47 protein-coding genes and 1 pseudogene (1 of these 48 only partly in view) are annotated in these 47,600 nt (G+C 59.9%); 12 read left to right on the top strand and 36 right to left on the bottom strand.

Annotation, left to right across the window (positions count from 1 at the left end; genetic code table 11):
* The 4 genes from hepB to PQG80_RS22710 form a co-directional block, all read right to left on the bottom strand.
* Positions 1-2,894 carry the 5' portion of a heparin/heparin-sulfate lyase HepB gene (gene hepB / locus PQG80_RS22695; RefSeq protein WP_271753937.1) on the bottom strand. 2,443 nt of this gene lie to the left of the window's left edge, so 2,894 of the gene's 5,337 nt are visible here — the first part of the coding sequence; the start codon lies at positions 2,892-2,894; the stop codon falls past the left edge of the window.
* A gap of 300 nt (positions 2,895-3,194) precedes the next feature.
* Positions 3,195-3,359 (bottom strand): hypothetical protein, encoded by a 165-nt coding sequence (locus PQG80_RS22700; protein WP_271753938.1) that lies wholly within the window; start codon positions 3,357-3,359, stop codon positions 3,195-3,197.
* 37 nt (positions 3,360-3,396) lie between these two features.
* The gene (locus PQG80_RS22705) at positions 3,397-4,656 is read right to left on the bottom strand and encodes an erythromycin esterase family protein (RefSeq protein WP_432432799.1); all 1,260 of its coding nucleotides are present in this window, start codon (positions 4,654-4,656) and stop codon (positions 3,397-3,399) included.
* 132 nt (positions 4,657-4,788) lie between these two features.
* Positions 4,789-5,880 (bottom strand): threonine aldolase family protein, encoded by a 1,092-nt coding sequence (locus PQG80_RS22710; RefSeq protein WP_271753940.1) that lies wholly within the window; start codon positions 5,878-5,880, stop codon positions 4,789-4,791.
* A gap of 145 nt (positions 5,881-6,025) precedes the next feature.
* On the opposite strand from PQG80_RS22710, the gene PQG80_RS22715 reads away from it, so the two are divergent.
* Entirely contained in the window at positions 6,026-6,913 is an 888-nt protein-coding gene (locus tag PQG80_RS22715; RefSeq protein ID WP_271753941.1) for a deoxyribonuclease IV, read from the top strand.
* Positions 6,914-6,963: 50 nt separating this feature from the next.
* On the opposite strand, the gene PQG80_RS22720 is transcribed toward PQG80_RS22715, so the two are convergent.
* The 4 genes from PQG80_RS22720 to PQG80_RS22735 all read right to left on the bottom strand — a co-directional run bounded on the left by PQG80_RS22720 (position 6,964) and on the right by PQG80_RS22735 (position 11,590).
* Positions 6,964-7,614, bottom strand: a complete 651-nt coding sequence (locus tag PQG80_RS22720; RefSeq protein WP_271753943.1) for a FusB/FusC family EF-G-binding protein — start codon at positions 7,612-7,614, stop codon at positions 6,964-6,966.
* A 204-nt stretch (positions 7,615-7,818) separates the two neighbouring features.
* On the bottom strand, positions 7,819-8,733 hold the full coding sequence (locus PQG80_RS22725) for a polyprenyl synthetase family protein (protein ID WP_271753944.1): 915 nt from the start codon (positions 8,731-8,733) through the stop codon (positions 7,819-7,821).
* Between the two features lie 14 nt (positions 8,734-8,747).
* Positions 8,748-9,383 carry a response regulator transcription factor gene (locus tag PQG80_RS22730; RefSeq protein WP_271753945.1) on the bottom strand — a complete coding sequence of 212 codons (636 nt, stop codon included), beginning with the start codon at positions 9,381-9,383 and terminating at the stop codon, positions 8,748-8,750.
* Complete coding sequence (locus tag PQG80_RS22735) at positions 9,380-11,590, bottom strand: sensor histidine kinase (protein ID WP_271753946.1); 2,211 nt, start codon at positions 11,588-11,590, stop codon at positions 9,380-9,382. Before PQG80_RS22735 ends, PQG80_RS22730 begins: the two co-directional genes overlap by 4 nt.
* Before the next feature lie 183 nt (positions 11,591-11,773).
* Here PQG80_RS22735 and PQG80_RS22740 point away from each other — a divergent pair, with 183 nt between their 5' ends.
* The 3 genes from PQG80_RS22740 to xerS all read left to right on the top strand — a co-directional run bounded on the left by PQG80_RS22740 (position 11,774) and on the right by xerS (position 13,838).
* Positions 11,774-11,968, top strand: a complete 195-nt coding sequence (locus tag PQG80_RS22740; protein WP_271753947.1) for a hypothetical protein — start codon at positions 11,774-11,776, stop codon at positions 11,966-11,968.
* Between the two features lie 230 nt (positions 11,969-12,198).
* Complete coding sequence (gene sda / locus PQG80_RS22745) at positions 12,199-12,555, top strand: sporulation histidine kinase inhibitor Sda (RefSeq protein ID WP_271753983.1); 357 nt, start codon at positions 12,199-12,201, stop codon at positions 12,553-12,555.
* Positions 12,556-12,749: 194 nt separating this feature from the next.
* Entirely contained in the window at positions 12,750-13,838 is a 1,089-nt protein-coding gene (gene xerS / locus PQG80_RS22750; RefSeq protein WP_271753948.1) for a tyrosine recombinase XerS, read from the top strand.
* A gap of 44 nt (positions 13,839-13,882) precedes the next feature.
* On the opposite strand, the gene PQG80_RS22755 is transcribed toward xerS, so the two are convergent.
* The 5 genes from PQG80_RS22755 to gluQRS all read right to left on the bottom strand — a co-directional run bounded on the left by PQG80_RS22755 (position 13,883) and on the right by gluQRS (position 18,323).
* A complete protein-coding gene (locus PQG80_RS22755; RefSeq protein WP_271753949.1) occupies positions 13,883-14,197 on the bottom strand; it encodes an MTH1187 family thiamine-binding protein in 315 nt (104 codons plus the stop codon).
* 1 nt (position 14,198) lies between these two features.
* A complete protein-coding gene (locus PQG80_RS22760) occupies positions 14,199-15,221 on the bottom strand; it encodes a phosphotransferase (RefSeq protein ID WP_271753950.1) in 1,023 nt (340 codons plus the stop codon).
* 1 nt (position 15,222) lies between these two features.
* Positions 15,223-16,512, bottom strand: a complete 1,290-nt coding sequence (locus PQG80_RS22765) for a stalk domain-containing protein (protein WP_271753951.1) — start codon at positions 16,510-16,512, stop codon at positions 15,223-15,225.
* 240 nt (positions 16,513-16,752) lie between these two features.
* Positions 16,753-17,295, bottom strand: coding sequence for a GNAT family N-acetyltransferase (locus tag PQG80_RS22770; protein WP_271753953.1), 543 nt, complete (start codon positions 17,293-17,295; stop codon positions 16,753-16,755).
* 17 nt (positions 17,296-17,312) lie between these two features.
* A complete protein-coding gene (gene gluQRS / locus PQG80_RS22775; RefSeq protein WP_271753954.1) occupies positions 17,313-18,323 on the bottom strand; it encodes a tRNA glutamyl-Q(34) synthetase GluQRS in 1,011 nt (336 codons plus the stop codon).
* Positions 18,324-18,476: 153 nt separating this feature from the next.
* On the opposite strand from gluQRS, the gene PQG80_RS22780 reads away from it, so the two are divergent.
* Positions 18,477-19,148 carry a response regulator transcription factor gene (locus PQG80_RS22780; RefSeq protein WP_271753955.1) on the top strand — a complete coding sequence of 224 codons (672 nt, stop codon included), beginning with the start codon at positions 18,477-18,479 and terminating at the stop codon, positions 19,146-19,148.
* The gene (locus PQG80_RS22785) at positions 19,148-20,362 is read left to right on the top strand and encodes a sensor histidine kinase (protein ID WP_271753956.1); all 1,215 of its coding nucleotides are present in this window, start codon (positions 19,148-19,150) and stop codon (positions 20,360-20,362) included. The genes PQG80_RS22780 and PQG80_RS22785 overlap by 1 nt, the downstream gene beginning before the upstream one ends.
* Before the next feature lie 65 nt (positions 20,363-20,427).
* On the opposite strand, the gene PQG80_RS22790 is transcribed toward PQG80_RS22785, so the two are convergent.
* The 4 genes from PQG80_RS22790 to PQG80_RS22805 all read right to left on the bottom strand — a co-directional run bounded on the left by PQG80_RS22790 (position 20,428) and on the right by PQG80_RS22805 (position 26,373).
* Complete coding sequence (locus PQG80_RS22790; protein WP_271753957.1) at positions 20,428-22,110, bottom strand: methyl-accepting chemotaxis protein; 1,683 nt, start codon at positions 22,108-22,110, stop codon at positions 20,428-20,430.
* Between the two features lie 254 nt (positions 22,111-22,364).
* The gene (locus tag PQG80_RS22795; RefSeq protein ID WP_271753984.1) at positions 22,365-23,825 is read right to left on the bottom strand and encodes a rhamnulokinase; all 1,461 of its coding nucleotides are present in this window, start codon (positions 23,823-23,825) and stop codon (positions 22,365-22,367) included.
* 75 nt (positions 23,826-23,900) lie between these two features.
* Positions 23,901-24,560, bottom strand: coding sequence for a class II aldolase/adducin family protein (locus tag PQG80_RS22800; RefSeq protein WP_271753958.1), 660 nt, complete (start codon positions 24,558-24,560; stop codon positions 23,901-23,903).
* Between the two features lie 22 nt (positions 24,561-24,582).
* A complete protein-coding gene (locus PQG80_RS22805) occupies positions 24,583-26,373 on the bottom strand; it encodes an L-fucose isomerase (protein WP_271753959.1) in 1,791 nt (596 codons plus the stop codon).
* A 136-nt stretch (positions 26,374-26,509) separates the two neighbouring features.
* Here PQG80_RS22805 and PQG80_RS22810 point away from each other — a divergent pair, with 136 nt between their 5' ends.
* Positions 26,510-27,520 carry a LacI family DNA-binding transcriptional regulator gene (locus tag PQG80_RS22810; protein ID WP_271753985.1) on the top strand — a complete coding sequence of 337 codons (1,011 nt, stop codon included), beginning with the start codon at positions 26,510-26,512 and terminating at the stop codon, positions 27,518-27,520.
* 265 nt (positions 27,521-27,785) lie between these two features.
* On the opposite strand, the gene PQG80_RS28905 is transcribed toward PQG80_RS22810, so the two are convergent.
* The 6 genes from PQG80_RS28905 to PQG80_RS22835 all read right to left on the bottom strand — a co-directional run bounded on the left by PQG80_RS28905 (position 27,786) and on the right by PQG80_RS22835 (position 32,617).
* Positions 27,786-28,091: a hypothetical protein gene (locus PQG80_RS28905; protein ID WP_432432797.1), complete on the bottom strand. Its 306-nt coding sequence runs from the start codon at positions 28,089-28,091 to the stop codon at positions 27,786-27,788.
* 210 nt (positions 28,092-28,301) lie between these two features.
* Entirely contained in the window at positions 28,302-28,778 is a 477-nt protein-coding gene (locus PQG80_RS22820; RefSeq protein WP_271753960.1) for a hypothetical protein, read from the bottom strand.
* 106 nt (positions 28,779-28,884) lie between these two features.
* Positions 28,885-29,310: a zinc ribbon domain-containing protein gene (locus PQG80_RS22825; RefSeq protein ID WP_271753961.1), complete on the bottom strand. Its 426-nt coding sequence runs from the start codon at positions 29,308-29,310 to the stop codon at positions 28,885-28,887.
* Between the two features lie 6 nt (positions 29,311-29,316).
* Entirely contained in the window at positions 29,317-29,754 is a 438-nt protein-coding gene (locus PQG80_RS28870; RefSeq protein ID WP_334219842.1) for a metallophosphoesterase family protein, read from the bottom strand.
* Positions 29,751-30,473: a metallophosphoesterase gene (locus PQG80_RS28875; protein ID WP_334219843.1), complete on the bottom strand. Its 723-nt coding sequence runs from the start codon at positions 30,471-30,473 to the stop codon at positions 29,751-29,753. The genes PQG80_RS28870 and PQG80_RS28875 overlap by 4 nt, the downstream gene beginning before the upstream one ends.
* The gene (locus PQG80_RS22835) at positions 30,470-32,617 is read right to left on the bottom strand and encodes a HelD family protein (RefSeq protein ID WP_271753962.1); all 2,148 of its coding nucleotides are present in this window, start codon (positions 32,615-32,617) and stop codon (positions 30,470-30,472) included. Before PQG80_RS22835 ends, PQG80_RS28875 begins: the two co-directional genes overlap by 4 nt.
* Before the next feature lie 103 nt (positions 32,618-32,720).
* Between PQG80_RS22835 and PQG80_RS22840 the strand changes: the two genes are divergently transcribed.
* Entirely contained in the window at positions 32,721-33,149 is a 429-nt protein-coding gene (locus tag PQG80_RS22840) for a universal stress protein (protein WP_271753963.1), read from the top strand.
* Between the two features lie 258 nt (positions 33,150-33,407).
* On the opposite strand, the gene PQG80_RS22845 is transcribed toward PQG80_RS22840, so the two are convergent.
* The gene (locus PQG80_RS22845) at positions 33,408-33,677 is read right to left on the bottom strand and encodes a hypothetical protein (RefSeq protein ID WP_271753964.1); all 270 of its coding nucleotides are present in this window, start codon (positions 33,675-33,677) and stop codon (positions 33,408-33,410) included.
* A 278-nt stretch (positions 33,678-33,955) separates the two neighbouring features.
* On the opposite strand from PQG80_RS22845, the gene PQG80_RS22850 reads away from it, so the two are divergent.
* Positions 33,956-34,447 (top strand): C40 family peptidase, encoded by a 492-nt coding sequence (locus PQG80_RS22850; protein WP_271753965.1) that lies wholly within the window; start codon positions 33,956-33,958, stop codon positions 34,445-34,447.
* 37 nt (positions 34,448-34,484) lie between these two features.
* Here PQG80_RS22850 and PQG80_RS22855 read toward each other — a convergent pair whose 3' ends face one another.
* The 8 genes from PQG80_RS22855 to PQG80_RS22890 all read right to left on the bottom strand — a co-directional run bounded on the left by PQG80_RS22855 (position 34,485) and on the right by PQG80_RS22890 (position 41,978).
* The gene (locus tag PQG80_RS22855; protein ID WP_271753967.1) at positions 34,485-35,618 is read right to left on the bottom strand and encodes a Ger(x)C family spore germination protein; all 1,134 of its coding nucleotides are present in this window, start codon (positions 35,616-35,618) and stop codon (positions 34,485-34,487) included.
* Positions 35,615-37,024 (bottom strand): spore germination protein, encoded by a 1,410-nt coding sequence (locus PQG80_RS22860; RefSeq protein ID WP_271753968.1) that lies wholly within the window; start codon positions 37,022-37,024, stop codon positions 35,615-35,617. The genes PQG80_RS22855 and PQG80_RS22860 overlap by 4 nt, the downstream gene beginning before the upstream one ends.
* Positions 37,008-38,105, bottom strand: coding sequence for a GerAB/ArcD/ProY family transporter (locus tag PQG80_RS22865; RefSeq protein ID WP_271753969.1), 1,098 nt, complete (start codon positions 38,103-38,105; stop codon positions 37,008-37,010). Before PQG80_RS22865 ends, PQG80_RS22860 begins: the two co-directional genes overlap by 17 nt.
* A 59-nt stretch (positions 38,106-38,164) precedes the next feature.
* A complete protein-coding gene (locus tag PQG80_RS22870; protein WP_271753970.1) occupies positions 38,165-39,226 on the bottom strand; it encodes a CobW family GTP-binding protein in 1,062 nt (353 codons plus the stop codon).
* A gap of 80 nt (positions 39,227-39,306) precedes the next feature.
* Positions 39,307-39,981 (bottom strand): SOS response-associated peptidase, encoded by a 675-nt coding sequence (locus PQG80_RS22875; RefSeq protein WP_271753971.1) that lies wholly within the window; start codon positions 39,979-39,981, stop codon positions 39,307-39,309.
* Positions 39,982-40,074: 93 nt separating this feature from the next.
* Positions 40,075-40,986 (bottom strand): aldo/keto reductase, encoded by a 912-nt coding sequence (locus PQG80_RS22880; protein WP_271753972.1) that lies wholly within the window; start codon positions 40,984-40,986, stop codon positions 40,075-40,077.
* A 56-nt stretch (positions 40,987-41,042) separates the two neighbouring features.
* A complete protein-coding gene (locus tag PQG80_RS22885) occupies positions 41,043-41,360 on the bottom strand; it encodes a YbjQ family protein (protein ID WP_271753973.1) in 318 nt (105 codons plus the stop codon).
* Between the two features lie 96 nt (positions 41,361-41,456).
* Positions 41,457-41,978, bottom strand: a complete 522-nt coding sequence (locus tag PQG80_RS22890; protein ID WP_271753974.1) for an ADP-heptose synthase — start codon at positions 41,976-41,978, stop codon at positions 41,457-41,459.
* Between the two features lie 126 nt (positions 41,979-42,104).
* Here PQG80_RS22890 and PQG80_RS22895 point away from each other — a divergent pair, with 126 nt between their 5' ends.
* Positions 42,105-43,064: a serine hydrolase domain-containing protein gene (locus PQG80_RS22895; protein ID WP_271753975.1), complete on the top strand. Its 960-nt coding sequence runs from the start codon at positions 42,105-42,107 to the stop codon at positions 43,062-43,064.
* Here the strand turns inward: PQG80_RS22895 and PQG80_RS22900 are convergent.
* From PQG80_RS22900 to PQG80_RS22910, 3 genes are all read right to left on the bottom strand, one after another.
* Entirely contained in the window at positions 43,052-43,804 is a 753-nt protein-coding gene (locus tag PQG80_RS22900) for an SDR family NAD(P)-dependent oxidoreductase (RefSeq protein ID WP_271753976.1), read from the bottom strand. The two genes, PQG80_RS22895 and PQG80_RS22900, sit on opposite strands and share 13 nt — an antisense overlap.
* Complete coding sequence (locus PQG80_RS22905; RefSeq protein WP_271753977.1) at positions 43,801-44,490, bottom strand: MOSC domain-containing protein; 690 nt, start codon at positions 44,488-44,490, stop codon at positions 43,801-43,803. The genes PQG80_RS22900 and PQG80_RS22905 overlap by 4 nt, the downstream gene beginning before the upstream one ends.
* 301 nt (positions 44,491-44,791) lie before the next feature.
* Positions 44,792-45,520, bottom strand: a complete 729-nt coding sequence (locus PQG80_RS22910; protein ID WP_271753978.1) for a phosphonate ABC transporter ATP-binding protein — start codon at positions 45,518-45,520, stop codon at positions 44,792-44,794.
* Between the two features lie 243 nt (positions 45,521-45,763).
* Here PQG80_RS22910 and PQG80_RS22915 point away from each other — a divergent pair, with 243 nt between their 5' ends.
* Both PQG80_RS22915 and PQG80_RS22920 read left to right on the top strand, forming a co-directional pair.
* Complete coding sequence (locus tag PQG80_RS22915; RefSeq protein WP_271753979.1) at positions 45,764-45,898, top strand: hypothetical protein; 135 nt, start codon at positions 45,764-45,766, stop codon at positions 45,896-45,898.
* A gap of 335 nt (positions 45,899-46,233) precedes the next feature.
* Complete coding sequence (locus PQG80_RS22920) at positions 46,234-46,974, top strand: HAD family hydrolase (protein ID WP_271753980.1); 741 nt, start codon at positions 46,234-46,236, stop codon at positions 46,972-46,974.
* A 13-nt stretch (positions 46,975-46,987) separates the two neighbouring features.
* Here PQG80_RS22920 and PQG80_RS22925 read toward each other — a convergent pair.
* Positions 46,988-47,600 (bottom strand): annotated as a pseudogene (locus PQG80_RS22925) (hypothetical protein); the annotation flags it as partial.

Genomic DNA, 47,600 nt, shown 5'->3' on the forward strand with positions numbered 1-47,600 from the left:
AGCTGCGCCCATAGCTCCGGCTCGTACCGTCCTTGCATCCCATAGGAATCGCCCTGATGATGCATGCCGGACTCGTACCAGAAGTTGCGCACGGGCACGTATTGATTCATGAGCATAACGGCGGCATAGCTATAGATCTCATGAGGATGCTCAGGATTCTCGATATCCTCGTCATAGACGGCGACGCCTGCGGCGAGCAAGTTTTTGAGGAGCTGGTCCTCGCTGTAGTGGCTCTCGACCGCGGGTACGCTCGCGAGCGGCGGATAGCCCATCTCCAAGTCCTTCGCAAGCAGCTTCATCTTGGCGATGACGAACGACCGCTCCTCACCGTTCATCAGATCGAAGCACCAATCGTAGACGATGGCGGCCGCGTTGAGCGTATCCCCCACCTGGTGGTATTGCTCGGCCGGCGTGAAGTCGACGGTTCCCAGGAAGTTTTTGACCATCGACACGGCCCGTTCGCCCTGCGCCTCGTCGCCTTGTACGAGATATTGAAGCGCAGCGGACTCGATTGCCTGGCGTACGCCGAGAATGTAGTTCGTCTTCGCGTCGCCCTTGATCGGCGGCAGCCATCCCTCGGGACGGTCTCCCGTCTCCAGATCGAGACGCGTCCAGGTTTGTCCGTCCGTGGATACGTCTACGTCAAAGAACGAATTGCGGACGTTGCCCTTGAAGAATGCCAGCGCGACCGCGTGCACCTCCTGTACGGAGCCCAGGTCGTACTTGATCCATTGCCCCGCGCCTTCGGCCGTCCAGTACGTATTGAAGTCCCCGTCCATCGTTTTCGTTCCTCCGTGGTCGCTGTCCTGCGCAGCGCTCCAGGTCGTCGACTGTACGGGCAGGTTGGCGTATCCGCCGCCTTGCGGCTCGCCGTATACTCTCGCTTCCGTGATCGAGTTCCAGGCAGCCGACGAGCCGCCGTTGTTCCCTTTGCCGATAATCCGTATATATCTAGCCTGCTCCGCGTGAGGCAGCGGATACGTCTCGAGATCTAGCGTCGTGCCGCTGCTAATCGTAAACGAAGCGTTTTGGCCGTTGGCGAGCACCGCATTCCAGACCGTTTGCATCGTCGGATCCGTCAGCTTGGCCTGCAGCTGCGGGATATCGGACGCTGTGACGTACAAACGCGGATGCACGCCTTCCGGCGGTTTGACGACCGTCTCGGCGGTGACCGCGGCCGCCTTCGCCGGCATCGCGATCGTTTCGTCCGTCATGTCCGATTCCCACACCGCGACGGGCCAGGTCGTCGTTACATAGCCGTCGCCCTCGGCTTTCAGCCTGTACCGGCCGTCGTATACTTGCGCACCGACGGTAAACGTACCGTCAGCCGCGGTCGTCGCGGTGCCGTATAGGGAGGACAAGTTGTCATCGTACAGCCGAACCTGCGCGCCCGCGACCGGCTGGCCGGTGCCCGCAGCGACCACCTTGCCGCCAACGGCGTGCAAGGCCGATTCGGACTCGCCGAGGACGAGATCCGTACCGCTAAGTCCGCTTTCCGACGCCGTCAGCGTCTGGGAGACGGTCGCATACCCCGGCATGGAGGCGCGCAGGACATAGCTTCCGTCATTGACCGCCTTGGGCAGCGTATAGGCACCGTCCGGACCCGAGGTGGCGCTATCGAGCGCGTAGATAAAGCCGGTATCGTTCGCGGCGTACACTTTTACGGTGGCGCCGGCCAGCCCTTCGCCGCCGGCATCGCGCACGACGCCGCTCACGCCGTGCTGCCGAACGAGCGTCATGCGGTCGAAGTGAACCGATCCCGTTTTATCCAGCGTCTCTAATTGAATCTGAGTTAAGCTGACCAGCCCGCTCGTGACGAAAGGGCGAGCCTTTAAGACCGCCGTATGATCGTCGACGCGGACGGCCGGCGGCTTGATATAAGTGCCGGGGTCGATCGCGTCGCTGGACATATAGACGTCGTACGTTTTGTCGTCCATATTAATCGCGATTCGAATCGTATACCATTTGTTCGTCGCCAGGGAGCCGTTGCCGTTCGGCAGATCGGCGTTGCCCGCGCCGCCGATGATCTTGGCGCCGCCATTGTTCAGGATTTTGATTTGTGCGCCGGGCAGCAGCGCCCCGCTCACGTTTTTCCCCGATACATTCAGATTGAAGGCAAGCTGATTGCCCGCTCCCGAGGCGTCGGGAACGTACAGGAACCGCGTCTCCAGCTCATATCTGCCGCTTGTGATCGGTTGAAGCGGGCGGATCGCGGATACGCCTGCAGTCGACGCCTGCTGATCCCGCAGCGTCAAGCTCTTGTTGCCTTCTCCGGGCGTATCCGTGACGGATACAAGGCCGAGGCCGCCGACCGTATAGGCGCTCGGCGTGGATCCGATCGGATCGCCGTCGAAGGAATCCTCGATCGGAAGCGCAGAGAAGGCGCTTTCACTAACCTTTATTTCATCATAATAGCTCGTTCCCGTATTCGAATTCCCGGTGTTCACGTACACGCTCCACTTGGCCGCGTTCGCCGGCGCTTCGGAGGTGACGCTGAAGCTCGTCCAGGCATTCAACGGCGTGAATACGTAGGCGGACGGAGGCGTCCCGATGAGCGTGTTCGCGTCGTCGTAAAAACGAAGCTGTACGTTCGTCGTTCCCGAACTCAGATAAACGGCACCCGTCATAGAATATAGATGGCCGGCGGATGCGGCCTGCAGGTCGCTCTCCACGCCGATCGACGCGCCCGCGCTGGCGTCCACTACCTTCAGGCTGCCGGTGCCCGACCATTTCTGCTCCGTGCCGACCAAGACGCCCGTCGTTCCGGCTTTTTGCGTCCATCCGGTCATGCCGCTCTCGAAGCCGCCGTTTACCAACCCCGCTTCGGCAGCCGACGCCCGGCTCGGCGATAGTACGGGTACATACCCGATGCACAAGGCGACAACCATCAACATACTGACTAGTCTCTTCATTCCATCACACCTTTCATGGAGAATGTATATTGGTCTTTCCGAAGACCCGGCGCCTATGCTGACTCGTACGATTCTTGCGCGCATTGCTTTCTTTGGTTCTCATTATTGGCGCTACGACGCGCGAATCATAGAGGAGCGATTTGACTTTCGACAGGGACTTTTTTGACTCCCGCTACCGAACGGCAACAAAAAGAGGACCGAGCAGCATGGTTTGCCGCTCGATCCCCTATTTTGAAAAACCGCCCGCGCGCGTATCCGACGGTTCTTGTTGCGCAGTTCGGCTTATTCCCTCCGCTTGCCCGACTCCAACGTGCTTTTGTTGTATGGCCCCGGACTCACTTCCGGCGGCTCGATCGTGACCGGCTCGTCCGTTTCCCGCGTCACGTGAAGATCGACGGCGCCGGCTTGCTCGGTTTTCAGGTCCTGCAGTTCTTTTTCGTTTGGCATGGGTTCGGCTCCTCTGCTCTATTCGGGTATGAATCTGCTACGGATGCGCGAGCTCGGGCGCGAGGGGGGATAGAGCGTCCGTACGGTCCAGGTAAATCAAAGCATCGTAGCGCTTGGCCAATATCGTAGGCACGTAATTACCCCGTTCGTATTCGGGATGGTAAACGACCCCGATGGCCCGATGTCCTAACGCGATCTCGCTTAATATGCCCGATTCGACGCCCAGCATCACCAGCTTGTCCTCCGGTCCGATCCGGTGGAGCATCTCCTCCACGCTGCCTGTCATGGCCGGCGGAACCGTCATGACCTCTTCCGGCTCCCCCCAGGCGCGGCCCGCGATCACGGTGCCCCGATAGGAGGAGAAGCCGATCGCGTATACCTCGGATCCATGCCGCTCGCGCAGCAGCTGGCCGACGTTGACCATGCCCTCCGCGGCCATGTCGGTCGCCCGCGCATCCCCGACATGGGTGTTGTGCGCCCAGACGATGCAGCGCGCGCCTTCCCCGTGATAGGTCATCAGCCGCTCCAACGCATCGACCATGTGTCGGTCCCGCACGTTCCATGAACCCGCGTCCTGCCGGATCATCGTACGATAGTAATTCTCGGCACCCTGCACGGCCAGCGCGTTCAGCTCGGCGCCCAGCGTATCCTCCCGATCGCCCGGCGCGGCCTCCTTCCACCGGTCCTGCAGCTTGCGCAGCAGCGCGACGACCTCATCCTCGCAGCCCTCGCCGTAGAAGTTGGCCGCGATGCCGTACTGCTGCTCCTCCCGTCCGTGCGGCTCGAAGCATTCGAACGCGCGCCTCGCGGCATCCAGATCCGAGCCGTCTTTGTCGCCGAGGTACTTCAGGATCTCGTCCATCGACTCCCATAGACTGTACAGGTCAAAGCCGTAGAAGCCCGCTTTTTCGTCCTCGGGCTTGTCCTGGTTGTATTCCCGGAGCCATTCGGCGAAGGAGACGATCTCCCGGTTCGCCCACATCCATGTCGGCCACCTGGTAAAGTCCCGCAGCGCGTCCGCGGCATCCGATCCGGCTCCCGTCCGGCCTTTCACATAGCGATTAAGCGCGTAACACGAAGGCCAGTCCCCCTCCACGGCGATAAAACGAAATCCCTTCTCCGCGATCAGGCGCTTAGACAAGTCGGCGCGGTGCGAGTAGAATTGCGACGTCCCGTGCGAAGCTTCGCCGATCAAGGCATATCGGGCACGGCCCGCTTGCTCGACGAGATCTTCGGCTTGAGCCGGCCCATGGTACGGAACCGCCGCATTCGTCAGCGCCTGCAGCGCGTCGTCCACATTTTTTCGCAGGATGAGCTCCCCCCTCGCATTGGCGTTGCACGATGGACTCGTGACGATCAGCTCTATGATCACCCATCCAGGTTCGGCGTATGTAAATGGAAGCCGTGGGGGTTGCGCATTTTTTTGAGCTTACTCGCTTAATTTCTCTCGCAGCAGCCGGAATGCCGCCTCGAGCTTGTCCTTGGGCACGTCTGCGTACCGGTCGCCGACGCTGACCTCGTACGCGCTGCGGTCGTCGTCCAGCGCCTTGACCCACGAATTGAGTCCGACGCCCGTCGCCTCGCATACATCGGCCAGCGCCTGCTCGAGCGCAGTTTTGGGCAAATCGGCATGCACATGGAACATATTGCATACAGGCACTGCCGGAACAGTTCGTATCGATTCGCCCGCATCGTTATATAGGCGCGCGAGCTCCAACGCCTCTTCGTAATACTGCGCCATTTTGCCGATCCGCCGGTCAAAGTAGTGGTCGGAGCTCACGATGTACGGATACATGCTGATGAGATCGCCGCCGTGCCGCCGCTTCCATACCTTCGATTGGTCCGCGAACGCTTCTTCCCCTGCCAAGATCGCCCCGGCGATCCCGCCGAGTCCTTTGTAAAACGAGACATAGACGCTATCGAATAACGCGCAAATTTCCGCAGCCGTCTTCCGATAATAAGGCAATATCTCGAAGAGTCGCGCGCCGTCCAGGTGAAGCTTGATGCCGCGGCCGCGGCAATGCCATGCGATCGCCTCCAGCTCGTCGTACGAAGGCAGCTGTCCGCCGATCTCGCGCTGGGGCAGCTCAAGCAGCAGACAGGCGACATCGTCGCCGAGCTGCCGGACGTCCGCGAGCCGGATCAGTCTGTTTTCGTCCGCCAGCAGCACCGTTTCGATACGATGCAGCTCCTTCAGGCCGTCTTGCTCGTGAATCTCCAGATGGCTGAGCGGGTGATAGGCGACCTTCCTTTTACCCGATTCATCGCACCGGATGCGCAGCGCGATCTGCTGCGCCATCGTACCGCTAGGGAAAAATACCGCCGACTGCTTCCCTAAATACGCGGCCATTTTGTCCTGGAACCGTTCGATCGTCTCGCCTTTGCCGTACATATCGCTCTCTTCGAGTCCGTCCTTGCCCTCGAACGCTTCCAGCAGCATCCGAAAGTTCCGTTTGCCGTGGCCGACGACCGGATATTCGCTTTGCTTAAAGGCTTCTGCCAACGTCATGCTGCTTTTCATCGTCTTCCTCCTTGCATTCCATTTATCCAGTATAACACGGGAATCCAGCATGCTTTTTTTGGCATTAGACCAAGCTGCGTGCAGGCGCGTAGAATAGGAATCGAAGCGTCGTATTCATACAGTTCACGCCAGAGGAGGGATTGCCTTGACGCCGCTCATCGGCTCGCACGTGTCCATGTCGGGCTCTAAAATGCTGCTTCAAGCCAGCGAAGAGGCTGCCTCCTACGGCGCCGACACCTTTCTCATCTACACGGGCGCGCCCCACAATTCCCGCCGGAAGCCGATCGAGAACCTCAACATCGAACTCGGACGGGCGCATATGAAAAAACACGGCATCTCCAACATCGTGGTCCATGCGCCGTTTATTATCAATCTGGCGAACACGGTAACCGCGCGCACGTTCGAGTTCGCCGTCGAGATGCTGCGAACCGAGCTCGAGCGGACCGAAGCGCTCGGCTCGCGCCAGCTCGTCCTCCACCCGGGCTCGCATGTCGGCGCAGGCCTTGATGCGGGCATCGCGCGCATCGTCGAGGGATTGAACGAGGCGCTCGGCGAACGCCGCGACGTCCGGATCTCGCTCGAGACGATGGCGGGCAAAGGGACAGAGTGCGGCCGAACGTTCGAAGAGCTGTCGCGCATCATCGACGGCGTCGTCCATAACGACCGCTTGTCCGTGTGCTTGGACACCTGCCACGTACACGACGCGGGTTACGACGTGGTCTCCGACTTCGACGGCGTATTGCAGGAATTCGACCGCATCATCGGGCTCGAGCGGCTCCAGGTCCTTCACCTCAACGATTCCAAGCATCCCCGGGGCTCGCGCAAGGATCGTCACGAAAATATCGGTCATGGCCATATCGGTCTGGAAGCCCTGCGTTACGTGGCCCGTCATCCCCAGCTTCGAGGCATCCCCAAGCTGCTCGAGACGCCGTCCATGGGCCCGAAAAAATACGTCAATCCGCCGTATAAACACGAGATCGCGCTGCTCCGGGGCGAGGTCGACGCCCCGGTCTTAAAGGCCGCCCAACGCTGACCCGTCGCGCAAAAAAGACGGCGGATCGCTCCGCCGTCTCTCTCCTACGCCTACTTCACGATTTGGCGCACGAATTGCTCAAGCGCGGTGAGATCGGTAATATTCTGGTTGCATACCGCGCTATCGATGCACATATATTGGCCGAACGCTTTGTAATAATCGGGCGACGCGTGAGCCGGCCTGGACTTGGCGATCGCCGTGAAGAGCGCGACCTCCGTCTGCCGGTTGCATGCGAAGCAGGCGCCCTTCTTGTTCGTCGGCGTGATCCGGCCTTCGACGCCCGCAAGCCGATCGTCCAGCCCATAGACGATGAACTGCTTGTTCGCGGCGATATCCGTCCAGCCGAGATAGGAGAGGTCCCGCATGTTCATCGCGGCAATCTCCGGCAGCTTAAGCTTCTTGATCTTGGGGAACAGCTTCTTCAGCTGCTGCTCCGTGCCCGGCTCGAACGGGATCCGGACGGTATCGAGCGCAGCCAGATATTGCTGACACTCGTTCGCCGTGCTAAGCTCGGACCCGCGGTTCAGCATCTCGCGCGCCGCTGCGTCCGCGTCCGGGAACGCCTCCGCGATCTTGCATTGTATATTGGAGCGGACCGACGCCACGATCTTCGGGTCTGCGACGGTCGCGCAGGTACGCTGCAGCAGCTCGATTTGTTTTTTAATCAGATTATATTGGTGGTTCCTAATGAACGGTTGCATGCTTGCTCAGCCCCTTATATTGATTGATGCCTCCATAAGGTGCAAAGCCCGCGATCAGAAACGATATGAACGCGCTTGGGCGATCCGTTAATTCGATAAGACCGGCCTCATGCAAAGTATCGCCCCTGTAGCAGGCTTTGCATGAGTGAAGCTCATCCCGGCAAAGTGATTTGCCATCCTCTACCGCCCCCCTCTCACCTAGCATTATACCGCAGCTTCGTAATCCGGGACAAACAAGTCCCTGAACCGCCCCGCCCAAGGCTCCTCGAGCGGCGGCAGCAGCGCGTAGAGCTCGCTCGCCTTATCCTTGTACAGCGCCTGAACGACTTTGCAATATTCGATGCAGCCCGAATCCCGCACGTACTGCACGAGCGCCGGCTGATTCATTCTGAATGCCTCTTGGGAGATCCCGCCCGCATAGTACGAATCCAGCTCGGGATATTCGGCATGGCTGTCCTCGAGCAGGAAAAGAATCGGGAGCGTGCGTTTTCGATGGATGATATCGTTCTTGTAGTCGAGGCGCAGCACGTCGCGCGCGTCGTTCTCGATCTGGGATACGATGCCGGCGCATACCGCCAGTTGGTCGAGCGTCGCGAGATGGGCGGGATCGATCCCGTCTACGAGCGCGTACCCCATATACACGGCCAGCTCGACCAACGCGCCCGACTTGCTCGCCACCATGTTGAAATATTGCTCTTCCGTCGTGACCGTCCCGGCGATATCCGCCTGTTGGCCATCAATGGACCGCGCCAGCAGGCTTGCGATTCGGGGCGCGACGTCTCTCCCGCAGCTGCCCAAGATCGCCGCGAACATGACGAGCACCGCGTTTAGCGTCATCGCGGGATCGCCCGTCATCCAGGGCCGCTGCGGGCTGTCCCGGTCCTGCAGGTCGTCGACGATATCGAGCAGCAGGACGATGAGCTCCGTCAGCGCCGCGTGACGGTCCAGCAGCGGCGAGTCGCCCCCCAGCATTTGGTGCGTCGTGCGCGTCATCTCCGACCACATGGCGTCGTCGTTTTCTTTTTCCCGGATAAACGCCTTTAGCAGTCCGTTCAGCGCTTCGTCGGTCGCATATTCGTCTACCATTCGGCACAGCTCGTCCTTGACGGCAGCTTCCATTCCCGTATTCCTCCCTAGCTATTGTATTGCGGACCCTGTACGAACTTCTCGATGGCCTGGGCTCTCGTCTGCACGCCGAGCTTTTCGTAGATTCTGCGCAGATAGTTGTCGACCGACCGCTTGCTGATATACATCTGCTCCGCAATCTTCTCGTACGTATCGCCCTTGATGATGAGCGTCATGAGCAGCACCTCCTCCTCCGACAGCAGGAGCTCCGCGACATCCGCGTTCGAGGCGCTCTTGAGCTGGTGCAGCAGGCTCTGCGGCAGAACGACATGATTGTCCAGCACGCAGGCGACGATGTGCTTCAGCGTCGATTCGTTGACTCCCTTGGAGATGATGCCGCTGATTAGATTGGACAAGAGGCAGGGCAGCAGGTCGGATACGTCTACGCCGGTGAAAATAATAATTCGCAGCTGCGGATGCGCGGCCTTCAGCTGCTCCGCGACCTGCGTGCCGCTCAGATCGGGCAGCTGATAATCGAGAAGCACCAAGTCTGGCGTCTCGGCCTCGCAGAGCCTGATCGCCTCCTCGCCGTTTCTCGCGATTCCTGCCGCTTCGATCCGATCCATCTGGGCCAGCAGCTGCAGCGTCGCTTGCGCCATCAGCGGATGGTCGTCCACGACGATCGCTTTCGCTTTGCGCTTCATGCGGTCATTCCTTCCTTAAGGGGCACTATGGCATTAAATGACATGCCTCTTCCTTTGTCGGACGTAATCTCGAACAACCCGCGCATCGACAGAACCCGGCTCTTGATCTGCTCCAGTCCCATGTGGGTGCCTCCGATCTCCCTTACGGCGGCCTGTCCCGAGGCGAAGCCCACGCCGTCGTCCCGGTAATGAATCGTGAGCTTGCCATTCACCGCCTGAATACTGAACACGACCTTCGTGGCGTTCGCATGCTTCTTCGCATTGTTGACGAGCTCCTGGAACACGCGGAACAGATGCCGCTTCATTTCCATATCGCAGGATTCGATGAACTCCGTTCCCGCCGCCTTGAACTCGATATGGAAAGGCAACGTCGACCGTTCCAGCTCCACGAGCTTGTCGATCGTCCGCACCAGCCCCATCTCCTGCAGCAAATAAGGATGCAGCTCGAAGCAGCTCTGCCGCAGATTCATATTGATGACGTCGATATATTCGAGCAAGCTTTCGGCTTGTTCCGTGTCCACGCCGTTACCCTCGTATTTCTCGATCAAGGCCGAGAGCTTGCGTTTAAGGAAAAACAGATCTTGCATGGTGGTATCGTGAAGATCCGTCGCGATCCGAAACCGTTCTTTCTCCTGCAGCTCGAACATGAGCTTCCTGAACCATGCGATCTCGTCGGAGGACCTGTCGGTCGGCACCCGCGATACCAAGCTTTCTAATTCGTTCGATATTTTGCGGATCAAAAACAAGTTCTCCATGCTTACGGACAAATAGGAAGTAATGAGATTCAACCACTGCGTTTCTTCGGTTCCTAAAAAAGTGTTCGACTTTTTCTGAGTAAGGACCAGATAACTCTCGTAATCCTGATTGCGAGTCAATTCAAACTTCAATAAATCACTTGGCGCCGAGGATCGCGCATGGATTAAATCTTCAACTTCGCCGTGCTCGATTTGTCCCTCGCTTATAATTTCGATCGCCTGGTTGTATTTAAATACGATGGCTCCCCCGGAAACCTGCAAAATATCGATGATGTCCACAAGGATCAGCTCTCTCAATTCATGAAAGCTTGATATCAAGCCGAGTTTTTTCGCGATCTTTTTAAGCGAATGCTGTAAGTAATACCTTCTGGGATATACGACCCGTTCCAGACGCGTGGTTAGATACTCTAATGAGTAAAGCGTCACTGAAATAATCGTTACCGTGCATATAAAGGCCAGAATCAAGTGCTCGGCTTTGGCCTTGGCGGAAAACAAAGCGGATATCATGCCGATCGTCAGCAGACTCGGTACGATAGCCAAAGTCGTCGTCAAAGCAAATCTCCTGACGACAAGGTCGATATCGTAAATTTTTTTAGAAAGCAATAGATAAGTAAAGGACAAAGGGAAGAGCAAAATGAACCAAGTCGTATATTCCGTGTTGATCCATTCGTAGCCGAAAACGATTTTGGATAGAAATGAAAAACACACGATAGGCGCAATCGAAATGATAAAGAATATGCCGATCATTCTCAGCAAGGTGGAAATATAAGGATTTAAATCTTTATTTTTTTTATAAACGACGCTCACCACGATAATATCGATCAGAACGCCGGCCGAAAAGAATACGAGTTCATAGACAGCTTGGAAGCGATGAATTTGATAATTAAAATCAAGGTCCAGAAAATAAAAGAGCTGTGAAAACATACTTAATCCTATGAGCCCGTACGCGTATTTTAAATATTTAGTGCTAAGCTTAATGCCGCCCTTCTCTTTAATGAACACAATGATGAAATGAATCAATACGACAGGGATCCATTTCATCCCGAGACCGATCGTAATCTTGCCTAGAACATCGCCTCTGATTGAAGCCCCTAAGCTTATGAAGGTCATGGCTATACTAAAAAAGACGAGCGATAAATACTTGGCGGACGAGGAGTTGCCGATCGCCGCGAGTAACACGACAGAAACGAATAAACTGCACAAACCTTCAATCAATGCCGAGATATCCTGCGCCGTCAGTCTGGGCATATCTTTAAAATTGATGCTCAACGTTTGGTTGTTCTGATAAACGACGATGTTTTCAGCCTGGTCTACCGTTCTCCACTTTTGAACGGACGGGTGTGCGGCAACGTCTTTTCCGTCGATGGTTAGAATACGGGCTCCTTCTTGAAGGCCCGTCTTCATCACGGCGCTTCTAGCGTCGATCCCCGTAACGATCCATTCGCCATCCATTTGTTTGACTTCAAAGTTTATATAAGGATAACGGAGGATGACAGACGCAAACCAAATTACAAATAAAACGCTAACAAAATATATTATGCTATACCTTCTATTTTTCGACAATTGACTTCCTCTTTTCACAAATAATATGATATATTTGAGTAGGAATACATAATCTTCTAGGAGGTTTTGACTATGTTATTAGTAAGCAACTCGTCTCAGTTAAAGCAAGGGGTTAAGGCTCTAAAAGCTCAGAAGGAAATCGACGCGGTCAATGCCAGCTCCGCCTACCTAGACGACCTTTCTCTGAGCGTTCAAGAAAAATCGGCGCTTCAAAAAACTTTTTCCGTTAAGTACGATAATAAGATTGTTTCTGGAAACTGGTCTTAAGTATTTAAAACTTAATGGTCTCATGCATAGCCTATAGGCTATGCTTTTTTTTTGTTTCAAGCATTTATGCTATTTTACGGATCTATGCATCCCTCTTTGCATCATTACGCAAACGAAATGCACTGACAACCCCAATAAATTACAGGTAAACTTTAACATATATCCAACAATCCTTCAAAGAAAAAATGGCATTTTTACCATATCGAAAACGAGGTATGCAGGTGATTACCATGAAATATGTAAAAGAGTACGACGAAGAATTGTATGTATCCTTGGCCGTTCAAACCGTCCTGCACGAGAATGCGCGATCGCTAGACTTGAAGCAGGAGGATATTTTTAATATCGCGGATCAAGTCCAGGACGAGATCATTCTTTTTAAAAAAGCCGCGGAGGCGGTACAAAGCCCGTCCGGCAAAGTCATTCCGCAAATGAGGTTTATCCTGGCGCATCTGCAAGACGAGCATCTGTCGAGCAGCTACTTTGAAGCGCGCTCCCTCGGACTGGATTCCGAATTCGTGCAAATGCTGCGCACCGAGATTATCAGAAGAGGGATCACCTATTTAAAACGCGAGGATTTAGAGCATTAATTTGTCGAATTCGACACTTTACTGTCGTTAAATATCGGATGCGCCCCTCCTTGATACAAATGTTGGTAGGGGCATGCCCACTTGGTTTACATAATATTTATTTAGACATCTCCTTTTCCTAATTAGCTTACTATTTCTCGGATTCCAGGCTCTGGTATAATAGAAGCATCCTATGTAGCCGATGGAGCGATTCGATGAACCTGCAGAAAATCAAAGACCGCGCGCAGTTGGACAGTCGCGTCCCCAGTATGCCGTGGTATGTGGAGAAATTTATCAATTACAAGCTGCCGGACCTCTCCCCCTCCTCGCTGCTCGAATACGTGCGGGATTATGAGACGTTTTTTCTCTGGCTCATGCGCGAAGGGCTGACGGAAGCGGAAAAAATATCAGATATTCCGATCGAGGTGCTGGAGCGACTGAAGATGGACGAGATCGACAGCTTCCGCATGGAACTGTCGACGCGGCGAGAGCATGCGAATACGCGCACGACGATCTCCCGCAAGCTGTCGTCGCTGCGATCGTTGTTCCACTATCTCAGCCAGATCGCGGAGGATGACGACTTCTATCCCCTGCTCAAACGGAACGTAATGGCCAAAGTATCGATCAAGCGAACGCAAAAGCCCAAGGATACGGCGGCCAAACTGGAAGGCAAGCTGCTGCAGGAGGAGGAAATCGCGGAGTTTATCGCTTATATCGACGAGCATTATGCGACGGACGTCGCCAACAATAAGCAGGCAAGCTACGCCCATGAGCTCAACCACACCCGCGATGCGTGCATCGTCAGTCTCATCCTGAATTCCGGACTGCGCGTATCGGAGCTGGTGAACCTGAATCTGGACGATCTCGATCTCAAAAAGAAACTGGTATACGTATACCGAAAAGGCAGCAATGACGACACCTTTAAAACGCCTGTCTTCTTCCGGCAGGACGCAACGGCGAATCTCGAAGCTTACCTGCAGCAGCGAGAGATCAGGTATAAGGCGCCGAAACGAGAAAAAGCCCTCTTCCTCGCCTTGGCTAACGGCAAAAAAGAAGGCTCTCGCATGACGAAGCGCGCGGTTCAGGAGATGGTCATCAAATACGCGAAGCGATTCGGCAAGCCCTATCTGTCCGTGCACAAGCTGCGCCATTCGTTTGCAACCGATTACTATTTATCCAACGACCTCTACAAGACGCAGGAGCAGCTCGGACATGCCTCGCCCGAGACGACGCAGATCTATGCGCATCTGACGGACAAGACGATGGAGGAAGCGATTGACAAGCGCCGCCCGACGGAAGCGTAGCCTTATTCGCATACACGGCTGAGCGACCCGATCGCTCCCCTTTTTTATTGCGGACGATTCAGTTTCTGCGTTACCGCCTCGAGCTTCTGCGCCATCGTCCCCCGCTTGTCTCTGCGGTCGTCGATCGTGATCGAGGTAGATACACGCATCGCGCCGCTGGCGAAGGGCGTCTCATGCATCAGCCGTATGACTGAAAGTACCTCGTCCAGTTCTCCTTCGATAATGGTGCTCATCGGCGTCAACTGATGCTTGATGCGGCCGCCTGCCTGCTGCAGCACGCGCTCGACTTCCGCGACGTATTCGCTCACGCTGGTCGAACCGGTACCGATCGGCACGATCGTCACCTGTACGATGGCCATATTACGCCCTCCCCCTCCCCATCAGCGTATCCCGCAATAAATTTCGAATCCTCGACGCCTGACGGCTCAGCGCCGTTAGTCCTGCATCCGTCTCCCGCGTCTGTTGAAGGAGCACGGCCGCGTCGTCTACGCCGCTCAAGTATCTTCCCAGAAAGTGCACGAACACATCCAGCCGGCGCAGCTTCATGAGGAGCGGCAGCGCCTCGATTTCTTCTGCGCTTAAGCTGACGATATTCGCGTAGCTCCTTAAAAAAGCTTCTGCGGCCAGGAAATGGTCCTCCTCCCCCATCCACCCGGCCAGCACGACCGCAGGTTCCATCGCGCGCAGCTCCATTGTGCAGAACTCGAAGTCCAGAATCGCCGCGATACGCGTCAGGTCCTGAGGATCCGCAAGCAAGTTGGAGTCGTTCACGTCGCCGTGGACGAGCTGATGCGGCAGCGCCCGTATCGCGGGCAGCGCGGCCTCGAACGCGCGCAGCGCCTCGCCGATTCGCCCGAGTTCTTCGCGCTTACCGGCGAATTGCGCCGGCGGCGTCTCGCAAAAGGAAGCGATGACGCTGCCCGGGCAGGACGGATGCGTGCGCTCGAGCTCATAGCAGGGCCAGTAAGCCGGCGACGCTTCCGGGCGCAGATCCCTTAACGCAAGCGACAGCCTCCCGACCGCATCGCCGATCGCGCTGGCGACGATGGGATCCGTCCCGTCCGGACGGACGCCCTCGGTGTAGGTGAATAGGGCGGCATATCTGCCAGTACCGTCGGTTAGCGTCGCGAACGTCGCGCCACTAGGCATGGCAACCGGCCGCGGCACGGCGAACGGCAGCCCGCATGTGCCCAGCTTCAGCAGCACCTCGTGCTCGAACGCGATCTTATCCGCATCCCGGTGGGTCTCGTAGATGCGCAGCACGCGCTTCACCCCGCACGCGTCCTCGGCGATGCGCGTCGTGTTGTTCCAACCGCTCTCGCCCTCTGACACGCTCCAGCGCATTACGGGTTCATAGCGGCTTAATATGGACGCGATAGGCATGTTATCCTCCGATCTTGACCACAGAGCGTCCGATCGCGGTACGCTCCGCGTCGGTGAAAATGCCCAATCTCCAGAATGCCGCGCCGCCAAGACCATGACGCTTGACGAGCCCGAGCTTGTCGTTCATCGTCGACTCGTTCTCCGCGTCCAGATTGATCGCCAGCATCAGCTTGGACCTGGGGGCGCCGGTCGCGATCGCCCTGCGGATCGCCTCGTCGACCTTGGCATTGGACTGCGGCTGCTTGTTGGCATCCACGGTCTGCTCGTAGTCGTACGCCATGATGACGAGCTCGTCCGCGAGCTTGGACAACGCGGCGTAGTCGTAGCCCTTGTACTCGCCGTTCAGCGGCGGTACGGCCAGCGATACCTTGATGCCGTCCGGCTGGACGGCGGCGACAAGCTGCTTTACGTACGCATTCAACGTCGACTGCGCCATGATCGGGTCGTCATGCCAACCGAGTCCTTCGAAGTCGAGCATGATGCCGCCGAATTCGTTGTCCTTCGCGAGCGTATGCAGCCTATCGATCGAAGCGTCCCGCAGCGTTTTGTCCGTCAGCATCTTCATGAGCTGACCCTTGCCGTCCTTGCCCAGCACCGCCAGGTAACTGCCCGAGCTGTCCGCGTTGATCTGCGCGACGATGGATTCCGGCGTGTCGTCTCCTGCGGCTTGCGGCCAAAACCAACGTGACCCGGTGGGGTCCTTTAACGATATCTCGCCATTGTAATCGACCTGAGTCCAACCGAAAGCGACGTCGTTCAGATCGCGCGCGATCGGCAGCTGATCGTACGATGCGGTCGCGTAGAAGCCCAAAAGGCGCATCTCGCGCTGCGGCGACGCCACGCGCACCGTCTTGGCCGGACCGTCCCAGACGACGTTCGCACCGAACGCCTGGCTAAAAAATGCGAGCGGCACGAGCACAGAACCGCCAGACAGGACCGGCGCAGCGTTCAATGGATATTTAACGCCATTAATCGTGGCGGATTTCCGACCAAGCGTGAGGATCACTTCTACGGCTTGACCCGAGGCGCCTTTCCCTTTGGCGACCACTGACTTGGTCGCGGGCACCCACACCGCGTTAACGCCAAGCGCTTCGGCCAGCGAACGGAAGGGCAGCAGAAGGGTCCCTTTGCTGTTGATGGGCGGGACGGTTACGGGCAGATTAACGTCGTCCAGTACGACTGTAACTGTAGGCGCTGAGGCGGCTGACGCGCCAGTCGCACCGAGCGGCAGCAGCAGTGCCGAAGCGAGGACGGCCGGAAACCACTTTTTAACTGGATGATTCCAAATCAAGGGACAACGCTCCTTTATCTTCCATGTACGCTATGAATCTCTTCATTAGACGCAATGAAAGATAAGGAGTTGCTAGTTATCCTCTTAAAATTGCTTAAAGACAAAGCTTAAACAAAAACGCATATACTTTATCTCATTAAATAATCGGCGACCTTGATACCCGAAATCGCACGCATGAGGAGCGAGGGGAATTTCCCGCATCTAGTTTACATAATATATTTTATGATGCTTTTAACGATTTTATAATTCGGACCACTCCGACCTCAATAATCCCATTTGAATGACATCCGCATATCGGCCGTTGCGATACAACTTCTCGCGCTGCCGTCCCTCCTCGACGAACCCGCACTTCAGATAACTCCGGTACGCCCGTTCGTTGAAGTCGTATACTTCCAGCTCCAGACGATTCAGATTGAGCTCCTTGAACGCATAACCGCAAAGCAGCTTCATCGCCTCCGTACCCAGCCCCTGGCCGCAACGCTCGAGCGTACCGATGACGATGCCGATGCGCGCGTACCGGTTTTTCCAATCGATCGCGTCCAGCCCGATCTGTCCGATGTACAGCTCCGTGTCCGCCTCCGCGATGACGAAGCCGCGGTTGTCCGGCCGCTGGTCCATCATGTCGGCGAGGAAGCTCTCCGTCGACTCCAAGCCGTGCGGATAAAGAAAAATATCGGATAGAAACCCCGTTATGCCTGCGTCGTTCACCCACTGGCGAATCGGGACGAGATCCTCGTGACGATATTCGCGCAGTCGCACGCGCGATCCGATAATATGCGGCATTCGTATGCATCCCCCTTTTATTCATCGATTGGTCCGGATCGGGCGTTTCCCTTCAAAAGGTCCATCCAGTCGTCCGGCAGCGTGACCGCCTGACGTCGGACGGACGAGAGGTCAAAGGTGGAGACAAGTTCGCCGGGCGTCGTCTCCTCGATCCGGTCGCGCAGACCGGCGAGCCAGGCCATGAACCCCACCAGCCGCTGCGGCCGGACGCCCAGCGACTCGCGGATATCCGACAGCGACACGGAGCCGTGTCGTTTGGACAATCTGCTCCCGTCTTCGCCGAGCAGCAGCGGCGAATGCGCGAACCTCGGCGGCGGACTGCCCATGGCTTCGTAGAGCGCGAGCTGCCTTGGCGTCGAGTCGAGCAGGTCCCATCCCCGCAGCACGTCCGAGATACCCATCTCGATATCGTCGGTCACGACGGCCAGCTGATAGGCGACGATGCCGTCCGCCCGCTTCACGACGAAGTCTCCTCCGGCCCCCCCGGAATACGTAAGCTCGCCCGCGATTCCGTCCCTGAACCGGTAGATCGCAGTCTCGCTCATCGCGAACCGAAGCGACGGCGTCTTGCGCCTCGCCCGCTCCTCGCGCTCGTCGGCCGTCAACGCCCGGCACGTGCCCGGATACGCGGGCCCCTCGGATGCGAGGCCATGCGGCGCGTGAACCGCCCCCTGCAGGTCCGCCCGGCTGCAATAGCACGGATAGATCCGTCCTTGGCAGGCCAACTCGGCCAGCGCCAGCGCATAGCGCCCGGTTCGCCTGCTCTGTTCATAGGGCGCATGAGGGCCGCCTATATCAGGCCCCTCGTCCCAGTCGAGTCCAAGCCACTTGAGCTCGGTCAGCAGCAGTGCCGCAAGCTCCGGCTTGCAGCGCTGACGGTCCAGATCCTCCATCCGCAGGACGATCTCCCCGCCCGCGGCGCGCATCTGCAGCCAGGCGAGCAGCGCCGTCATCGCATTGCCCAGATGCAGCTTGCCCGACGGCGTAGGGGCGAATCTGCCCCGCAGCGGCTTGTCGCTCCTCATCATCGCCCTTCCCCTTTCCCCGCCGATCGGTCTTGTAGCATAATAGAATTCATATTCAGTTCACATCGCTGATGCAGGATAACGTTATGTATTCCCATGGCAGGCTGCGACGCCGATCGCACCCCTGCTCAATTCGCTGTAAAGGTGGCGAGCGCGATGGCGCGCATTCTTATTGTAGACGATGATCCGCATATCCGCGAGCTGCTCGGGCACTTCCTCATCCGCGAGGGCTTCGAGATTCAGGAAGCGACGGATGGAGCCGAAGCGCTCGCGCTGCTGTCCGAATCTCCCTTCGATCTGGTCGTGCTCGATATCATGATGCCGAACATGGATGGCTGGGAGCTGTGCCGCGAGCTGCGCGCCCACTATGAGCTCCCGGTTCTCATGCTGACCGCGATGGGCGAGACCGCGCAGAAGGTCAAGGGCTTTCAGCTGGGCACGGACGATTATATGGTGAAGCCCTTCGAGCCGGCCGAACTCGTCGTGCGCGTCAAGGCGCTGCTGCGCAGGTACAGGATCGCCGTATCGCATCAGACCCAGATCGGTCGCGTGCAGATGAACCGCCAGACGTTCGAGCTATTGCTGGACGGCCAGCCCCTCACCCTCCCGCTCAAGGAATTCGAGCTGCTCTTCAAGCTGGCGAGCCATCCCGGGCAGACCTTCTCGCGCGATCAGCTCATCGAGCAGATCTGGGGCTTCGACTACGAAGGAGACGAGCGTACGGTGGACGTGCACATCCGCCGGCTCCGCGAGCGATTCCCGGACGACTGCGGCTTTCGCATCACGACGATCCGCGGTCTCGGCTACCGGCTGGAGGCGCTCTCCTGATGCCGGGCGGATCCAGATTGTCGCGGCTGTGGCGCCATTTTGCGCAGAGTCACAAGGAATACCGCGCGCTGCAGAAGGCATTCGAAGCACGCATGCGCGAGCAGCGCCGAAGCGAAGCGAGCGCGATGGGCGGCACGCGGGCCTGGTTCGAGCGTCTGCCCTCTCCGCTGCATTTTCTGGTCGGGGCCAGCATATTCCTTTCCTGCTATTCCGTCCTGTGGTCGATCGCGCACGTGCTGCTGCGCGCCGTCAATCGTCATTGGCCCCTGCCGACCACGCTTCGCGAATATTTGACGCTCATTTTGACCTTTTTCCTGTTCGGCCTCTCTATCGTCGTCATCCGATACCTGTTCCGCCCCGAGGCAAAGGCGATGCAGCTGGTGAACGCGCTGACCGATGCCATGTCCAGGATGGGAAAAGGAGACTTTAACGTCAACGTCGAGGTTAATCCGCGATACGCCGGACAATATTACGAGGTCGTCAAGAACTTCAAGCAAATGGCCGCCGATCTCGGGCAGATCGAGGATATGCGTCAGCAGTTCGTCGCCAACGTCTCGCACGAGATCCAGTCGCCGCTGACGTCCATCAAGGGCTTCGCGCAGGCGCTCAAGTCGGACCGGCTTCCAGAGGCGCAGCGCCAGCACTATTTGGACATCATCGAAGCCGAGAGCGAGCGACTCTCCAGGCTGAGCGACAATCTGCTCAAGCTGACGACGCTCGAATCGAAGCGCCCGCCCTATCAGCCCCGCGTCTACCGGCTGGACAAGCAGCTGCGCCAGGTCGTGCTGGCCGCGGAGCCTCAGTGGCAGTCCAAGCGGCTCGAGCTCGACATCCGGCTCGCCGAGTGCGAGCTTGAGGCCGACGAGGAGCTGCTGAGACAGGTGTGGGTGAACCTGCTGCACAACGCGATCAAGTTCACGCCCGCCGCGGGCGCCCTCGGCATCTCGCTGACCGTGACGGGCGGCACTGCGGTCGTGCATGTCGAGGACACCGGTCCCGGCATCGCGCCGGAGCATCTCCCCCGCCTGTTCGAGCGCTTTTACAAGGCCGACAAGTCGCGCAACCGGGCGGCGGGCGGCAGCGGGCTCGGCCTATCTATCGTTCAGCGGATCGTGCAGATGCACCGCGGGGAAGTGTCGGTCGCGAACCGTCTCGTCGTCGGCACGCGCGTCACGGTGGAGCTGCCGCTCTCGCAGCAGGAGCCGCTTTCCTAAACGAACTAAAAAAGCTGCCGTTCGCGGATCGCGCGAACGGCAGCTTTTTACATACGTGCAATGGATTACAGCTTGAATGCGCTGACGGCTTGCTTGAGCTCCGTAGCGATGCCGGACAACGTCCGGGACGAGTTCGCCATCTCCTCGCTGAACGCCAGCTGCTCTTCGGCCGTAGCCGCCGCCTCCTGCGTCATCGAAGCGGTCAACGATGCCATATGGCCGATGTTGGACACCGATGCCGAGACTTCCTCCGAGCTCGCGGCCAGCTGCTCGGCCGCAGCCGCCGCTTCCTGCACGCGGGAGGAAACCTCGTACGAGGCGCTTGCGATCTGCTTAAACGCCGTTGCCGCTTCGTTAACGGCGGAGCTGCCGGCCTGCACCTCGGCGATGCTCGAGCTCATAAGCGCGGACATCGATTCGACCTGCTCCCGCACCTCGGTGATGAGCGTGTATACGTTGCCGACCGATTCGTTCGTCTGGGTCGCGAGCTTGCGCACCTCGCCCGCGACGACCGCGAAGCCTGCGCCGTGCTCGCCGGCGCGCGCCGCCTCGATGGCGGCGTTCAGGGCGAGCAGGTTGGTACGGGACGCGATCTCCCCGATGATGCCGGTCACCTCTCCGATCTGATGAGACTTGGTCACCAGATCCGCGATCTGCTTGCCGGCATGTCCCACGGTCTGCTCCAGGGACGACATGCGCTCCGTCACGTGGACGATGCGCTGCGTGCCCGTGGTCGCCGCGGATGCGGCGCCGGCGGACAGCTCCGCGACTTCGGATGTCGTCTCCGCGATTCTGCCGACGCCTTCGGCCATTTCCTCCATGACTCTGTCGCACTCCGCCGCGGACTTCGCCTGGCTCTCGGAGTTCACGGCGACCTGGGAGACGGACTCCGCGATCTGGTTGGCTGCGCCTTTATTCTGATCGGAGCCGCCGGACAGTTGGATAGCCGATGTCGCGAGCACCGCAGCGCTGTCTTGCATCTGGCGTACGGATCGGCGCAGATTGGCGACCGTATCGTTCACCTTGCGAAGCAGCGTGCCGAACTCGTCGCTGCGCTTCGTCTCGAACGCTTCGATCCGAAGATCGCCTTCCGCGACCCGTACAAGCGCATCCGTCGTCTTGCGCAGCGGTACGGTGATGTTGCGGATGAGCAGCCAAGCGAGCGCGATGGCCAGCAGGACGATCGCGATTCCCAAGTAAAAAATAAAGCTAGCGCTGACATCGAACAAGCGCTCGCTCTCCGTCACGCTTTTCTCCGCGCCTTCATGATTGAAGGCGATCAGCTTTTCCACATCTGCGTCAAACGCCGAGAAGGTGTCCGTCGTGTTCTTCGAGCTGGCCTGATCCGCGCCGGGCTTCGTCGCCGCGGCGAAGCTTTGTTTGAATGCGTCCCAATCCTTGCGCAGGGTCTCGTACAATGCCTTGTCCTCATCCCCGGTGAGAGAAGACTGATAGCTGTCGACATTTCCGTCAATCTTCGGGAATAAGGCGACCATTTGGTCGTTGGCCGCTTTTTTGCCTGCTTCGTCAGCCGCCAGCAGCGACTGATAGTAGAAATTCGTGATGTTCTGCACGTCGATCTTGATGTTGCTCATCGTCTCGACGCCCATTAGCCAATCCTGGCCGATTTCCTGCGTTTGATCGTTCATTTTAGACATATAAACCAAGCTGATGAAGCCGAGCGCCGCCAGCGCGATGACAATCGCCGCGAATGCGCCTACCAATTTTCTGCCGACCGTCCAATTCATCCGATGTCTGCCTCCTGCCGCACGTCCGGCACCTTAATGAATACGCTACTTATCATCTTATCGGTAAAACGTTAACAAACGCTTAACATTTTAGATCGGTCAATCATAGAATTTTGCTGAGAAATATTGGATTGTGTAAATTTTTATCGAAATTTGTCGAAAGCAACGCCGAAAAAGCCCCGCTGCATCCTAAGCGGAGCTGCGGGGCTGCCTGAACGAATATACATAAATGCTGATCACCATCGGGCTTCCGATCAAGAGTCGCGGAGCGTTAGAAACCGGACATAAGCCTTCTCCCATTGTTCTGAATCGGCAGGTTCGTAGGTCTCCACGGGGAACGATGCCGCGACGAGGCGCCTCGCATCGGCCAGATCGGCCACGGCGCCCTGGGCCACGAACTGCATGAGCAGATTGCCGATCGCGCTCGCCTCCGCCGGTCCCGCCCAGACAGGCCGGCCGATCGCGCCGGCCGACAACCTGCAGAGCAGCTTGTTCTGGATGCCGCCGCCCACCATGTGGAGGCCGCCGAACGTTCTGCCCGTCAGCTGCTCCGCCTGCCCGAGCGCCTGCCGGTAGCGCAGCGCGAGACTCTCGAGAATACAGCGGACGAACTCGCCCTTGTCACGCGGCTCGGGCTGGCCGGTCTCGCGGCAGAAGGCGCGAATCTTGGCGGTCATGTCCGACGGACCGTAGAATCTGGCATCGTCGGGGTCGATCAGGCTCCGCAGCGGGCCGGCGGCTTCGGCCAGACCGACGAGCTCCGGATAGCCGACGGGCTCGCCCGCTTCATCCCACTCCCGTTTGCATTCCTGAAGAATCCACAGCCCCATGATGTTTTTGAGCAGCTGATACGTCCCTCCGACGCCGCCTTCGTTCGAGAAAGACAGCGACAGCGTCTCTGGCGCGAGTACGGGCTCCGACAGCTCCGTGCCGAGCAGCGACCACGTGCCGCATACGAGGTAGGCGAACGGTTCATCGCCGGCGGGTACGGCCGCGATGGCCGATGCCGTATCATGGGAGCCGACCGCGACCGCCTCGACGGACGGAATCCGCAGTTCCTCGAGCACCTCGTCCGACAGTCTGCCGATCGGGGTGCCCGGCGCGACGGGCTCGAGGAACAGGGAATCCGGAATGCCGAGCTCGCGCAGGAGCGGACCGTTCCAGCTTCGCGTTCTCGGGTCGAACAGCTGCGTCGTCGTGGCCATCGTGAATTCGCAGGCCGGCACGCCGGTCAGGAGATAGGTCAGCAGATCCGGCGTCAGCAGCAGCGTCTTCGCCGCGCCAAGCTTCGCGGAGCCGGCCTTGCTCATCGCGTAGAGCTGGTAGATCGTATTGAACGGCATGAACTGGAGTCCGCTTGCGGCGAAGAGCGCATCGGCGCCGAAGCGTCCGCTCAGCTCCTCGATCAATCCTTCCGTCTGCGGATCGCGGTAATGGTATGGATTGCCGAGCAGCTCTCCGCCTCCGTCGATCAGCCCGAAGTCGACGCCCCAGGTATCGATGCCGAGCGTACTCGGCGCATAGCCGGCCTGGAACGTCTTGCGGATGCCCCGCTTGATCTCCTGCAGCAGGCGTAGGATGTCCCAGTGCATATGCTTGCCGACGTAGACCGCCTCGTTCTCGAAGCGATGCATCTCGGCTACGCGGAGCGTACGTTCGCCGTCCCGCGCCTCGGTAAGCTCGCCGATATAGGCGCGGCCGGAACTCGCTCCCATATCGAAGGCCAGCGCGGACGCACTCCGCGTATCGCCGCCCACGGCATTAATCTCGCTCACGGCCTTTTCCTCCGTTTACTTCATTTTTTGCAAGAGCTCGATCCGGTACGCCTCGCTCTCGAGCGAAGCGATCTCCTTGTACTCCGCGTCCGTCAGCGCCTTCGGCGGCTTGATGGCGCTTGCGATCAGGTAGATCTTGGCGCTCTCCTCGACCACCTCGGTGCGGTAGTACGCCTCTCGCAGATTGCGGCCCGTGGTGACGAGTCCGTGGTTGCCGAGCAGTATCGTGCTGTACGCGTTCACCTTGGCTACGACCGCGTCGGCCAAGCGGTCCGTCGTCGGCAGCACGTAAGGCACATAGGTCGTCGTGCCGACGAGCGCGGCCTGGTCCGGGAACATCACGGGCAGCTCCTCGGCGACCAGCGTGAAGGCGATGCAGTACGGCGGATGCGTGTGGACGATCGCGCCGATCGACGGATTGACCCGGTAGGCGTACAGGTGCATGAGCACCTCGGACGACGGACGCAGGCCGATATCGGCGATCTCGCCGCTCTCGATGTCTACTTCGACCCATTGGTCGGGCTCGATCTCGTCGAGCGCGAACCCGCTCGGGGATAGGTACATCTTGCCTTCGTAACGTGCGCTCAGGTTGCCTCCCGGTCCGACGACCAGCTTATTGGACACCGTCTTGCGCGCGTATTTGCACAGCTCATTGCGAATATCCGTGGCGCTCATTTGCGTGTTAACCTCCATTCATTTACTTGTAAAGCGGTCCGAAATTCGAGCAAGCCCTGAAATCCGCGCCCTCGATGCCGTCCGTGCCGAACAGGCCCCATGCCCGCGGACGGAAGACGCGTTCCTCGGCGACGTTGTGCATGCTTACCGGAATGCGCAGCATCGAAGCCAGCGTGATGAGATCGGCGCCGATATGGCCATAGCTGATGGAGCCGTGGTTCGCGCCCCAGTTGTCCATAACGTCGTAGACGGTACGGAATGCGCCATGGCCCGTCACGACCGGCGCGAACCAGGTCGTCGGCCAGGTCGGATCGGTACGCTTGTCGAGCGCGTCGTGCACCTCGGCAGGCAGCTCGACCGAGTAGCCTTCGGCGATCTGCAGCGTCGGGCCGATGCCCTTCACGTAGTTCAGGCGAGACATCGTCATCGGCATGCCGCCTTGCGTCAGGAAGTCGGACGAATAGCCGCCCCCACGGAAGTATTCCGCGGACGCCGGGCGCCAGCTCGTCGCGTCGAGACACTTTTGCGCCTCTTCGGGCGTGATCTCCCAGAAAGGCTTCATCGCAGGCTTGCCGTCCTTCGATTGCTCGCCGGTGCCGTCCATCGTAGCGGAGCCGGAATTGATGAGATGCAGCAGGCCGCCGGCCGCCGCGCCCGTCAGTTTGTGACCGGTAACTCTCTCGACCGAATCCGCTCCCCAGTAAGTCCGCACGTCCGCGAAGATCTGCGCCGTGTTGGTCAGCAGGTATCCCATCAGCATCGGAATGCCGTTCAGGCTGTCGTTCTCGGTGGCGACGATATAGGGCGAGCGGATGCCGTTCCAATCGAACGAGGAATTCAGGATCGTCTCGAGGAAGTCGCCGTTCGGGAAGTGGTCGGTCCACGCGCGCTGGCCCTGGAAGCCGGACACGATCGCGTTGTGCCCCATCGCTTCTTCGCCGAATCCGAGCTCCGCGAGACGCGGGTTGCCGATCATCAGGTCGCGGGCGATCTGCGTCATCTTGACGACGGTCTCCCAGTCCTTGTCCTTGTCCTCCCGGCTCTTCTGCAGGCGCTCGGGATTGTTGTCCGGGCCTTCCTTGCAGTTCTCCTTCACCCAGGCGAGCGCCTTCTCGAACTCCGCCGGATCGTAGATATCTTCTTCGATGCGGCGCACGAACTCGGACATATCCACGTACTCCGTTCGCATGCCGAGGTATTCCTGGAACAGTCCGTCGTTCACGATCGAGCCCGCGATCCCCATCGATACCGAGCCCATGGACAGATACGATTTGCCGCGCATGATCGCGACCGCCAGTCCCGCGCGGGCGAATCCGATCAGCTTTTCGCGGACGTCCTCAGGCACGGTCGTGTCGCCCGAATCCTGTACTTGCTCGCCGTAGATGCCGAAAGCCGGCAGTCCCTTTTGCGCATAACCGGACAGTACCGCTGCCAGGTAGACGGCGCCCGGGCGCTCCGTGCCGTTGAATCCCCATACCGCCTTCGGCAGCGTCGGGTCCATGTCCATCGTCTCGGTGCCGTAACACCAGCAAGGCGTGACCGTGAGCGATACGCCTACGCCTGCCTTCGCGAACTTGTCCGCGGATGCGGCCGCCTCCGCGACGCCGCCGATGCAAGAGTCGGAGATGACGCACTCGACCGGTTCTCCGTTCGGATAACGCAGCGTGCTGCTGAGCAGCTCCGCGACCGCCTTGGCCATGTTCATCGTCTGGTCCTCGAGCGATTCGCGCACGCCCTTGCGCCTGCCGTCGATCGTCGGCCGGATCCCGATCTTGGGGAAGCCGCCGCGGAACCTGTAAGCGTTATCTGTCATGAATGATTCCTCCTTGAAAGCGATTAATATGTTACCGATAACTCTAAAGTAACAACGAAACGTCTTGCTGTCAATCCATTGCTTTTGTAAGATAGAGATTAAGTAAATGGAGGCAGGACGAAAGGATTGGACGAGCATGGTCACGATCTACGATATCGCGGAGAAGGCCGGCGTCTCGGCGATGACCGTATCCAGAGTTATCAATAACACGGGGAGAATCAGCGATAAGACGCGGGCGAAGGTCAAGCGCGTCATGGACGAGCTCGGCTACGTGCCGAACCAGATGGCGCGCAGTCTCGTGCTGCAGGAGACCCGGCTTTTGTTTCTCATCATTACCGACATCACGAACCCTTTTTATACGACCCTGGCGCGCGGCGCCGAGGATGCGGCGAGAAAGCGCGGCTACAGGCTGTTGTTCGGCAATACGGACGAGGACCCGGAAAAGGAAAACGATTATATCGACGCGGTGCTTAAAACGCGTGCGGACGGCGTTCTGCTGGCTCCGGCCGGCGATGCGTCCCTGCCCCACCTCGAAATGCTGCGGCGGCACAACGTTCCGTTCGTGCTGCTCGACCGCGAGGTGCCCGGCGCGGAGAGCGACGTCGTGCTCGGCGACAGCAAGGAAGGCGCGCGCCAGCTGGTCAAGCAGCTCGTCGGCGCGGGGCACCGGCGCATCGCGCTGATCAACGGCTCGCGCACGATCTCGAGCGCGCGCGAGCGGCTAGAGGGATACCGCGAGGCGCTGAAGCTGAACGACCTCGCCTACGACGAAGCGCTCGTGCTGGAGACGAGCTTCGGCCCGCGCAGCGACCTGACCGGGATCGAGGCTTGGCTGGACGGCATGCGCCCCCTCCCCACCGCCTTCGTCGCCGGCAACAACGTGTTGGCCGTCGAACTCATGCGTACGCTCCGGTCGAAGGGGCTGCGCGTGCCCGAGGACGTATCGCTCGTCTGCTTCGACGAGCTCGCTTCGTATGCCGAGATGGACCCGTTCCTCACGGTCATCTCCCAGCAGGCCTACCAGTTCGGCCATCTGGGCATGCAGATGCTGCTCGACCGGATACAATCCCCGGGCGATCCGGCCGGCAGGAGAAGAATCGTGCTCCCGGCGGAGCTCATCGTAAGACGTTCGGTCCGGCAGCTCTGATGCCCTCTCGTTCAGGCCTATGGCCGTCGATCAGTCGTCTCGAGAGCGGGAAGCACCCGCTCTCTCCGCCTCCGCAACTTGCGACCGCGCAAAAAGGGACGAAGCAGCTAACTAAGCTGCCTCGTCCCTTTTTGCGCCATGTATTTCACTTAAATCGAATATGCTTGATCTTCGTCATCAGCCGGTCCCGGCGCCGTTCGAGCCAGCCTCGCCGGTCAGGCGCGAGCGTCAGGCCGGACCTTGCGGCGATGCGCTCCACAACCTACTAGCACGTCAGCTCGTCGGTCGCGATATGAACGCCGAAGGCGTCGCCGTTCAAGCTGTTCAAGCATCGGTCGATCTGCCGCGCCGCCCAGGAGCGCTCTCCGTCCCACCTGCTCCGGAGCCGTCTCAGCAGCGTCTCCCTCGAAGCGATCAGCGCGCAATGGTCGACCCGGATGCCCGATTCGCGGAGGGCGCCGACGATCTCGCGCATATAGACCTCGCTCACGATCGTCATCGGAACGATGATCGGCCCCTCGTGACGCGGCTCGAGATAAGCGAGCATGTCCCGATTGATCGTTCGCCACATGGGATAGTCCTGAAAGTCGTTTCCATGCAAGCGAGCGGGCAAGCGGTCTCTAATGTAACAGCCGGTCTCCTCCGGATCGAAAACGAACGAACCCGGCAGGCGCCTGTGAAGCTCCTAGGCGGCCGTCGTCTTGCCCGATCCGAAGGCGCCGTTGATCCAGACGATCACGCGCATCCCCTCCCAGCAGCGGATGGTTCGGTCCACATGCGATTAAGCGCGGCGCTGTCCCCCGCTCCGCTTGCTCTTGCGCCGCCAGATCGCCGCGGCGGCGATGGCCGCGGCAGCGATGAGCAACGACCACAGCCAGTCGAGGCGCGCCATGGCTTCGCGCACGCCGCTTAGCTTGCTGTCGGCGTAGGTGCCTGTATAGACGGCCTTGACGTAATCGCCGCCTCCTGCGTCGACGGCGATCGCATCCTGCACGTCGATGCCGAGGATGCCCTTGAACGCCGTGCCTTTGGGGAGCGCATTGGAGAAGTTGCCCTTATAATCGGCTCCCTCTGTCTCGGCGAAGGTCGTGACCTTGCCGAGCTTCATGCCGAGCCGGTCAGCGGGTACCGATTCGTCCGTAATGGTGTATACATTGTCGTAATACACGATGAAACGAGTTGCCCAACTAGCCGAAGCTCCCTCGGGCGGTACTAGCAGCAATACGGCCGCAAGCAGCAGCAGAATCTTACGTGACATGAGTGCGGACTCCTTCGGATCGGTTTGGATAATAGAGGGAATGGATACCATCTTTTCATTTTAAAGCATAATGGTTCGGGAGAACAGCCCCGTCTGCCCTCCTCGTTCAGCCGCCGAACAAAACGTCGAGCGCGGAGCCGAGCTTCCCGGGCTTGCGGCCAAGCAACACCTCCGGGTCGAAGATCTCGACGGAGCCGCAGCGCTCGCAGGACACGAACAAATAATGGTTGTGTTGAATGTCGAATAGCTTGCTGAGCCCCGCGCCGGTCATCGCGATTTCCTTGGCCAGCCCGCCATGATGCCCGCATTTGCCGCAGACAAAGCGATCCTCGAGCTGCGCGACCAAGTCCCGTACCCCGACTGCCCCGCCGTCGCCCGAATCCTGGACCGCGCCGTTTTCAACCGGGACGCCGTTAACAGACGGCGCCTCCTCCTCGAAGTCATCCTCCGTCACCTCGTACAACCGTCGCTTGCAGCTTGGACACCTACCGCCCGCCTGCTCGATCTCGGCCTGACAATAAGGACATTCCACCTTGCTTCACGCTCCCCCGCCGAATGTTACGGACAGATGCACGATCTCGCTGCGGCTCGCCAGGCGGACCGGCGGTCCCCATGTGCCGAAGCCCGACGAGACGATCGCATGCATTTTGCCTTTGCGCAAATAACCCCAGTCGAGCTCGAACAACCTGCGGGTGACCCAGTGGTTCGGCGCGAATTGGCCGCGATGCGTGTGCCCGGATACGATGATGTCGACCCCCGCTTCGGCCGCGGCCGCATAACCGTATGGCTGATGGTCCATCAGTACGACCGGCAGCGCGGGATCCAGCCCTTCCAGCAGCTCCGCCACCGGCTGGCGCCCGTCCGGATCCATCGACTCCGCCGTCTTGTCCTTGCGGCCTACGACATGCAGAACGCCGTCCGGCGTTACCCGTTCGTCGCGCAGCACCGGGATGCCTAGCGCCGCCATGCGGGTCACGTATTCCTCGATGTGCCCGCCGTAGTACTCGTGTGATTGCCGAGCACGGCGTATACGCCCAGCGGCGCGGACAGCCGCCCGAGACGCTCGGCCATCCGGTTGCGCACGAACGGCTCGATCACGTCGTCCAGCACGTCGCCCGCCAGCAGGATCAGATCGGGCTTGAGCTTCTCGACCCGCGGGAGCAGGCGATCCAGATGACGGTTGCCGACGATGTTGCCCAGGTGGAGGTCGCTCGCGAGCACGATGTCCAGCCGCCTGCGACCGCCCGCGTCTTTGGCGACGTTCAGCTCGTACTTGCGCACGATCGGCGTCCATGCGTTCCAGGTTCCCCAGGCGAACAGAATCAGCAGAAGGACGGCGACGACAGCGCCGACCGTCTCTACCGTACCCTTATAGCTGGCGCCCGATGCGTAGAACAGCCAGACCGCCAAGTCCGCGAGCGGCAGCAGCAGGACGGCGTATTCGAACAAGCCGATATAATACGCGCCGAACACCTTGAGCCCGCGGCCCGCCGGCTTCGGCAGGAATCGAAGACGGCCGATCAGATAACCGAGCGCGGCGAGCGCAAGCGCTGTCCAGAGCGCCCACGCGGGGAATGCCGGCAGCCAGCTGTCCAGCCATGTCTGGACGTTCCAGCCGATAAAGAAGTTCAATCCGAGATAGGCGGCGATGATCAGCGAAAACGTAACGACTGCCCGCAGGCCTCCTCTTCTCATCGGTCCGCCTCCTCTGCCGCGACGTCCGCAGTCAGGATGAGCGGCGTGGGCGCCTCTGCATAAAGCAGCTTCAGCCTGTGCAGCGCGCGCGTGCAGCCCACGTACAGCAGCTTGGCGTCCGCCGCCGCGTACTGCGCCTCGTCCGCGTCCGGGATCAGAACGGCATCGAACTCCAATCCCTTGGACAGATAGACCGGAGCCACCGTAACCCCGCCTTCGTAATTCTGATGCTTGGCCTCGAGCAGCGACGCGCGGATCCCGCGGGCCGTCAGCTCGGCATGTATGCGCGCGCAAGCGGCCGCGGTACGTCCGAGCACCGCGATGCTCTGCAGCTCGGGCTCCTCGCGCCAACTCTCGACGATCGAGGCGATCGAGGCGATCGCGCCGGCGCCTGGCGCATGCGAGGTCCGCTCGACCTCAACCGGCTGTCCGCTGCGGAAGACGGGCCGCGCCGGCTTGACACCGCCGCCCATGCCGCGCAGAATCCGGTTCGCGAACTCGATGATCTCGAGCGTCGACCGGTAGCTCCGGTCCAGCTCGTAATACGAGGTCTCGTCCGCCGGGAACAGCCCTCTGAGCTCCTCCCAGACCGTGATGCCCGCATAATCGTGTATGCCCTGCTGCAGGTCCCCCAGCACGGTCATCGAGGTAATCCGCTGGTGCTGTCTCAGCACCTGCAGCTGCGCAGGCGCATAATCCTGCGCCTCGTCGATGACGATATGATCGTAGGCGGGCACGGTCGAGCCGTGAAGCCTCAGATGGATGTGCACGAGCGCGGCCAGGTCTTCCCGGCCGAACAAGACGGCCGCCTTGCCCTTGGCTTTGCCTTTGCTTTTACCCTGGGCGGGCGCGGGCGCGCCCGAGCCCGATACGGCGTCTCCGTTCCCGCCAGCCGCATGCCAGCCGCCCGCGATATAGAAGGAAGATGCCGTATGCAGCGGCAGCTTCGCCGCATATGCCTTCCACCGGGCATTCGCCTTCTTGCGCACCTCCGCATCGCTCCATCTGGCTTTGCCGAGCTCGATCTCCATCCAGCGCTTCAGCCTGTTCAGCAGCCGCTCCCGCTTCTTCATGAGCGGATCGAGCGGATTCTCCTCCGCGAACCAGGCGCGGATCTGCTCCGCGGGCAGCATGCGCCGATCGTCCGGGGAGAACGGCTCGTCCGGGATCAGGCTCCGTTCCAGCGCGCCGAGCGCCTCGTCGATCTCGGCCAGGAAGCCGAGGCTGCCCTTGAGCTTCGCCGGGGCGTCGGCACGGCTCACGGCCCCGCCTGCGTTCTCGAACCAATGCGCGAGCTCGTCGGCCGGTTCCTTCATGCGCAGGTCTTCGCCGATTCTCTCGATCGCCCAGTCCTCGAACGTCTGCTGGGCGATATCGCCGACCCCCAGCTCCGGCAGTACGCCGGAGATATAATTGAGGAACATCTTGCTCGGCGCGAGGATCATCATGCGCTCCGCCCTGACGCGGTCCTGATAACGGTAGAGCAAGTAAGCGAGGCGATGGAGCGCGACGGTCGTCTTCCCGCTGCCGGCGACCCCCTGGATGAACACCGCCTTGTTTTTCTCGGTACGGATGATCAGATCCTGCTCCTGCTGGATCGTCGAGACGATATCCCGGAGCTTGTTGTCCTTGCTCTCGCCGAGCTTGTGAAGCAGGAACTCGTCCCCCGCCGAGCCGCCCTGCTCGCCGCCTTCGGCATAGCTGTCCACGACGCGCTGCAGCTCGCCTTCCCGTACGAGCAGATTGCGCTTCAGGTGCACCGTGCCGGCTACCGGACCTTCGGGCGCTTCGTAAGCGACCTCGGGCGCGCCGCCCGAGAACGCGTAGAACAAACTCGATACGGGCGCCCGCCAATCCACGACCAGCACGCGGTGTCCGTCGCCTTCTCCCACGCCCGTCTTGCCGATGTAGAGCGGCAAAGGCTCGCTTCGGCCTTCCTCGCGGAAGTCCAGTCTACCGAAATACGGCTCCTTCTCGGAGGCCGCAAGCCTTTCCTTGCGCTCCTGCCTGATGGCGTCGAGGGTCTGCTCGGTATAGTCGTTGCCCGCGTACCGCGGTCCGATGCCGGAGATCTGACCCCGTATTTCCTCCTTGGTTCGCTCGAGTTTCACCGTTTCTTCACGGAATCGTTTGTCTTCTGACACGGATCGCATCCCCCTTCAAATTGATTACGGCAGATTAAGTATGGTTAAATAAAGGAAGATACTTGGCTAGTGCAAGTTTCAAAAACGGCGAGGGGGCATTTCGATGAGCTATACGAATATTCTGGTCGCATACGACGGTTCCAACTTGTCGCGCAAGGCACTCTCGCAGGCCGCCGCGCTGGCGGACAGCTATCAGGCCACGCTGACGGTGGTGCACGTGTACCAAGTGCCGCTCGTCAACAACGGCGACTTCATGGTCACGCTGCCTGCCGACTGGTCCCGGCAGTACATGGATCAGTCGTTCAAGGTACTCGAGGAAGCCAAGACGCTCGTACCCGCCACGGTAAAGGCCGAGTTCAAGCTGATCGACGGCGATCCGGCCGGCACGATCCTCGACTATGCGGGAGACAACGGCGTAGACCTGATCGTACTCGGCAGCCGCGGACTCGGCGGCATTCGCGAGTTCGTGCTGGGCAGCGTCAGCCACAACGTCATGCAGCATGCCAAGGCGCCGGTGCTGATCGTCAAGTAAGCCTGCGCTCCTCCGCGGCCGCGAGGCCAACGACAAAAATCGGTCTCTTCCCGGCAGGGAAGGGACCGATGTCTTTATGGGGCCGTATGCAAGCTGACTGAGAAGGTCTGCCCTATAATATATCCTATATCGTTAGCCATGTAAAATTTGAGAACGCCGGCAAAGCTGCCCCGCAATTCGCTTCCGTTACTTCTATATAAGAATAGGAGCATAAGACTATGAGCGGCTCTTATGCGCGCATGACCGCAAACGCGGCTATTAAGCTTGCTCCATCGCTTCGACCGCGGCATCGATCAGGCGCTCGTACAGCTCGTCGTTCGACTCGATCTCCGCGTCCACCGCATCGATCTGCTCCTCGCTGCCCGAGCTGCCCGCGAACATCAGCGAATAACTCCACTCCCTGCCCTTGTCGCTCTGCAGCGCCATCTCGTAAGCCGCATCGTGCCCTTCGACCTCGAATACGACCTTTCCTACATATCCGTTGACCTCGTCCTTCGTCATTGCCGCCTCGCGAATGGTTACGTTCATGCCGATTCTCCCTTGTTGGTCATTCTCGCGGCATAGCCGCGGATACTTGCCCCATTTTAACGTTTTCAAAACCAATTTTGCAAAAAAACACGCACTTCCGGCATTTGTCCAGTTGTCCAGAATTAATATTTTCTTAACTGTTTTTCATATTTTCGGCCAAACGGCGTCCCGTCGCGCTTTTCGCCGCTTAGAGGGAAATGGAGGGAAAAATTCGTCTGGTATATTGATTCTATCAGCAAGCGCAGCATGACTACAACATCATTGGGGGAATCGCTACCATGGCAACAACCAACACACTTAAAAAGCTGATGGCGTCGGCCGTCGCATTGACCGTTCTGTTCGGGGGCGCGGCAGCCGCACTGCCGGCCAAGACGGCAAGCGCGGCAGAGGCGACCGTCACCGCAAGCTCCAAGGCAAGCAGCATCGTCGCCCTCGGCAAAAGGTACCTGGGCGTCAGATACAAGTTCGGCGCAAAAACCGGCAACACCAGCTCTTTCGATTGCTCCTCGTTCACGCAATATTTGTTCCGCAAGTACGGCGTATCCCTGCCCCGAGAGTCCAAGGCGCAGTCCAAGGCGGGCAGATATGTGTCCAAGTCCAACCTCAAGCCGGGAGACCTCGTATTTTTCTACTCTCCGATCCACCACGTCGGCATCTACATCGGCGGCGGCAAGGTGATCCATACTTACGGCAAGCCGGGCGTCACGATCTCGAGCATCAACTCCGGCTGGTGGAAGAACCACTACACGACCGCGCGTCGCGTCCTGTAGCCTTAGCCTTTTACCCTTGCGCCGCCCTTCGGGGCGGCTATTTTAGTTTGAGCTTGCCCGTATTTTTGATACGCAAGCTGACCTTGATATCGCACGGCAGCGAGTAGAAGTTTTCGCCGGACGCCTTCATTTTTTTCCAATCCCGGACATGGCTTCTGTATATGACGTTCTCCAGATTCAAGAGGTCCGCCTGCTTGGCTTTGGAAGCGCCGAGCGTCGTATCGACCTCCTCGCGGATGACCGCAGTCGCCCATTTGCGCAGCTGTTCTTCGTCCGCCTTTACGTGAAGCTCATTAATATACGCCTCCACATTCAGCTCGATCGCGAATCGTCCCCGGTCTCCGCGTTTCACGAATCGGATCCGGTAGTCGTTGTCCGATACGACCAATACTCCCGCCATCCGTCCCCGGTCATCCCTCAACACCAGGTAAGACCCCTCCGGATTCGAATAAAACCATCGCGAGCCCTTCAATTCCGTCTCGTCCGCGTACTTGGATTTTACGTGCGCTCCCACGGTATAGGCGCCTGTGTAATATAAGTAATTCGGCTTTTTGCCGCCATGCTGCCAGCTTGTACGGTCCAGCGCCAGATTCGGCAGCAGCGACGTCCGGCTCTCATCGTAGTACTCCCTGACGAGCGTCTGCATGCTTTGAGGAGGATGAGGCGGCTTGGCAGGACCTTTAATCTGATGCCGATATAGAAAGGTATACATAGGCGAGTTGAAGAAGGTATCCGATTGGAGGACGTCCTGAATCGGCTCCGACGTCGCCATGATATCGATGTTGTACCGGACCGTCCGGCTGCGGTTCATGCTGTCCATGATCTCCCCGAGCTTGGGGAGCGCTCTGTCACGAACGACGATCGTCATCAGATGTTCGAGGGATGGCAGCAGCTGCGTGCTCTTGTAAATGTTCTCTAGCGCGAGGTGAACCGATTCCCCTTCTCCCTTGCCCACGTAGGTCGGGAATGCCTTGGAATTCGATCCCTCGGTCTTGGCGACATCCGAGAGCGTGATCAACGTCGCTTCGACGACGAACTGCTCTTTGTTCGCGAGATAATCGATGCCGATGGCAGTGAAATAACTCGTCTCCTGAATGGAATGCTCATCCCAGCACGAAGTGAGCAGACATGCGCACATTGCTGGGATCAGGATCGCCTTAAAACGCTTCACCTCGCGCCCCTCCGTTTCGTTCCCGAGGGACTGAGCTTGTTGCCTAAATTCGCCGTAGGCGGCTTGAGGTAACCGTTGGCCGCCCGTTTCCATTCGTATGGCGCCGCGGGCTTCAGATACGGAATGCCGAAGGAGCGGAGCGATACGAGATAGAGCAGAATGGCGAAGGAGCCGATGAAAAAGCCGAACATGCCGAGAACCGACGACAAAATCAAGATAAAAAAGCGCATTAAACTAACCGAGCCGAGCAGGGTCTGGTTAACGAGCGTAAATGAAGAAACGTTCGTAATCGCGCTCGCGACCAGCATCGTAGGCGAAGTCAGCCCCGCGCGGATCGCCGCGTCTCCGACGATGATGCCGCCCACGACGGCGACCGTCTGGCCCACGGCTCTCGGCAGGCGGACGCCGGCTTCGCGGAACAGCTCGAACATGAACAGCATGAAAAACATCTCGATCGCGGTCGACATCGGCAGCCCCATTCGCGAGACGACGATCGTGGACAGCAGCGGAAACGGAATCTGGTCGACATTGTATGCGGAGAGCGCCACCCAAAAGCCCGGCAGCGTCAACGTTACCACCAAACCGAGCAGACGAAGAAAACGCTCGAATGTCACGAAATAAAATGAATTGTGCAAATCCTCCGGCGACTTGAGCAGCTCGAATAGGTTGACGGGCGCCGTATAGACGAGCGGCAGGCCGTCGACCAAGATCGCCACCCTGCCCGTGAGCAGCGACTCTACGGCAAAGTCGGGCCTGCCGGAGTATCCGATCAGGGGAAACAAAGTTCTCGACCGGTCCGACAGCAGCTCCTCCACCTGAGCAGATCCGAGCACGATATCGGCCGATATCCGCTCAATGCGCTTGCGCGCCTCCTGAACCACGGCATCGTCTGCCACCGATTCCAGGTATAGCAGCGCGACATCCGTCTTGCTATCCTGCCCCGCCGTATACGACTCGATCTTGAGATCCGTGGTCTTCAGACGCCTGCGGATCAGCGTCCGATTGGTATGGAAGCTCTCGACAAAGCCGTCGCGCGGTCCCTTGACGGACATCTCGGCGCTCGACTCCTCGGGCGAGCGCTCCGGCATCGAAGCGATATCGTAAGCGTAAGCCTCCCCGGCGAGGAACAACAGGACCGTCCCCGCGAACAGGGTGGACACCATCCGCTCGCGCTCCTGTTCCGATTCGGTTCCGATCCGCGCGAGTCCGGCGATGCCGCCGAGTTCGTCCTCTCCGCCCAACCATCTGCCGAGCGCGGGCAGCAGCTGCTCCTTGTAGACGACGTTATCGATCATTCCGGCCGTATAAGCCAGCGTTGCCGAACGGCCGCCAACCTCTAGCCTCTCGATGCGCACGTCCTCGCAGCCGCGCAGACGGTCGTCTAGCCATTTATGCCCCGTTCGCATCGGCAGAGCTCCCCTTCCCCCGTTTCGTCAAGGACAACGCCCACACGTACAGTGTAAGTCCCGCCATGGCGATGAGCACGACCGGCCGCATCGCAGCGTAAAAAGCGTATTGCTTGTCGTCGCCAAACGGATATACGCACAGGATCACGAGCAGCACGCTGAACAAAGCGAGCGCGCCTGCCCTCTTTTTGAGGGAGCGCACGCCGATCAGGTCTAAAATAAGGCAAAGCGATACTGTCGTCCTCACAAAGGCGCCGCTGATCCACTGGAAAATCGCAAAAAAATCCAAATGCTCGATATACCGTCCGATGGTCAACAGTCTCCACTGCGAAAAAGCCGGGAAACGCATATTGGCGGATTCGCGTACGCCGAATTCGGCGATCGCCGCGACGGCCGGACCGGTCGCCAGCATCACGATGAACAAGCCCGTCGCGTAAACGTGGATCGCTCTGAACGGCTTGGTCGCGTAGCCCTGCAGCAGAACGAATACGAACAGCTCCGCCATGCCGCTGGCGGCCGTGACCGTTCCTTGCAGGACGGGCGACATGCCGTGCTCAAGGACGGGCAGCAGCTGCGCGTAATCTTTGCGGTGGGCATTGCCGACCGCCACGAATACGCCGAGAAAGGAGACCGCCGGAAAAACGATACACGATATATAGATGACGGAGTGCATGCCAATCAGCGCAGAGAAGGCGCAGAGGAGGACGAAAATAAGCGAGGTCGCGAGCGGGGGCGTCTCGGGCAGATAAGTGCCGTTGGTCCATGTGAGCATATCCACGCTGGTGGCGGCCGCCTCCAGCCCCAGGAACGCGCACACGACGGCGAGTACCGCGATTTGCGACAGGCGGCCGCTTTTTTCCTTTAACCAGACCGGAAAAGCCCGGAGACCGATCGCTCGAAGCGACGCGCATAGCGGGATGAAAGCGAACATCAGTCCGACGGCCGCGATCACGATGGATATCCAGGCGTCCCGTCCCGCTTCTTCGAGCAGCAGAGGCATGATGACGACGTGATTGATCAGTCCGACGGACAGCAGGATGACGGTGATCACCGAGATCCGTCCGGCGCGCATGATGGGCATCTCCGGCACTTCCTTTCCTGGCTGTTACCATGTCCAGGAAGGGATCGATTTATGTAATTTCAATCCAAATCCGGTTGCCCGAGACGCGACAACTTATGCCGCAGCTCCGTCTCGCTGAAGTCCTCGCCGATCAGCACGACGACGTCGGGAACGGGCTTCTGCGGCGTGATCGGCAAGAAGTCGGACTCCCGGTAAGCGTATTGAAACAAGTAGCGGCTGCGCGTATCCGTGAAGGTGACGATGCCCTTGGCGCGATACACGGATGCGGGCAGCTCGGCCAGAAACCGCTCGAAATCCTCGCTCAAAACCGGCTTGGCCGGATAATGCGTCAGGACATGTACGTGATCGTGAAGGCGCGGCCTTCCATGATCATGCTCGCGGCGGTCCTGGTTGGCACGGTACTCGCGCGATTCGCGGACATCATCGGCCGCATGTAGGTCGTGGTGATCATGACTGTCAGGGCGAGTCCGCTCCGTTCGCTGTCCGACTCCGGGCAGAAGCGTCATCAGATCGGTCTCCGTCTCGCCCTTAACCGCGTCCGCGAGCACGGCGGACGGGTTCCACTCGCGCAGCTGCGCCCTCACCTCGTCCGCCTCTCCCGGGCCGACGAGGTCCGTCTTGCTGAGCAGGAGCAGCGAAGCCCCGCGGATCTGCTCCCGCATGAGACGCAGCGTCTTGCCGGCGCCCAGCCGGAGCCGGTCGAGCAGATGCCGCGCGTCGACGACGGTGATCAGCCCGCGCAGCTCCAGCTTCTCATACATGGACACCTCCGTCACGGCGTCCATCGTCTCGAGCGGCTGGGCCACGCCGGTGGACTCGATCCAGATGACGTCCGGACGATGGTCCTGCGCAAGCTGCAGCAGCGATGCGCCGAGATCGTTTTTAACCGAACAGCAGATGCAGCCGCCGAGCAGCTCGGCCATCGGCACGTCCGCCGAGACGAGCTCGCCGTCCAGGTTGAATTCGCCGGCTTCGTTCATGAGCACCGCCGTCCGCCATCCTCTTACCCTTGAGCCCTCCAGCAGCTTTTGCAGCAGCGTCGTTTTGCCGCTCCCGAGGTAGCCGGACAGCACGTACACTTGAATGGGCCGATCGTGATTTTCGTTCGTTATCGCGGTCATCGCGGTTCCTCTCCTCGCCGATAAATAGATCGACCCTCCGGCGCAGCTGCGCGCGGAGGGCCTCATAGACACGTTGCTTCCTACTCCCGGATGGCGGAGTAAAAATTGCGGATCGGCTCGACGCACTCCGGCGTTTCGCGTTCCCGCTCGTTCACGTACGCGCCGACGGGATACATCATCATCTCGCCGGATTCAAGCCCTCTAATCTTGCTCCGTACGCCGCGGTACTCCGTATTGGTCTCGTTCAGCCATTCGTCGATGCCGTCGTCGTCCAGAATCGCAGGCATCCGGTCCGAATAAGGGCCGACCATCTCATTGGGCATCGTCGTCAGCATCGTGTAGGCGCGGATATCGCCACCCTCGACGCGCGGCCACACCTCGTAGAATCCGGGGACGGCGAACGTTCCTCTTCCCTTCAGGACGAAGTGGATCGGCTGCTTGGCCCTCCCCTTGGTCTCCCAGCCATAAAAGCCGCTGACGGGGATGACGCAGCGCTGCTTGTTGGTCATGCGCTTAAAGATCGCGCGGTCGCCGATGCCCAGTCCGTCGGCGTTGACCGCGTCGCGCGACCAGTAGGGCATGAGTCCCCATCGCAGCGATTCGAGCTTGCGCTCGCGCTGCTCTTCGACGATGACGGCGGCGTACTGGGTCGGGGCGACATTGTATCTAGGCCGGTAAGGACCGACCACCTGATCGATCCGGAAACGTTCGGTGAGCTCGGGCAGATCCGCGGCAAGCGAGAATCTTTGGCACATAGGGGGCACCGCCTTCTTGGTTTTCCCCCCAGTATTTGCTTGAAGGCGCCTCTTCTATTCGCGCTAGACGCAAACTGACCGCGCAGCCCGTCGTCAGACGTCCTGCGGGTGCCCCGCCTGCACGAGCGACACCGCAGCCGCGTTGGCTTCGACCTGGGCGACGTCCTTGCAGCCCGGGATGACGGCCGTGACGGCGGGATGCCGCAGGCACCAGGCGAGCGCCCACGAGGCCATGTCGACGCCCTCGGGCACCTCGGCGCGGCGGATCTCCTCCGCCTCGCGCAGCAGCTGGTCCGTCTCCTCGCGATCCCGGCGGGAGCGCACGTCCGTGCCGGAGAACTCGGCGCCCGGCTTGTACTTGCCGCTCAGGAAGCCGCTGGCGAGCGGCACCCGCGCGAGCACGCCGAGACCCTGCGCTTCGCAGGATGGGAATACTTCCTCCTCGGGCGCCCGGTCGAGCCGGTTGTAGACGACCTGAATCGCCTGTGCGCCTACCTCCGTCGCTTTAGACGTCTGGTGGACGTTGCGGTTCGAACCGATGGAGATGCCCAGGTGGCGGATCTTGCCGGCTTCGACCTGCCGGCCGAGCGCCTCCCACAGCCCGTCTCTGTCGAACTCGGCGTCCGGTCCCGAATGGAACTGGTAGAGATCGACATAATCGGTCTGAAGCGCCTTCAGGGATGCGTCCAGTTGACGCACGACGTCCTGCGGATCGTAGACGTCCGTCCGGCTGAACGGACCGTGGAAATGATGGCCGAACTTCGTCGCCAGCACCCAGTCGGAGCGGCGGCCGCGAATGGCCGGACCGATCAGCGACTCGGACAGATGGTCTCCGTAGCATTCTGCCGTATCGATCAGGTTAATGCCGAGCTCGGCGGCTCTGCCGAGGATCGCGTCGGCCTCGCGCTGTTCGTAGCTTCTGCCCCACTCGCCCCCGAACTGCCAGGTGCCGACGCCGACCGCGGATACCTTAAGACCAGTCGTTCCCAACTTGCGATACAACACAGTGCCTTCCTCCGTTTCTAAGACAAATTAAGTTTAGACGCTTCCGATATTCAAAATCAGGATTCGACGGTAACGGCGGTACCGCTCACCGCCACCATAAGCATGCCTTCGCGTACGACCTCGTAGTCGATGTCGACGCCCACGATCGCGTTGGCGCCCATCCGCTTGGCCTGCTCGACCATCTCGGAGATGGCGATGTCGCGCGCCTGCTTCAGCTTGTTCTCGTAGGAGCCGGATCTGCCGCCGACGACGTCTGTGATCGATGCCATGAAATCGCGAAGGATGTTCGCGCCCATGATCGTCTCTCCGTTCACGATTCCGTAATAGGACGAAATTCTGTATCCTTCCACATTGGGCGTAGTCGTCACGAGCATGATGATTGCCTCCTTGAAGATATTGGGAACCGCCCTCATTCTATCATACCGGTCCCCCGCACAACAACGAGAGCCGCCGGCGATCGCCGGCAGCTCTCATGGGTTGAATTCGGTCGGCGCGGGACTCTCCTCCACCGCGAATTCGTAATCGTCGATATCGAATACCTGAACCGGAATCGCGTTTTGCACGACCTTGTCCTGGAATTCGATATGATCGGTCAAGATGGGGCTCTGCGCCCTAAGCGAGGTGAGCACGATCTCCGTCTCGATCGGGTCGAGCAGCTCCCCGTACTGCATGTTCTCCGCCGCATTGACGACGACGAGCGTTACCTTATCGTTGATCGGCAGCGGCGGACTCTCCCGCCACGGCGCGAGCAGCGACCGCTCCAGCTTCTTTTTATTGAACGGGTCCTCGAAGTACGCGATCATCTCGCCGATCTTGCCCCTGACGTGACGGTCGTCGTCCGGATCGGGCATCACCGGTTCGTCGCTGTCCTTCATATCGTACAATTCCATCACTGTCGAATACGGAATCCGGTATTCCACAGGCCGTTTCGGCAGAAGCAGCTGACCATATATGGCGATCATGACCGCCTCGATGACAAAACGCCTTTCCATTGTAGCCAGTCCCCCCTAGTAGCGGCAAAAAACATGAACGCGTAAGCATTGCTGTACATTATATCATAAATTCGCTTCAGACATGCCGGCGGCGGGTATAATAGGCGCACGCAAGGAGGCGAAGGCATGACATCGACTACGTCCAAGAGCAGGGCGGCCGACCTCGAAGGGCTGCTGCGCGCGGCCGGAGCCTGCAAGATCGATACCTGCCGCGTCTCGATCGGCAGCGGGAGAAGCGGATCGTCGCTGGATTACGCGCGCAGCGCAAAATCCGCGGAGCGTCTGCACAAGGTCAACTCGGTGACCAAAAGCGTGCTCTCGCTGCTCGTCGGCATCGGGCTCGGGCGGGGCGAATTCCCCCCGCTCGATACGCCGCTCGCAGGCTGCCTGTCTCGCGTGCCGGCGGCGCTGGGCCGGATAAGCCTGCATCATCTGCTCGCGATGACGGCCGGCATGGATTGGCCCGAGTGGGGCGCGTGGGGCGGCCGCCCGAATCCGATGTGCGAGTCGGACGACTGGGTCGCCTTCATCCTCGGCAGACGGACGAACGCGCATCCAGGCGCCGCCATGGCCTACAACTCCGGCTGCTCGCATCTGCTCAGCCTCGTCCTGCAGCGGGAGACCGGCATGACGGCCGAGGCGTATGCCGCCCGCCATCTGTTCGGCCCGCTCGGCATCGATGCCTGGCAGTGGCATACCGACCCGCAAGGCGTGTCGATCGGGGGCTTCGGCCTGGCGCTGCGCGGGGGCGATCTGTTCAAGCTCGGCCAGCTCTTGCTGTCCCGCGGCCGCTGGGGCGATCGCCAGATCGTACCGGCGGCCTGGATCGAGGCGTCGACCGCGCCGCGCCACCATACCTACGACTGGCTCGGCTCGTATGGCTATCATTGGTGGACGTTCACCGGAGGCGGCCGCGAGCCCGCGAAGCCGCATACCTACTACGCCATGGGCTATGGCGGGCAGTTTCTGTTCGTCATTCCCGAGCGGGAGACGGTCGTCTCGTTCACGAGCGATTTATACCGCGAACCATTAAGGCCGTTAAAGATCTTCGCGGAATACGTGGCGGGCGTGCCTTACGGCTCGTAGATCATCTTGCGGGTCATTCCGCCGTCCACGACGAGATTGGTCCCCGTGACGAAGCCTCCGTCGGGATCGGTCAAGTAGAAACAGGCCCTGACGACGTCCGCCGGCCTCCCGACCCGCCCGGCAGGATGCTGCTCGTGGTCGACGGGCCTCAGCGCGTCATAGTCGCCCGTCTCGATCCAGCCCGGGCTGACCGCGTTCACGGCGATGCCGTCCGGACCGAGCGACATCGCGAGCGCATGCGTCAGCGCCAGGATGCCGCCCTTGGAAGCCGCGTACGCCTCAGAGTTGGGCTCGGACTGCATGGCGCGCGTCGAGGCGACGTTCACGATGGCGCCGCCCCCCGTCCGCTTCATCGCCTTGGCCGCTTCGCGCCCGCACAGGAACGCGCCGCGAAGGTTAATACTCATGACGCGGTCCCACTCTTCCAGCGTCAGCTCGAGCGGCGACTTCCAGATGCCGATGCCCGCGTTGTGCACGAGCGCGTCGATGCGTCCCGTCCAGGCGGCTGCGCGCTCCACGATATGCTGCGCGGCTGCCGCTTCGGTCAGATCCGCCGCGAGATACAGGGCGGCGTAGCCTTCGTCCGTCAGCTCCGCGGCCAGCGCCTCCCCTCCCGCGCCTGGCACGTCCGATAGCGCGACCGACGCGCCCGCTTCGGCGTATGCCCGCGACAGATGACGCCCGATTCCGCCCGCGGCGCCCGTCACGATGACCGTGCGGCCTGCGTAACGCCCCGTCATCGCGACGCCTCCAGACGCGACACCCTGGCCGTCAGCGTATCCCGCCAGCTGTCGGCCAGCGCCTCGACCGCGAGCAGGCGCAGGATGCCGGGCCGGTCTTCCTTGCCACGGTGCATGACCGCATTGGCCTCATCGACCGTGACGCCCGCGGGATCGCGCGAGACGAGGACCAATTCGCCCGGCTGCACGACGCCGGGAGACAGCACGCGGAAGTAAAACCCGGATTTCCCCGTATCCCGAACCATCGCGGGCAGCTCGTCCGCGCCCCACTTCATCGCCAGCTTCCAGCAGGGAATTCGGGGCTGGCTGATCTGGAGCGCGACTTCGCCGATCTTGAAGACATCGCCGATGCACACTTCCGATTCGGCGACCTCGTCGATCGTGAAGTTCTCGCCGAACGCGCCGAATTCGAGCGTCTTGCCGAGCTTCTCCTCCCAAAACGCATAGTGGCGGTACGGGTATGCGCACACCGCCTTGTCCGGACCGCCATGGTTCACGGTATCCGCCTGCTCGTCGCCGGCGAGCCCCCCGGCATGAACGGTTACCGCTGCGGCGGACCTCTCCTTATAAATGCCGGATTTAGCCGGTTTTCCTTTGAATCGTCCTTCGCGGGCCGCGCCCACATTCACCGACAATAGCGGATAAGATCGATCGATCGCGGCGGGCCGCGCGGTCGGATCCGTCATCTGGCAGTACCTCCCCGGAGGATTCATTTATATCGTTCTCCACCGTTCGCGTCGCGGCGGGAACCGAATATTCCGCCAGCGTCCTCGCCATGCTAAACAGCTACGGGACATCGAAGCCCGGGACAGGAGCTGACGCGTACGATGGCCACATCCAAAAGAAGAAAAGAAAGCGCATGGAAGAGCCGCAAAGAGCGCTCCCAGATACGTCCGGCCCAAACGCCTGAAGACCGATCTGTTGCGCCTCGCGATTCGGAAAACGAACGTTAAACGGGAATGGAGACGGCTCTGTGCGGTAGGACGGTCAGGAAATCTGGTGTTTCTCGGATGCCGTGAGCCGTCTCCCCCGCACGGTCAGTACCGCTCTTCCGTCGTGCAGTCCCCAGATCTCGTCCGCGAACTTCTCGGCCAGTTCCAGCCTGTGAAGCGCGACGACGATAATCATGTTCTTGTCCTTGGCCTGCTGTTTCAGCATGCCCATAATGCTCTCTTGCGAGTGTGGATCGAGTCCCGTCACGGGCTCGTCCGCGAGCAGCACCTCGGCGCCGTGCGCGATCGCGCGCGCGATCGCCACGCGCTGGCGCTCGCCGCCGCTGAGCTTCTCCGCCGGCTGGTGCGCCCTGTCGATCAGACCGACGTTCTCCAGCGTCTCCATCGCGTCCATATAGTCGTCGCTCCGGACCATTCCCGTCATCCGGCGGAACCAGGAGACCTGGCCGATCGCGCCGATAATGACGTTCTTCAGCGCCGACTTTTTTTCGTACATCAGCGCCTTTTGTTCCAGATACGCGATCTTGCGCTTCAGGCGCAGCTTGGCGAGCATGCCGCCCGCGATCGCGTCCTTGCCGTCGATCCGCATTTCCCCGCTCGTCCACGGTTCCTTAAGCCCGAGACAGCGCAGGAGCATCGACTTGCCGCTGCCGCTCGCCCCTACGACCGCGTATAGTTTGCCGGGCTCCAGATGTCCATGGATGCCGTCCAGCACCTTTTTGCCTGTCGGCAGCTTGCGCGTGAGACCGATGATATGTATCATTCCCGTCCGATTGCCCCCTGACTTTCATTCCTGCCGTTTTTTCTAGTGTAAATCTTTACGGAACGGCTTTCCATACGAACAAACGTTTGGTATACTGGAAACAAGAACATACGTTCCAACAATTTCAGTCAAAGGTGGGATGATGGGATGGAGAACTGCGAACACCTCCGCTATTTGGAGCCTTCTAGGGGATCCCGGCCGTCACGAGATCTGACTTTCAAATTTTACGACAGCGGCCGTCTCGTGATCGTGGACAATGACAATGGGAATACAATGAACCCCCGCGAATTAAGCGGGGGCAGCTACGACTTCTACGTTAGGCAGCGGCTCGCCTTCATCAAGCGGGAGCTGAGGTCCAAGATCGAGAAATACGCCTGACGACGCCGTGTTGTCTTTGCATGTTCCTGACGGATGGTCAGGGAAGGTTCTTGTCGATACCGTTCAGGCTGGGCGGCAAGCGGGACATTTTGTCCAGCTTCGCCGCCTGGCTTTTTCCTCTACCTCCGGCCGTGACGCTTTTCGCTCCAAGTTTGGGTCCTTGATACGGCGGCATATCCATTTCACCTCCGACGGATGCAGGTTGTTCTAGCCTTCGCCTTAGGTTGCCCGCGCCGCTCATTTACAAACGTCCGAAGGTTAGACATAATAAATCCATGCCCGCCGCATGCCTAGCGCGCGGAGGGGAGCGGCAAGCTGACGAAGGAGCCACCCACATGAAGCAGAACATCCTCTTCGACCTGGACGACACTTTGATTCATTGCAACAAGTACTTTCATTTCGTTCAAGAACAGTTCGCGGACCTGATGACCACCTGGTTCGCCCCGCACGCCCTGACCAAGCAGGCCGTCCTGGCCAAGCACAGCGAGATCGATATCGCCGGCGTGCAGATCGTCGGGTTCAAGAGCGAGCATTTTCCGCAATCCTTCGTCGATACGTACCGTTACTATAGCGCGCTTTACGGACGCACCGAGTCCGCGGACGAGGAGTCGCTGCTCTGGAAGCTGGGTCTCAGCGTATTCGAGCAGGAGATCGAGCCGTACCCGCATATGAACGAGACGCTCGAGTCGCTGTCTGCCGAGGGCCACCGCCTTCACCTGTATACGGGCGGCGATCCCGTCATTCAGAAGCGCAAGATCGAGAAAGCGGGACTGGAACGTTTTTTCCACGACCGTATCTATATCCACATGCACAAAAACGTGGAGGCGCTTAAGGATATATTGCATATGCAGCGACTGCGGCTGGCCGACACGTGGATGGTCGGCAATTCCGTGCGGACGGACGTGCTCCCAGCGCTGTCATGCGGCCTGCACGCCATCTATCTCAAGCAGGAGCGCGAATGGGATTACAACGTGCTGCCCATCGACGCCAAGCCCAGCGGCGCGTTCCTGACGCTGTCCGCGCTCAGTCAGGTGCCGTCCGCGATCGGCGCGTATCTGTCCCAAGACCGATCATAAAGTCAGCGCCCGCTCACGGGCCCAGCACCCGTCTGAAGTTGAGGAATGCGGCTGCATCCGCCCCGCCGGCGCGGGCGACATGATGATAGAAGCCGTAGGGAAACTTGAACGCGTGGCCGAAGTCCCATTCATGCCGGCTGCGTGCCGGCGACCAGTACGCGCGCTCCGTAGGCAGCGCGTCGGCCGGCAGCGCGATCGCGAGCGGTTCTCGATCGACGGGAGACGCGAGCCGCAAGGGATCGCCGGGCCGCAGGTCGCGCGAGGCGCGTAGGACAACAACGAGCTTGAGCAGCGGGGTCAGCCCTCTTTCGAACAGATCAGCGTAGCCCAGCTCCTCGAGAGAGACGAGCGCGTGCGAAAAGGTCAGCATATGCCCGATCAGATCGTGATGGGCTTCGGCACGATAGAGGGTCTCGAACATGCCAAGCTCCCGGAGCGCTAGCCGGGACAGGTCGGCTCCGCTCTCGATCGGCCCGTAGCCGACCCAATCTTGACTTACGGACAGCGCTTTGACTTCCGAAGTCTTATAACCGATCCACGAACGGCCCGGTATCTTCCCCTCGAATGTCCGAATCAGCTCGGCGATACCGCCGATGTCCGCCTCCGTCCCCCACCCGCCCAGTTCC

It is taken from the genome of Cohnella rhizoplanae (assembly GCF_948329515.1).
Lineage (GTDB): Bacteria > Bacillota > Bacilli > Paenibacillales > Paenibacillaceae > Cohnella > Cohnella rhizoplanae.

Bases quoted from the DNA above. Each gene is read 5' to 3' on its own strand.
- PQG80_RS22700 (WP_271753938.1), bottom strand. From the start codon at position 3,359: ATGCCAAACGAAAAAGAACTGCAGGACCTGAAAACCGAGCAAGCCGGC.
- PQG80_RS22710 (WP_271753940.1), bottom strand. From the start codon at position 5,880: ATGAAAAGCAGCATGACGTTGGCAGAAGCCTTTAAGCAAAGCGAATAT.
- PQG80_RS22720 (WP_271753943.1), bottom strand. From the start codon at position 7,614: ATGCAACCGTTCATTAGGAACCACCAATATAATCTGATTAAAAAACAA.
- PQG80_RS22725 (WP_271753944.1), bottom strand. From the start codon at position 8,733: ATGGAAGCTGCCGTCAAGGACGAGCTGTGCCGAATGGTAGACGAATAT.
- PQG80_RS22730 (WP_271753945.1), bottom strand. From the start codon at position 9,383: ATGAAGCGCAAAGCGAAAGCGATCGTCGTGGACGACCATCCGCTGATG.
- PQG80_RS22735 (WP_271753946.1), bottom strand. From the start codon at position 11,590: ATGGATGGCGAATGGATCGTTACGGGGATCGACGCTAGAAGCGCCGTG.
- PQG80_RS22740 (WP_271753947.1), top strand. From the start codon at position 11,774: ATGTTATTAGTAAGCAACTCGTCTCAGTTAAAGCAAGGGGTTAAGGCT.
- sda (WP_271753983.1), top strand. From the start codon at position 12,199: ATGAAATATGTAAAAGAGTACGACGAAGAATTGTATGTATCCTTGGCC.
- xerS (WP_271753948.1), top strand. From the start codon at position 12,750: ATGAACCTGCAGAAAATCAAAGACCGCGCGCAGTTGGACAGTCGCGTC.
- PQG80_RS22755 (WP_271753949.1), bottom strand. From the start codon at position 14,197: ATGGCCATCGTACAGGTGACGATCGTGCCGATCGGTACCGGTTCGACC.
- PQG80_RS22760 (WP_271753950.1), bottom strand. From the start codon at position 15,221: ATGCCTATCGCGTCCATATTAAGCCGCTATGAACCCGTAATGCGCTGG.
- PQG80_RS22770 (WP_271753953.1), bottom strand. From the start codon at position 17,295: ATGCCGCATATTATCGGATCGCGCGTGCGACTGCGCGAATATCGTCAC.
- gluQRS (WP_271753954.1), bottom strand. From the start codon at position 18,323: ATGATGAGGAGCGACAAGCCGCTGCGGGGCAGATTCGCCCCTACGCCG.
- PQG80_RS22780 (WP_271753955.1), top strand. From the start codon at position 18,477: ATGGCGCGCATTCTTATTGTAGACGATGATCCGCATATCCGCGAGCTG.
- PQG80_RS22785 (WP_271753956.1), top strand. From the start codon at position 19,148: ATGCCGGGCGGATCCAGATTGTCGCGGCTGTGGCGCCATTTTGCGCAG.
- PQG80_RS22790 (WP_271753957.1), bottom strand. From the start codon at position 22,110: ATGAATTGGACGGTCGGCAGAAAATTGGTAGGCGCATTCGCGGCGATT.
- PQG80_RS22795 (WP_271753984.1), bottom strand. From the start codon at position 23,825: ATGGGAGCGAGTTCCGGCCGCGCCTATATCGGCGAGCTTACCGAGGCG.
- PQG80_RS22800 (WP_271753958.1), bottom strand. From the start codon at position 24,560: ATGAGCGCCACGGATATTCGCAATGAGCTGTGCAAATACGCGCGCAAG.
- PQG80_RS22805 (WP_271753959.1), bottom strand. From the start codon at position 26,373: ATGACAGATAACGCTTACAGGTTCCGCGGCGGCTTCCCCAAGATCGGG.
- PQG80_RS22810 (WP_271753985.1), top strand. From the start codon at position 26,510: ATGGTCACGATCTACGATATCGCGGAGAAGGCCGGCGTCTCGGCGATG.
- PQG80_RS28905 (WP_432432797.1), bottom strand. From the start codon at position 28,091: ATGTGGCGAACGATCAATCGGGACATGCTCGCTTATCTCGAGCCGCGT.
- PQG80_RS22820 (WP_271753960.1), bottom strand. From the start codon at position 28,778: ATGTCACGTAAGATTCTGCTGCTGCTTGCGGCCGTATTGCTGCTAGTA.
- PQG80_RS28875 (WP_334219843.1), bottom strand. From the start codon at position 30,473: ATGAGAAGAGGAGGCCTGCGGGCAGTCGTTACGTTTTCGCTGATCATC.
- PQG80_RS22840 (WP_271753963.1), top strand. From the start codon at position 32,721: ATGAGCTATACGAATATTCTGGTCGCATACGACGGTTCCAACTTGTCG.
- PQG80_RS22845 (WP_271753964.1), bottom strand. From the start codon at position 33,677: ATGAACGTAACCATTCGCGAGGCGGCAATGACGAAGGACGAGGTCAAC.
- PQG80_RS22850 (WP_271753965.1), top strand. From the start codon at position 33,956: ATGGCAACAACCAACACACTTAAAAAGCTGATGGCGTCGGCCGTCGCA.
- PQG80_RS22860 (WP_271753968.1), bottom strand. From the start codon at position 37,024: ATGCGAACGGGGCATAAATGGCTAGACGACCGTCTGCGCGGCTGCGAG.
- PQG80_RS22865 (WP_271753969.1), bottom strand. From the start codon at position 38,105: ATGCCCATCATGCGCGCCGGACGGATCTCGGTGATCACCGTCATCCTG.
- PQG80_RS22870 (WP_271753970.1), bottom strand. From the start codon at position 39,226: ATGACCGCGATAACGAACGAAAATCACGATCGGCCCATTCAAGTGTAC.
- PQG80_RS22875 (WP_271753971.1), bottom strand. From the start codon at position 39,981: ATGTGCCAAAGATTCTCGCTTGCCGCGGATCTGCCCGAGCTCACCGAA.
- PQG80_RS22885 (WP_271753973.1), bottom strand. From the start codon at position 41,360: ATGCTCGTGACGACTACGCCCAATGTGGAAGGATACAGAATTTCGTCC.
- PQG80_RS22890 (WP_271753974.1), bottom strand. From the start codon at position 41,978: ATGGAAAGGCGTTTTGTCATCGAGGCGGTCATGATCGCCATATATGGT.
- PQG80_RS22895 (WP_271753975.1), top strand. From the start codon at position 42,105: ATGACATCGACTACGTCCAAGAGCAGGGCGGCCGACCTCGAAGGGCTG.
- PQG80_RS22900 (WP_271753976.1), bottom strand. From the start codon at position 43,804: ATGACGGGGCGTTACGCAGGCCGCACGGTCATCGTGACGGGCGCCGCG.
- PQG80_RS22905 (WP_271753977.1), bottom strand. From the start codon at position 44,490: ATGACGGATCCGACCGCGCGGCCCGCCGCGATCGATCGATCTTATCCG.
- PQG80_RS22910 (WP_271753978.1), bottom strand. From the start codon at position 45,520: ATGATACATATCATCGGTCTCACGCGCAAGCTGCCGACAGGCAAAAAG.
- PQG80_RS22920 (WP_271753980.1), top strand. From the start codon at position 46,234: ATGAAGCAGAACATCCTCTTCGACCTGGACGACACTTTGATTCATTGC.